The sequence below is a fragment of the Bhargavaea cecembensis genome (assembly GCF_000826125.2).
Classification (GTDB): Bacteria; Bacillota; Bacilli; order Bacillales_A; family Planococcaceae; genus Bhargavaea; species Bhargavaea cecembensis_B.
Window position 1 is genome coordinate 261,762 of the sequence record NZ_LN651371.1, and the last position, 53,443, is coordinate 315,204.

A 53,443-nucleotide genomic window follows, 5' to 3' on the forward strand; every position below is an offset into this window, starting at 1 on the left:
CCGCTGGGGCCTCGGCGGCGGGCTCCTTACCGGACTCATCCTCGGCGGGCTCCAGACATTTGCCGGCGCCTATATTATCCATCCGGTCCAGGGCTTCCTCGATTACTTCGGCGCTTACATGGTCGTCGGCTTCGCGGCGCTCTTCCGCCCGCTCGTCGTTTCGGCCGCGGAAAAGGGCCGGAAGACGACGATGATCTGGGCAATCGCCGGAGGCACGGTGCTCGGCGGCATCCTCCGCTACGCCGCCCATGTCCTGTCGGGCGTCGTCTTCTTCGGAGCGACGGCGCTCGACCTCGGCGAAAACGTCTGGTGGTACTCGATCGCCTACAACGCCGGCTATATGATCCCGTCAATCATTCTGACCGCCGCCGTCAACGGATTCCTGTTCTCGACCGCACCGCGACTGCTGAAGCGGGAGAACCTCAGACTCCAGTCTGCCCGCTGACCGGCCGGTCTAAACCCGCCACTCCATTCAGTTGGACACCCGCCCGCGTGGCGGGTTTTTTGATGTGGGATTGTCCTCGGATTTTCAAAGGCGCGTGAGGCGGTTTCGCGGTAGCGTTCTCGTCCGCAGGATTTTCAAAGGCGCGTTCGTGCGATTCGAAGGCACGCCCCCCGCCCGCTTATCAACATCAAGGCAAAGAAAAACCTCCGGGTCTCCGGAGGTTTCGGGCAGGATGGCGTGGACGCCGGCTGCCTTGCTGTATCGGGGGTCATCGGACGGGCGCTCCGCCGAGGCTTGGCGGCCCGTTCCGGCTGATCTGTCTTCCGTCTGCCTGGACAGTTCTTCAAAGGAAATCGGCGCCGGCTGCGGAACTTCCCACCCGAGGACGTTCATCCGGTACGGCGACGCATCGAAGAAGGCGTTGGCCATGCGGCGGTAGCCTTCCATCGACGGGTGGACATCCGCCGGGTTCGGGATGAGCTGTGCGGCCTGCCCTTCAAACCGGTCGGCGACGGGGACGAAGATGGCTCCCGCGGCTTCCGATTCCCGCTTCAGGATGGCGTTCAGCCGGTCGAGCTGCCTGCGGGTGCCCGCTTTCATTTCCTTCCGGACATGCGGGTACGGGAAGTAGTAGCCCATCACGTAAACATTGGCGCGAGGTGCCCTCATCTTCAGCTCGGCGAGGATGGAGGCCATGTTTTTCCGGACGCTGTTCAGTGCGTAATCCGCAGGGATCTGGTCAAATGCGAGCGTGCCGTTCGCCGCGTCATGCCGGATGAGGCCGAGCAGGTCGTTGGCGCCGGCCGAAATCGTGATCAGATTCGCCCGGCCGAGCAGGTCCTGCGCTTCCTCTGAACGGACGCGGTCGAGGACCTGAGTGGTCGTGAAGCCCGGGAAGCTCAAGTCTTTCGAATAAAAGGCGAGGCCCGCATACCGCTTCAGCTTCAGCGCAATGAGGTCTGCGTAGCCGGCGTCGATCGCCCGGTGCGGCGTCTGTCCGGCGGCGAGGGAATCCCCGAGCGCCACGTAGACGACGGGTCCCGCCGCCTGGGCATTCGTTGCAGGCGGAAGAAACAGGAACAGCGCCAGCATTGCCGCTGCCAACTTCTTCATCGGCGTCCGCTCCGTTTCCCTTTCGCGTTTCCGCCCGCGGGTTTGCGGCCGCCCGTAGACCCGGACGGACGGGTTTTCGGCTGTCCGGCCGAAACCGTCTTGGCTGAGCCTTCCACGAGCGATCCTTTATGCCAGGTCTTCTGCACCGGCTTGCCCGGCAGTTCCCGGGTCAGTTTCCGGTATGTCTTCTCATCGGGATAGGAGATGAACGCCAGCACTTCTCCGTCTGCACCCGCGCGGCCCGTCCGCCCGGAGCGGTGCGTATACTGCTCGGCCGTGCGCGGGACATCGATATGGATCACATGAGTCAGGCCGGTGATGTCCAGGCCCCGCGCCGCCACGTCCGTTGCAATGAGGATGCGGACCTTGCCGTTTCTGAAATCGTCGAGCGCCTGCTTCCGTTCCATTTTGTTCATTCCGGAGTGGAGGACGGCGACCGGTGCGTCGTCGAATTTCAGCTTGGACTCTTTCATGAGCAGCTGGTCGGTATTGTTGATGAAGGCGAGCGCATGGATATTCTCCTGATGGGACAGCCGGCGGATGAGATCGGTCTTGTCGCGTTCTTCCACTTTCACGAACGAATGGACCACATGCCCCTGGGCCGGCATTTCGTCCGCAGCCACCCGGATGTGGACAGGCTCGTCCATGAACCGCTCCGCAACGAGGCGGATCTCGTCCGTCACAGTGGCCGACACGACGGCCACCCGGCAATCCGGCGAAGCGGAACCGATGAGCGACTTGACGTCGGACCGGTGTTCCCGGCCGAGCAGCTGGTCTCCTTCATCGAGGATGATGTGCCGGATGTCGTGCATTTTCAGCTTCCGGTCATTTGCAAGTTCCCAGATGCGGCCGGGTGTCCCGACGACGATTGTCGGCTTCTTTTTCAGTTTTTCGATCTGGCGCTGTTTGTTGGCGCCGCCGATGAGCTGGGTCACCGTAATATCCATCCCGGCCGTCCATTCGCGGAAGACTTCGACGATCTGCATGCACAGCTCCTGGGAAGGCGCCATGATGAGTGCTTCCGTCTTGTTCGCACTGCCGTCCACGAGCATGAGAAGCGGAATCACGTAGGCCAGCGTCTTGCCGGACCCGGTCGGGGATTCCGCCACGACGTCCCGGCCGTCGAGCATCGCCGGGATCATCTGCGTCTGGATCGGCATCTCTTCTTCGAATGTCCATTTTTCCTTCAGTTCCGGCTCCAGTCGTTCCAGAAAGCTCATCTGTCATTCCCCGTTTCGATTGCTTGATGATTCCATTTTAGCACAGACGGGGCGTTCTTCTCACTGCGGGCCCGCAGTTGGCAATTGGTCCGTGAATTCTGATTCCTCCGGGCTCCATCGCTTCCCTTTCCGTCCGCTTGAATAAAGCCGATTTTGACTACATTCAATCCAAAACAACCTCGAAAAAAACGACCGGATTTTCAAAGTCCCGGTCGTTTCCGTCTGCGCTTATTCTTCTTTCAGCCGGTGGCCGCAGGCGGTGATGGCGGCTTCGGCAATGACCCTCAGCGAGTCCAGGTAGCGGGTGCCGAGCGAGAGTTCCCGCTTGACCACCGACAGCTCGGTGCAGCCGAGGACGATGCGGTCGCATCCCCTGCCGGCCATATGCCGGTCGATCCGTTCCCATGTCGCCGGGTCCGCCGGCCGGCCGGCCTTGATCTGATCATAGATGACCGTCATGACATCTTGCTGAATGGCGGATTCCGGGATCACGGGTTCCATGCCGGCCCTCCGGCATGCATCCTGATAGACGCCGGATGCAATCGTCCCGTCGGTCGCCAGGATTCCGAGAGTCCGGGCACCTTCCCTTTCCGCCTGCGTGACGGTCTCCTCGATCATGTTCAGCACGGGGACGGGAGAGGCGGCCGCGATCTCCCGGTAAAAGGTATGGGCCGTATTGCACGGGATGACGATCAGCTCCGCACCCGCCGTTGCCAGCCGCTTCGTGTCCGCGATGATGGGCGGCACCGGATCCGCTTTCGTCCGGTCGAGGATGAATTCGGTCCGGTCCGGGATATCCGTATTGTTCGTGATGACCATGTTCAGGTGATCCTGATCGCGGACGGCATCTGTCCGCCGGACGACCATCTCGCCGATATACATCGTGGCGAGCGGGCCGACGCCGCCGAGGATGCCCAATGTCTTTTTCTTCATGATGTCCAATCCTTTGATGTTCCGAATTCAAATTTCAATTCATCATTATAACACAATACTTCACAGCTCCGGAGGCACACGGCCGGAAACCTTCTGTTCGTAGGCATAAGCGTAGCCGATGAGCCGGGGCTCCGAAAATGCCCGGCCGTAAAACGTGATGCCGAACGGCTCCCCGCCTTCCTCTTGGCCGGACGGGACGGCCACGCCCGGATAGCCGGCGGCCGACCCGAAACTCGACCCGTGGCTTTTCGGGAAGACGAGTGCGCTGATGCGGTATTTGCGGAACGCGGATTCAAGCGCAATCTCCCCCGCCAGGTGGCGGTTCCGCTCGAGCGCCTCGAGATATGCGCGCTCCGTGAGCCCGCCGGACGTGCGTTCCGACTCTTCAAACAGGTTCTGTCCGAACCGGAGGGTCTCTTCCGGATGCTCCTCGTTGAAATCCATCACATCGGACAAGGTCCGGATCGGGTTATCCGGGGACGTCCGGCCGAGATAAGCGTTGAGGGCCGCCTTGAACTCGTGCAGGAGCACGTCGTAGCCAAGATCGTCCTCCATCACACCGAGGTCGATGTCATCCACGATCTCCGCTCCGCATTCGCGCAATTGATCGAGCGCCCGGTCGAACAGCCGGTTGCGCCCGGTGTCCGCCTCCCGTTCGAAGATATTCCGGGCGACGCCGAGGCGCACGCCGTTCAGCGCGTTCCGGTCGAGCACCGATTCCCAGTCCTGCTCTCCCCAGACGGCACTCAGCGCGGTCACGGGGTCTGCGGGATCCCGGCCGATCATCCCGAGGAAAACGGCCAGCGCATCTTCGACGGTCCGTGCGAGCGGACCGGGCGTGTCCTGCGTGACCGACAGCGGAATGACGCCTGTCCGGCTGATGGCGCCGACCGTCGGCTTGATGCCGACGAGGCTGTTCTGCGAAGCCGGCTCGATGATCGACCCGCTCGTTTCGGTCCCGATCGAAGCCGCTGCCAGGTTCGCCGAAACCGCGGCTGCGGCCCCCGAACTGGATCCGCCGACGTCAATCGGGCCGTACGGACTTTTCACCTGGCCGCCGCGCGAGCTCCAGCCGTTCGTCATCTTGTCCGACATGAAATTCGCCCACTCGGTCATGTTCGTCTTCCCGAGGATGGCGGCGCCCGCTCCCCTCAGCCGGCGGACAAGGAAGGCATCCTCCGCCGCATAATGATCCTTCAGTGCCAGCGACCCCGCGCTCGTATGCATCTTGTCGCCCGTATCCATATTGTCCTTCAGCAGGACCGGAATCCCGTGGAGCGGGGAGCGGATGCCGCTTGTGCGGCGCTCGAAATCCAGCATCCGGGCGATCTGCATCGCGTCTGGATTGATTTCCAGGACCGAGTTGATGTTGCGGTCCGTCTCCGAAATCTCCGCGAGGTACATCGAGACAATCTCCTCGGACGTCACTTCCCCCGCATCCATTTTCTCCTGCATCGCCCGGATGGTCGCTTCGGGCAGCCATTCTCTTCTGAGCTTGTCCAGTCTTCCGTTGTTCATTCTCGATCCCCGCCTCGCCGTTGGTTTGGATGCTCATTCATCTAAAAATGCCGGCCGGCAGGACTCGGGTCCCGCCAGGCGGCAATCGGTTACTGGGTGTTCCGTTCTGTATATTCCTTGATCAGTGCGTAAATGGGAAGTTCATATAGCTGCTTTCCCTCAATCTTGAATACCCCTTCGTCGACGAGCCGGTCGATGATGACCTGCTTTTTCTCATCCATCGGGCCTTCATGTATGTCTCTCATAGTTGATTGCTCCTTGTTGTCTAGTGATCCCGTTGTATTCATTCCCTCATTGGACGGAAATGAAACCGCGGAAGTTCCGGACCGGGGCGATCAGAGGAAATAAAAGCCGATGCCCATGATGAGATAGGCGGCGAGCAGGGTGAGCCCCTCGAACCAGTTGGACTCTCCGTCGATCGAGATCATGATCGTCAGAAGCGCCGCTGTGGCCATCGCGACAAGCTCCGGCACCGTGAAGACGAGCGGCATCTGCTCCGGCATGAGCAAAGAGACGAGGACGAGGGCAGGCGCGACGAACATGGCGACCTGCAGCGTCGATCCGACCGCGATCTCGACGGATACGTCCATCTTGTTCTTGAATGCCATCATCAGAGCGGATGCGTGCTCCGCCGCGTTCCCGACGATGGCGACGATGATCACCCCGATGAAGAGTTCGGACCAGCCGAAGCGGGCCCCGATGTCTTCGAACGTATGCACCAGGTTTTCGGAGACGAATGCCACGGCGAGCGTGGCCACGAGCAGGACGATGATCGACTTGCCCTTCGTCCATTCCGGCACTTCTTCTTCCGCGTCCGCCTTGTCCGAACCGGCGAAGAACCCCCGGTGCGTGACGAGCTTGAAGAACAGCCCGGCCAGATAGAGGGCGATCATGATGATGGAGATGCCGATGCTGAGCCGGATGGTTCCCCGTTCACCCATCCCCTGGGAGAAGATCTCCGGGATCATGAACGCGACGACGATGGCGAACACGAGCAGTCCGGCATTATAGCGTGCGTCGACCAGGCTGAAGTTCTGCCGCTTGTGCTTCAGGCCCCCGAGGAAAAAGGACAGCCCGAGGACAAGCAGCAAGTTCCCGATGACGGAACCGGTCAAAGACGCCAGAACGATCCCGACGAGCCCGGCCTTCAAAGAGAAAATGGAAATGATCAATTCGACCGCGTTCCCGAACGTCGCATTGAGGAGACCGCCGATCCGCGGTCCTGACACGATGGCGAGCGATTCCGTCGCCCGGCCCATGATCGCCGACAGCCCGATGATGCTCACGCAGCACAGCATGAACATGATCAGGCTCGACCAATGAAGAAATGATCCGGCGATGACGAGCGGAACGCCGATGAAGACGATGATTGTAAAGACTCTGTTCAAACCGCAACCCTCCGTTCGCTGACTTCCTGCTGTTAAGAAGATACCCTTCGGAGCGGCCGGCTTAACATGGAAATGAGGAGGAAGCGGTGCCCGGATCTTTTCTTCGGGATTTGATCCGTGCACGCCTGGTGGCAAACCGGCCGGCTGGTCTTGGACCGGGCGAGCTTTATCCCCCCCAGCCCGGGCACAAAAACGCCCCGGAAAGGAAATTTCAATTCCTTCCCGGGGCTCCGCCCGTTCATCTTCTCAGTTTTTTCTTCAGTTTCTGCAGTTTCGGGACGACGTTGACGAACAGGGAGTACAGGAACGGCTTGTAGACTTTGTCGATTTCGCCGATGTACTCGGTGTGGCCGTCTTTGTCGCAGAAGCTTTTCTTGAAGAGGTACAGGCCGTCTTTCGGGCTCAGTTCGAACACACCGCCGAAGTCGTACTGTTCGGCGCCTTCCGAGATGCCCCATTTGATCATCTCGTAGTTCATGAGGTGGTTCGGGTTCAGGTTGCGCTTTTCATTCGTGCTGCCGGCGTACAGATAGTACATCTTGCCGCCGTAGTTGATCGTGAGGCCCGCGGCGAGCTGGTCGCCTTCATGCTCGGCGATGTAGATCCGCAGATCCTTGCCGAACGCCTCGCGCATTTTTTTGAAGTAGCCGATTGAGCGGGTCGTGATCTCGTTGCGCTCGGCCATCGTCCGGTAGATCCGGTAGAAGTCCTCGAGGTACCGGTCATCGTCTCCCCAGCTCACCGTCACGCCTTTTTTCACGGCGCCGCGGATGATGTTCCGGCACTTCTTCGAGAACTTCATCATGATCGATTCCTCGTCGCAGTCGTCGAAGTAAAGGATCATGTTCATGCGCGGCTGGATGAGCGCTTCCTTCTCCTCATCCCGGTTGCGCACCTTGAAGCCCATCCCGGCGAGCTGTCGTTCGAGCTCTTCCGAATAGCGGACCTCCGGATCGAACTTCAGTGCGAACGCCTTGTGTTGCTTCGCCACCTTGTCCGCTTCCGCGATCAGTTCGGCGAGCAGCTGCTTGTCCGTTACGTCGCACACCGGTCCTCGCGGCGCGTAGAGGAGCGAGAAGCCGCCCGGCACTTTCTTGATGAGGAGCGACATCGCCGCCGCGATTTCACCGTCGCGCTCCACATATACCTGCGCATTGCCCCAGTCGTCCTTCACGTGCGACCACTGCATGTCCTGGGTGAGTGCACGGTGCGGCGAGCCGGATACGAACCGTTCGTACCGCTCCGTCATTTCCTTGTCTGTCTGATCTAAAATCGGCACCGCTTGAATACCTCCAGTTCCCATCCGCAAATGATCCCGCCGTCACGGGAGGGCGGGATCATGCTTCCGGTTTGAAGTACTGCGCAAACCGCTGATGGTAGGTCTTATAGTAAGAATATAGCTTGAACCTCCGGATGAGGCTCATGTCCTTGTCGTAGTAGAGCGTCGAGGCGGTCTTGCCTTCCTTGATGAGCCGTCGCACCTGGGCCTTCAGTTTAGGATCCGTCGTGTATTGAACGAGGATCTTCAGCGGGATCCCGTGCCAGAGGACTTCATTGTCCCCGTAGACGACGGGGTTGTCCCGGTGGTAGACCCGGTCTTCGACGAGATACTTGGCCATGTTGTAGCCGTTGGCCGTCACGAAAAAGCTGCTCCGGCCCTGGCGGATGTTGAGTTCGAATATCTTGAACTTGCCGTCCCGGCGGTCGTACTTCAGGTCGATGTTCGCAAAGCCCGTAAAGCCGATCGCTTCAAGGAACCGCTTGTACTGGTCATAGAGCTTCCGGTCGGAATCCCCGATGATGCCGACGTAGTTGCCGATCAAGATCGGCGTCGGGTCTTCGAGAACGACATGGCCGAGGCACATCATGCGGACCTTGCCGTTCCGGTCGCAGTAGGCGTTCAGCACGTACATCGTCTCGTCGCCGCCCGGTATGTAATCCTGGATGATGAGGGTTCCGTCATACTCGGAGCCGTAGATTTTCGTGACCGCGTCCACAAGCTCTTCGCGGCTGTCCACTATATATGCTTTCTTTTTCCCTTCGAACTGCGCGTTGAAATAGCGCATCGAATCCGACGGCTTGACGACGGCCGGGAAGCCGAACGGCAGCTCCATGTGCGGGTCCATGCCCTTTTTGAAGATGACCGTGCCCGGGTAGTCGAGTCCGTACTCCTCGCACATCGAGTAGAACTTTTCCTTGAAGATGATGTCGTCCATCATCTGTTCCGAAACGAACGGCAGGATATAATGGGGCTCGAGGACCGGACGTGCACGCACCGCAAGCTCCACATAGTTTTCGTTGCTCGCGATCAGAAGCAGCTTGTCCGCCCGTCCGAGCAGCTCGTCCTTCAGCGAAAGAAGGCTTTCGGCGAAGGCATCGGGCTCATCGAACCGCTCGAAGATCCGCTTTTCGACGATCTTGCTGTGCATCGTCGAAAGAAGATGGCCTTTCGTCGCCACGATGCTCCTGATTCCGTACTCCTCATGGAAGGCGCGCGCCATTCCGTATGCGTTGTCGTCCGATCCGAGGATGACCGGCAGAAAGTCCATTTTCGGCATGTTTTAACCCCTTCGCTCATCGCACGAAACCGGGTCATCCGGCCGCGCAAAATCACCCTCCAGTCTATCCCAGCAAGGCTTTCAAGTCAAGGAGGCGCCGGGCGGGAACCGGGTCTGTGGCGGAGATTCACCGGCCGTTTTCCCGGAGGGTGGAATTTGTTCTGATGGCGTCCGGCCGAACTCGGTTGAAACGGGTCCTGCCCGAAAGGCGGGTGCCGGTAATCCCGGTAGTTTGAAAACATACTGAGCGGGGATTGATAGACTTGAGGTCTGTCTGCCGGGCCGTAAGACCGGTCTTTTCCCCGGTCTTTTTGATTTTAGCCGGGAGAAGTTTCGGAATACACTTTTCAAACATAAAAGTCTGATTATTATTGTTTTTAAAATATAGTATAATTCGTCTTAATTTATCGGTAATTCTTAATTTATCAATTGGTAAAAGTTATTTTTGACAATTGAAAACGTTAAGGGGTATCATAAATAAATCTAAAAGGAGGTTACATGAATGTCACGCCTGACCAAACAGGAAGTTGCGGCAAGTGTCCCGCAAAGAGGATTCTTCGGTCACCCGAAGGGCCTGTTTACACTGTTCTTCACTGAGTTTTGGGAGCGCTTTTCTTACTATGGGATGAGGGCCATCCTCGTTTTCTATATGTATTACGAAGTGAAAAACGGCGGCCTCGGCCTCAGCGAACCGCTTGCCCTTTCGATCATGTCCATCTACGGTTCTCTCGTATATATGTCCGGGATCATCGGCGGCTGGCTCGCCGACCGGGTATTCGGCACTTCGCGCGCCGTGTTCTTCGGCGGAGTGTTCATCATGCTCGGTCACATTGCGCTCGCCATGCCGGGACGCCTCACGATGTTTTTCGTCTCGATGGTGCTCATCGTCATCGGTACCGGCCTTCTGAAGCCGAACGTCTCGACTATTGTCGGTGACATCTATCCGGAAGGCGATAACCGTCTTGACGCTGGGTTCAGCATCTTCTACATGGGGATCAACCTCGGTGCTTTCATCTCCCCGCTCATCGTCGGCGAACTGATGAAGAAAAGTTTCCACCTGGGATTTGGCGTGGCGGCTGTTGGTATGTTCGTCGGCCTTGTCATCTTCCTCATCACGAAGAAAAAGAACCTCGGCCTGGCCGGGACGCAAGTTCCAAACCCGCTTACTGCCGCCGAGAAGAAAAAATGGGGCCTTTACACGATTGCTGCGGCCGTCATCATCGGCATCGCGCTCGCCATCATGGTTCCGAACGGCTGGGTCACAATCGAAGGTGTCGTCGCACTGGTCGGCGTGCTTGGGATTGTCATTCCGACCATCTACTTTGTCGTCATGTACCGCAGTCCGAAAACAACTTCCGTGGAACAATCACGGCTTCTCGCCTACATTCCGCTGTTCATCGCATCGGTCATGTTCTGGGCGATCCAAGAACAGGGGTCCACGATCCTCGCCCGCTTTGCGGACAAGCGGACCGACCTGGATGCATTCGGCTTCCATATTTCTCCGGCTTGGTTCCAGTCGCTGAACCCGCTCTTCATCATCACGCTCGCGCCTGTGTTCGCATGGCTCTGGGTGAAGCTCGGTGACCGCCAGCCGTCGATTCCAAGGAAGTTCTCGTTCGGCCTGCTGTTTGCCGGTTTGTCGTTCCTCGTCATCCTGCTGCCGGGCCAGCTCGGCGGCGCGGATGCGCTCGTCAACCCGCTCTGGCTCGTCTTGAGCTACTTCCTCGTCGTCATCGGGGAGCTTTGCCTGTCGCCGGTCGGCCTCGCCGCCACGACACGCCTGGCACCTGCCGCCTTCTCCGCGCAGACGATGAGCCTCTGGTTCCTGTCGAACGCGGCTGCCCAGGCGATCAACGCACAGATCGTCAAGCTGAACACGCCGGAAACCGAAACCCTCTACTTCGGTACGATCGGCGGCATGTCGATCGTGCTCGGGATCCTGCTGTTCCTCGTCGCACCGAAACTTGTCCGTTTCATGCAGGACAAAAATTGATCAAACCAAACAGAAACCCGCTGCCGGTCTTTCCGGTCAGCGGGTTTTTTCGTTCAGAGGCCGAGTTCGGTGAACGTATCGCCGTGGTCCAGGTCCCCGTACTGATAGCCGCGTTTGAACCAGTACATCCGCTGCTCCGACGTCCCGTGGGTGAAGCTGTCCGGAACGACATATCCGCGGGCACGGCGCTGGATCGTATCGTCCCCGACCGCGCTCGCCGCACGGATCGCTTCTTCAAAGTCGCCCGATTCGAGATAGCCTTTTTCCTGCTCGTGCTTCGCCCATACTCCCGCCAGGTAATCGGCCTGGAGTTCCATCGCGACCGAATACTTGTTGTACGCTTCCCCGCTCACCCGCTGGCGCACTTTTGCCATTTCGTCGCTGATGCCGAGAAGCGTCTGGACGTGGTGGCCGACTTCATGGGCGACGACATAGGCCATCGCGAAATCACCCGGTGCCTCGAACTGGTTCTGCAGTTCATTATAGAAACTGAGATCGATGTAAAGCTTCTGGTCGCCCGGACAATAGAACGGGCCGACCGCCGCGCTGCTGAGCCCGCAGGCCGACTGGACGCTTCCCGTGTACAGGACGAGCGTCGGGTCTTCATATGTCATGCCCTGCTGTTCGAAGATCTCGCCCCATACTTCTTCCGTGTCGGCCAGGACGACCGAGACGAAGTCGGCAAGTTCCTCTTCCTGCGCCGTTCCGGCGTAGCCGCTGCTCCCGCCCTGCTGGACGCCGGACGATGTCCCGCCATCCCCGAGCAGGCTGCCCGGGTCTCCGCCGAGCAGCAAGAACAAGATGATCCCGATGATTCCGAGCCCGCCGCCGCCGAGTGCGATCGGACCGCCGACGCGCGGTCCTTGTCCGCGCCGGTCCTCGATATTTGAACTGCCTCTTCTTCCGCCTGTTTTCATGGATAACGTTCCTCCCTGCCCTGTCACTTCACGCTTCTGGTTTACCTATACCCAAATTCTTGGCGGAATAAGACGCAGCGGGTCCGGGAGTGTTATCTTTATCTCGCAGAACGTGATCTTTATCGGGAGGATCGTTATTTTTTCCGTCCGGCCATCTCGCCGCATGAAAAAAAGCCGCACACGGCGGCTTTTTTGATCAGGCCCATGGGACCGGGCTGCTGTGGAGGGCTTGCTGCAGCGAATTGTAGGTATCCAGTCCCGAAAAGTTCAGACCCAAATGAATTGAGGTCTGGGCGATTTCCGGGCGGATGCCGGTGACGGTCGCCTTGATGCCGAGCAGGCTGAGGATCTGGGTCAGTTCATACAGCTGGTGGGCAACCATCGTGTCGATGATCGAGACCCCCGACAAATCGATGAACAGTTCGACGATCCCTTCCTCGGAGCATCGTTGAGGAACCGATTGCTTGATCACTTGCGCCCGGCTTGTGTCGATGTCGCCGACGAGCGGCAGGATGCCCCGCTCGCAGTCGATCTTGATGACCGGACTGCCGAGTTCATCGATTAGGCTCTGCTGGGCCAGCAGCCGGGATTGCATCAGTTCATTATATTCTTTGGAGAATGCGTACACGATATCATCATGCGACCGATTGACATCCTCGCTCCATCGCAGGAGATCGGACCGCTTTACCTCATCGTCGTGCTCTCTCACGAAACGTTCGACGTACGTCCAGAAAACGAGACGTGCGGAACCGACCGCCTCCAGCACTTCGTGGATCGGAGTTCCGGTGCGGACCCGACTTCCGGCGACCAGCTCGGCCCATTCGTTCTTCAGAGATTCGAATGCTTCCTTGTCGCCGATCAGGCTGGTGGCGAGCGTCCGGTTTGTCATCCGGTTCTGTTCACGGAGTGTGTTTTCCGCATGGATTCCCGCATCGGCGGAATAGATGGAGCCGAATTTCTTTTCCCGGAGGGCAAGCCAATCGTCCGTTATCTGGTCGGAATGCCCCTTCAGGAAATCGAACAATGCCTGATTGATCTGTTCCATTGCGCCAACCGCATCCTTTCAAGGCCGGTCTGCATGTCCTTCCGGCACATTTAACATCTTCTTTTCCATTAGTCTACCACCAGAACGGCCGCTTGGAAAGCCGCGCTCCCGTTTAACTGTGTCCGCCGGGGGAAGAAGTCCAGAAACAGCGGAAAGGAGGAGCAGTGATGGAAATATTAAAAGTTAACGGAAAGATGGATGCAAAACGGCTGGCCCTGAGGATTGCGCTGCCCGTGATCGGCGGATCCATCGTCGACATGCTGACAAGCGGCAGTACGAAGGAAGATTTCAAGCGGTTGAAAAAACCGGACTTTGCCCCTCCGCAGGCCGCTTTCCCGATTGCGTGGACCACGCTTTACGCCATGATGGGAACGGCGCGCTACCGGGCAGGGGAGGTCCGCCGGCAGGAAGGCCGATCCGACCGCTTTCCGGCCTACGATCTTCAGCTCGGGCTGAACTTCCTCTGGATGTTCCTGTTTTTCAAATGGAGGCTGAGAGGCCCCGCGCTTGCCGAGATGACGGTCATGCTCGGCGCGATCATCCTGACCGCGGCCGAGTTCCATGAGGAAGACCGGACTGCGGGCCGTCTCATGGTCCCGTATATCGTATGGGTCGCGTACGCCCTCGTCCTCACCGGCTCGATCTGGGAAAAGAACAAGTGAACCGAAAGAAGCCCCTTGCCGGCGATCCGGACAGGGGCTTCTGTTCATCTTCTCCGGCCGGTGTCTTTGATGAGCACACGCAGGAGATGGCGGTTCATCCAGAGGAAGAACACGATCCAGACCGCCAGGCTGACGGGGAAGAAGACATCCGGGATGATGCGGAGGGCGGGTATGCCGAATGCGCCGGCGAGCTGGTGGGTGGCGGCGGTGTACATGGCAAGCGGGAACGCCGTGCCCCAAAATTGAGGATCATAAGTGAGCGGATCTTTCCTGACGGCGTACCGCCAGATCGTCAGGAGAACGAGGATCGGGATCCACCACGTCGCCGTGACCCAGGACAGGAGCGTGAGTCCCTTCAGGAACGGCAGCACGCCGACGATGAGGTCATCATGCTCCCCGTCCGTGATGAGGAGCGAGCCGGCAAGTGTCGTGATGGCGACCGCGCCCATGTTGATCCAGTAGGTCGGCGCAAAATCCCGGGGGCCGAATTCCATAAATACGAGCCGGCGGAAAATCGGGATAATCACAAGCACATACAGGCCAAAACCGAGAAGGAACAGGCAAAGGGACGCGAACATCAGCAGGCGGGCACCGGCCCCCTCCCCGGCCAGCAGGACGCCGAGCACGGACAGCGACTGGGTCGCCACGGCCGCAATCAGCCAGGAGCCGTTGATCCCGTCGGCAAGTCCGGGCTTATCCTCCCGGATGATGACCGCCGTGAAAAAGGCATACATGATGAGCACCCACAGAACGGATGCCAGCCCGTACAGCCAAGCGGAAACGGCCGTGCCGCCCGTAATGATGATCAATTCGCTTCCAAAAACCCCCGTACCGGCAACGAGCGTGAAAAATCCGGCGCCCGCCGCGTGGTTCCCGAGGTCTTTGAAAAACCGGCCCGGGTGGAAGACCAACCGGAATCCGGTCAGGATCCAGAGCAGCGTGTAAGTGATGATATTGATGCCGAGCAGGAAAAGCGCGGTCTTCCGGAAACCGAGCAGATGAGCTGAAATCGACAGCGCCCCGGTTGCCATGACGACTGCAAAGTACCCGGAAAACAAAAATTCGGTTTGCCGCTTGAAAAAATCGAGCATATCCATGGCTCCCAGTCTCAAGAAATCGGTTCCTCTGCCGGCCTTCCGCCGGGGGGAACCCGTCTCCATTGTACAACTCCCGCCTGCAAAATCATTGGCATATGCACAGGTGCCGCACGCCAAAAGATGGAAGCGACACACAAAGAAAAGCCCCGCGGCGAAATGCCCGGGGCTTTGTCTGATCGGACTCAGCTGTTCAGTCTGCCTCTCAGCTTCTCGAAGTCTTCTTTCATTTTTTCCTTGTATTCGCTCACTTTTTTATCCCGGTGGGCAGTCCGGTCTTCGGCCATCTTGTCACGCGCCTGCTTTTCGAGTCCGTCCTGCACGTCCCGCGCGTGGTCGATTTCTTCCTGGATTTCGGCTGCCGGGTAGCGCTCCACGACGGTTTCGAACTTGCCGAAAATCCGGTTCAGCGGTTCCTCGGACTTTTCCTGGACGACCGCCACGATGGCCACATCCCCGTCTTTCATCCGGAGAGTCATCGACCAGAACAGCCCCGCCTCTTTCTTCACGTCCTGTGTGTCCACGAGGAGGCCGACCGATCCGCCGATTCCGACGCCGAGGAGCACGCCGAGCGGTCCCGCGATGATTCCGGCCAAGCCGCCGACGATGCTGCCGATCAGCGTATCATTCGACGAAACCTTCCCTGTGTCAAACGAGTCTTTCAGAAGGATGTTTCCGTGCTCTTTTTTCAAGATGCCGACCTGGGAGAGGATGGCCTCGTCCTCGAATGTCGACAGTTTCTTCAATTCCGAGAGCGCCTGGAACGCCTCGCTTTCCACCTTGAAATAACTGATGACGACATTTTCCATCTTTCATCTTCCCCTTTCCGCCTTCCGGACAGTAATCCTTCTAGCTATTCCCGTTTTGCTGCCCGGTCAAGCAACAAATCCGGTCGGACAGACCGAAAGCATTGATGCTGCTGGATGCGGCCATAAGAAAAGCCCGCCCGCAAACATGCGGACGGGCCGGACCATCAACCGAGCAGGAGCCCGGAGATGAAGAGGAAGCCGAACACCCAGTGCTGTTTCGCAGCAGCAGGCATAGCGGCGAGCTCATCATGCCGGGGTGCGCCTTCCCGGAGGAGACGGAGAAGCCGCAGTGACCACGGAATCGCCAGGAACGTGAACAGGGCGGCAGATGGAAAGACTCCCATCACGGTGAAGACCAAAACCGTCACATAAGCACCCGCGACCAGGACGGCCAGCAGCAGGCGGGCCCGCCTCCGGCCGATGATGAGCGGCACCGTGCACCGGAACGGCCGGTCCTTCTCCAGATCGCGGATATTGTTTGTCAGGATCATCCCGGTGATGAGAAACGCGAACGGCAGAGCCACGGCAAAGATGCTTGGACTGAACGGGACATCCTGGATGCCGTAGGCGAGCAGGGCCACGGTGAATCCGAGGAAGACCGCGGCCACCGTCTCGCCGAGCCCGACAGACGAAAGCGGACGGCGGCCCGCCGAATAAAACAACGCTGCCAGAATCGAGAACGCGCCCGCCCAGAGCACCCAGCCTCCGGACTTGATGGCAATCAGGATCCCGAGTGCCATCGCTGCGGCGATCATGCCGCCGGCCAATAAAGGCAGCTGGTTGAAAGCGGCATGGCCGGGTGTTGCAGGTCCGGCCGTCCACTTCTCTTCGTCCTGCCCTTTCTTGAAATCGAAGTAATCGTTCAGCACGTTGGCCGACATCTGGACGAGCAAAGCCGCCGTGATGAACAGCAGGAACAGGCCGGGACGCACGGTCCCCCTCCCGCCCGCCCAGATTGTGCCGGCGATGGCCGGCGTGATCGTTCCGCTCAAAGTCATCGGGCGGACGAGCTGAAGCCATGTCCCCCGGTATGTGTATCGGAAGGCATCTGTTCGCATTCCGCATCCCTCCTTCCAAGGTCGGTTGCTCAGAACGACAGCATGACGGCGAGGAGTGCGATAAACCCGAGAACCTCCACTCCCGAAACAGCCGTCACCCGGCGGAGCGCACGGTTCAGGAACATCGGGTATCCCTGCCCCGCCAACCCCCACAGCGTGCCGTCCCGGATCACTTTCATCGAATAGCGGTAGCTGACGAGCGCCCCCCACCCGAGCGTTGCGAGTCCGAGCCCGAATGCCAGGATGAAATGCTGTCCGTATGACGTATTCCAAAGCGTGCTCCACTCACGGACCGGTCCGAATGCAGTGCCGAGTGCCACGCCGGTGACGATGACCGCCGCCCCGATCAGCGACAGCAGCCTGTGGGTCCAGCCCATGAGCGCCTGCAGGAACTGTTGCTGACTGGCAAAGTCCAGCCGCTTCATCGCCGGGAACACGCCCCAGCCGACGAACAGGATGCCGCCGACCCACATGATTCCGAACAATATATGAACGCCGAGAACCAGCTGATGGATGTTCCAGCCCATTCCCACCACGACCTTTCCCTGGTTTTGTCTTTATTGTACCTCCCGGGGGCCGGCCGCCGCCTTGACGGGCGTCAATGATCGGGACCGAAGGGCGGGTGCTTTGACGAAATGGGGATTGACTTCTTTGCGGGTCGTGTTATGATTATTCGAAACTTAATCATTCGTTGAACAATTTAGAAGGAGACATGCATGCGGATGCGGGATTTCTAGAGAGCCGGTGGCAGGTGCGAACCGGCAGTCCCGGCCGTGTGTTCCGCTCCGGATATTGGCGGGCTGAACATCCGAGTAGGCCCGTCCGGACATGCCCGTTATGCATGTGAATGAAGGCTGCCGGCCGGAGAACCGGCAGCGAATGAGGGTGGCACCGCGAGGCTTTCAAGCCATTCGCCCCTTGCAGGAATGCAGGGAGACGAATGGCTTTTTATATTTCCCAATAAAAAGGAGGACTTTGACATGCTGCAAGACCAACAGTATTTGAGGATTCCGGGACCGACGCCGATCCCCCCGAGCGTGGAGCGGGCGATGGCGAAGCCGATGGTGGGACACCGGGCGAGCGTGACGGATGATCTGCTGAAAAAAATCCAGCCGGGGCTCCGGAAGGTGTTCGGGACGGATCAGGACGTGCTGATCGTCGCGGGGAGCGGGACGGCCGGGCTGGAAGCGGCCGCCGTCAACACGGTCCGGCGGGGCGAAGAAGCCATCGTCATCGTGTCCGGTTCCTTCGGCGCCCGGTTCGAGAAGATCTGTCTTGCGCACGGCATCATCGTCCACCGGTATGAAACGGAGTGGGGCGAGGCGTTTGAACCGGAAGTGGTGCGCGGAATGCTGGAGGAGCACCCCGGCGTCAAGGCGGTATTTTCCACTTATTGCGAAACGTCCACCGGTGTCGTGAACCCGGTCGCCGAACTCGCCCGTGTCGTGCGCGAAGTGTCCGATGCCCTCATCATCGCGGACGGCGTGTCGATCATCGGCGGCGTCGAGGCGAAAATGGACGAATGGGGCCTGGACGTGCTCGTCACCGGTTCCCAGAAAGCGATGATGCTGCCGCCGGGCCTCATGTTCGCTGCCGTGAGCGACCGGGCCTGGAACGTGATCGAGGCGAATCCGGACCGGGGATTCTACCTCGACCTTGTCCAATACCGGGACAGCATCCGGGAAAACACAACCCCTTTTACGCCGGCCGTCTCCCTCCTTTACGGACTCGACCAGGCACTCACCCTCCTCGAAGAAGAAGGGATCGCGGAAGTCGCCGCCCGGCATGAACTGATGCGGGACATGATCCGGGCCGCATTCCGGGCACACGGCATCCCGCTCCTCACTTCAGATGAGGCCGGATCGCCGACCGTTACCGCCGTCCGGCCCGACGACTTCGACGCCGAAGGGTTCCGCAGCCTCATTCACCGGGAATTCGGCCTGGCGGTTGCAAGCGGCCAAGGCAAGCTCGAAGGCAAGATCTTCCGGGTCGGCCATATGGGCTACTGTTCCCCGGGCGACGTTCTCCAGATGATCGCCCTGTTTGAACTGGGGATCGCCCGGGCCGGGAAGCAGATCGAAACCGGCAAGGGAGTCGCCGCCGCACAGCGCGTTTATTTGCAGAAGGGGGAACAGACGAAGTGATTGCCATCGCCCAAAAGAAACCCGATATGAAGCAGGCCATCCTCCTCATCACCGATCCGCTCAGCGAAGAAGGCATGCGGCCGCTCCGGGAAGCATCCGGTGTCGAGCTGGACGTACGGACCGGACTCACGACGGCTGAACTTCTTGATGCCGTCAAAACGGCGGATGCGCTGCTCGTCAGAAGCGGCACCCGGGTGACCCGCCAAGTGATCGAAGCGGCGGAAAACCTGAAAATCATCGGCCGCGCCGGCGTCGGCGTCGACAATATCGACCTGGAGGCGGCGACGGAACGCGGGATCATCGTCGTGAACGCGCCGGACGGGAACACGAACTCTGCCGCCGAGCACACGGTCGCGATGATGGCGGCGCTCGCCCGCAACATCCCGCAGGCCCGCCAGTCTCTCCTGGAAGGCCGGTGGGACCGGAAAGCGTTCATCGGCATTGAACTGAAAAACAAGACGCTCGGCGTCGTCGGCCTCGGCAGGATCGGTGCCGAAGTCGCCCGGCGCGCAAAAGGCCAGCGCATGAACGTCATCGCCTGCGATCCGTTCCTCACCGAAGAGCGGGCGAAGGAAATGGGCATCACGGCCGGGACATTCGACGAAGTCATCCGGGCCGCTGATTTCATCACCGTCCATACGCCGCTCATGGACGAGACCCGCCATCTGATCAACGCGGAGGCGTTCGCCAAGATGAAGAACGGCGTCCGCATCGTCAACTGCGCGCGCGGCGGCATCATCAATGAAGATGCACTTTTTAATGCCATCGAGTCCGGAAAAGTCGCCGGAGCGGCGCTTGATGTATTCGAGGAAGAACCGTTCACCGGCCACCGGCTGCTCACGCTGCCGCAAGTGATCGCCACTCCGCATCTCGGCGCGAGCACGATCGAGGCACAGGAGAGCGTGGCGATCGATGTCGGCCGGGATGTCCTCCGCTTCCTGAACGGCGAACCGGTGAAAAACCCGGTGAACCTTCCTTCTGTTTCAAAAGAAGCACTTGCAAAAATCGAACCGTTCTTCGACCTGGCCGAAAAGCTCGGCGCGTTCCTGTCCAGGCTTTCCGATCAGCCGCTGACCGACGTAAATATCCGGTATTCAGGGGACCTCGCCGACTGCGATGTACGTCCCCTCACCCGGAACGCGATGAAGGGACTGCTGAAGCGCAACCTCGGCACCCACGTGAATGATGTCAATGCGAAATTCCTCGCCGATTCATTCAACATCAGAGTCAGCGAGCACAAGACGACCGAAAGCAAAGGCTTCCAGCAGCTCATCACGGTGGAGGCGAAAATGGGCAGTGACACCCACCGCGTCGCCGGCACTCTCCTGAGCGGGTTCGGAGCGCGCATCGTGAAAGTCGATGACTATGCCGTCGACGTCACGCCTTCCGGCCATCTCCTGATCATCCGGCACAAAGACCAGCCGGGCGCCATCGGACGCGTCGGCATGCTGCTCGCCGAAGAAAACATCAATATCGCGACGATGCAGGTCGGCCGCTCCACCGCGGGCGGGGACGCCATCATGATGATCACCGTCGACCATGAAGTGAAGCCGGACGAGATCCGCCGCCTGAAGGGAATCGCGGATATTTACGAAGTCCGTGCGATTGATTTATAAAGACGAAATGGCAAAACCGGGCCGCGGCCCGGTTTTTTCGTTTGGGTTGTAAACTTGTATCATTCGAAAGTGGACTCGCGTTACTCGATCCGGCTCTGCTCACTCAGGTCCAAACTCTCCTCACTCGGGTCCGAACTCTCCTCACTCAGGTCCAAACTCTCCTCACTCGGACCCGAACTCTCCTCACTCGTCCGAAAACCGTCCTCTTCGGGCTTTCGGCACTCCCTCTCTTATCGTAGTTGCTCCAGGACTTCATCCAGTTCTCCGAGATGGCTGATTTCAAACGCCGGCACCACTTCCGGATCCGGGTCCTTTCCTTCCCGGTTGATCCAGACCGAATGGATGCCTGTCCGGTTCGCCCCGAGTATGTCGGTCATGAGGTTGTCGCCGACCATGAGTGCCTCCTCCCCTTGAGTTCCCGTCTGTTCGAGCACATGCCGGAAAATCGATGCGTCCGGCTTGCCGCGTCCGAATGCGCCGGAGATGACGATCAAGTCGAAGTACGGGCTCAGTTCGGGCGTGATGGACAGCTTGAGCTGCTGGAGCGACGGGGCCCCGTTCGTCAGCAGGACGAGGCGGTGATGTTCCTTGAGCTTCTCAAGGACATCGAACGTCTCCTCGTACACGAATGGTGCCTGCCGGCGCTCCTCGATGAAGCGGCCGGCCAGTTCCCCGCCGAACGCCGGATCGTCGATGCCGAGCGTACGGAGTCCGCCCGTCCACGCGTCACGCTGGTAGACAGGAACCAGTTCACGCATCCGCCCAAAGTCCTCACCGGGATCATCAAACGTCCCCCACAACCCCTCGAACGGGCTGATGCCGATCATCCGGGTGAATTCGTATGTATCGTAGGATTCATACAAACTCCTCGCCGTTTCCCGGACGGCGAGCTCCAGTGCAGAGGCATCGGCGCCTGTCCGGTCGGCCGCATACATGCACGTCCGGTCAAATGCGGTCTGGACGCTCTTTTTGTCCCAGATCACTGTATCGTCAAGATCGAAAATAATCGTGCGGATCATGACCATCCCCCCTTTTGTCCGATTGTACCGCATTTCACCTGAAATAAAAGAGGCGGGCGGGCCTTGCCCCTCCAAGTATGTTAAGATGGGGGAAAATCAGACAGAAAAAACAAGGGGTGGCCAGCATCAAAAAAATGGATGACTCGACACAAATCAGCCTTCTTAAAGCCATGCTCGACGGCAGCAGGGTGGCCGCGCTCGTCACGGACCCGTCGCAGGAAGACAATCCGATTGTCTTCGTCAATCATACATTCGAATCGCTCACCGGCTATCCGCCGGAAGAGGTGATTGGCCGGAATTGCCGTTTCCTCCAGGGGGAGAAGACGAACCGGGAGGATGTCGCCAAAGTCCGCTCTGCGATCGAAAATGAAGAATCCATCACGATTACGATCAAAAATTACCGCAAAGACGGCAGCCCGTTCTGGAACCGGCTGCACATCGATCCGATTTACGTGGACGGGCAACTGTATTTCATCGGGACCCAGACCGACGTCTCGGTGGAGCGGAGACAGCGGATCGAGATTTCCCAAAAAGAAAAAATCATTGAACAGCTCGCCCTTCCCATCCTGGCCATCGAGGAAGACGTTGCCGCTGTCGCCCTCACCGGCGTGATGACCGAGGAACGGTTCAGTATGCTGAATATCAAACTGAGCGAGTACGTCCAGGAGCGTCATACGACACACATCATCCTCGATGTGACGGGTCTTTATTGGGAAGATGACACACCGGCCATCAACTTCCTGCACATCCAGGAGGTGCTCAAGCTGATGGGCACCACCCTGTATGTTACCGGCATTTCCCCGGTCATTGCCCGGAAGCTCTCCGATGCACTCGGAAGCAGCGTGACTTTGCATACATTCTCTTCCATCAGACAGGCGATGCAGCTCGTCCGCTGAATGCATCTGCACCGGCAATAAAAACCCCGCATGACCGAAGAAAATCGGCGATGCGGGGTTTCTGCGTTCACGGGAAGCTTACGTGAAATCTCGCGGGATTTCCGCGTTCCACGTCCGGTCAAACACTTCTTCGTCGCCTTCATAGGCGGTGACCCGGTTCATCAGGTAGTACTTGTCGCGGTCCGCAGTCATCGTGCTTTTCGTCACGAGGCTCGTCTGCCAGCTTCCCCGGCCGACATCAAGCGTCCATTCACATTCGACCCGGGCGCTCAGCGGATCGCCCTCCCGGATCGTCCAGACGTTCCGGTTCGTGCTGCCGTATTCCAGCCCGTTTGAAGGCAGCCGGCGCTTTCCTTCATCGGAAAAGTCGTCGAGCGTCCACATGCCGGTGACAACATCTTTCTTGATCTCTCGTGTGCGGACGGCTTCCCGGAGCGTCTCCTGCTCAAGCACCGGCGCTGTTTCCGCCGGCTTGAGTGGACGGAGCTCTCGGTCGATCTCCTTCGGCTCCCTCACCGGCAGCGACAGGCAGGTCTTTTCCGACGGGTAAAGGGTGAGCGTCGCTTCTTCCGGGCTCGGCCACGCATGCGGCCAGTAGTTCGGGGAGACGGCGAGCTCCAGGCGGTGGCCTTCGGATACATTGTAGCCGATCACATCAAGCTCGACGGAAACGGTGACCCGCTCACCCGGCGTGAGGAGTTCCGGAAACTCATGGCTGTTCCGGTGGGTCAGGTTCAGCATTCCCCAAGTGATGCGCGTCGAGGAACCGTCAGGCGCCACGTCATCCAGACGGACCGCCAGCAGGGCCTGCGGCTTGTCTGAAGACAGTTCAGCCGTGAACACCGGCCGGCCGAAGATGGCGAGCTGCCCATCAAGCGGTTCGGAGCGGAACACAGTGGCAAAGCCGTTTTCATTGCGCTGGTCGCCCGCCAGATCCCCGGCCTGGCCGAACGGGCAATAAACGCCGGCATGATGCCCGTGCTGCTGGGCGCTCGTGACCCGGATCGAGTCCGTCTTTTCCGGATTTTCACTGAGCTGAGTCCCATTGAGATAAAGCCGGCGCTGCGGCTGTCTTTCCGGCGGCCACTCATTCTCCGCAACCCACCGGCCCGGCCGGTAGTCGTACTCGGTCTGCGGCGGCACGCTGTCCTGGAGCCAGGCGCGAAGCATCGGCTCGTCCATGATGCCCGTATCTTCCCCTTTCAGCCACTGATCCCACCAGCGGATGCATTCCTGGAGGAAACCGACCTGGGGACCCGGCACCGCCATTTCCGGATATTCGTGTGCCCACGGGCCGATCAGGCCTTTTTTCGGCACGTCGAGATGTTCCAGCATGCGGGGGATCGCGTTCGGATAGCCGTCCGCCCATCCGCCGACCGCGAACACCGGCACTTGGATATCGCTGTAGTCCTCACAGACGGACCCATGTTTCCAGTATTCGTCCCGTCGCTGGTGGCGCACCCATTCTTCGACATGAGGCGGCGTTTTCTCCAGCCGCTCCAGCCAGTTTTCGCGCCATGCATCGCCGACGACTTCAGGGTCCGCCGGCCGGGCATTGTAGGCGAGCATCGTCGAAGCCCACCAGAGCATGTCCGATGCCAGCATCGCACCGCCCTTGTAGTGGACATCATCCGCATAACGGTCGTCGGTCGAGCAGATCGTGATGATCGCCCCGAGTTCTTCCGGGCGGCGGGCCGCCACCTGCAGGCCGTTGAAGCCGCCCCACGACTTGCCGATCATCCCGACTTTGCCGGTGAACCAAGGCTGCCGGGCGATCCACTCCAGGACCTCGAGTGCATCGTCCTGCTCCTGCTTCAGGTATTCATCATAGAGGATGCCGCCGGAGTTGCCCGAACCCCGGATGTCCACCCGGATGCTCGCATACCCGTGCCCCGCAAAGTATGGATGGCGGAGCGAATCGCGCAGAGCGGTAAAATCATCTTTCCGGTAAGGGATATATTCAAGGATCGCCGGGACCGGATGCTCTTCTGCGTCTTCCGGAAGCCAGATCTTTGCGGAAAGACTCGTGCCGTCCGACATCGGGATCGATATATTGTTCAGCTCTTTTACTTTTCTCGGAAAGTCGGTGCGAATCGACCGTCCGGTTTCCTTTACGTTAAATACCATGTTCAATCTCCTCCTTTGATTTTCGGTTCTTTCATGAATCTCTTCGGTTCCCTCAAGGGAGGCGCAGGGAAGTCCTGCTTGAGCCAGCGGAACAGAGAAACGGCCAGCAGCAGATAAAACAGGAAAATCGGGATCGATACGACAACAGCGGAAGTCTGCACGACCCGGAGCCCGCCGACGAACAGGAGCCCGAGCGTGAGGACGGCCAGCATCCCGCCCCAGATCATCCGGTGCCACCGGGCCGGATCCTGCCCCGCCTTCAGTTCGCGGGTTGCAATCGCGGCGAGAACATAAGTCGCCGAGTCCATCGAGGTCGACAGGAAAATGACCGCAAGAACGATGAAGAACGGCAGGACGATCACGCTGAGCGGCAAGGATTTCAAAATTGCGACGACCGCCGCCGGCCCTCCGTCATCGGCGAGGATGTCCGTGAGCGTCAGGACCCCGCCGAGCTCCAGACTCATCGAATAGCCGCCGAACACCATGAAGTACAGCCACCCGCCGACCGATCCCCAAAGAAGCATGTGCATAATGAGCTGACGGAGCGTGCGGCCCTTGGAGATCCGGGCGACGAACAGGCCCATGAACGGCGCTGTTGCAGCGAACCAGGCCCAGTAGAACACCGTCCAGTCCTGAGGAAAGCCGCTCTCTGCGATTGGATCCGTGTAAAAGCTCATCATGAGGAAGTTCTGGAGCATCATGCCGAAGCTGTTCGAGAAATACGTCAGGATGAACAGGGTCGGTCCGGCAAGCAAAACAAAGACCGCCAGTGCAAGCGCCAGGTAAATGTTCAGATCGCTCAGCTTCCGGATGCCCTTATGCAGTCCGAGATAAGCGCTCGCCGAGTAGATGACCGTGATCAGGATGACGATGATCGCATCGAGCATGAGAGACGGCTGGATGCCGATCACGTCCGCCACGACAGCGGACACCATCGGAACCCCGAGGCCGAGCGATGTGCCGAGACCGCCGACCAGGCTCCAGATCACGAGGATGTCGATCACTTTTCCGATCCATCCTTCGGAATACTTCCCGAGCGCCCCGCTCAAAGCGGCGCTCAGCTTCAGTGTCGGACGCTTGCGGATAAAGTACATATACGCGATGACGACCGTCGGGAACGCATACAGCGACCATGCGGAAATTCCCCAGTGGAACAAACCGTAGGTCACCGCCCACTCGGCGGCTTCCTGGCTTCCCGGCTCAATGCCGAACGGCGGCCCTGTGAAATAAAAGAGCGGTTCGGCCATCGACCAGTACATGATGCTCGTCCCCATGCCCGCCGTGAACAGCATCGTTCCCCAGCTGAACGTCGAGAACTCCGGCTTCCCTTCACCGAGTTTGATATTGCCGTACCGGCTGAACGCCAGCCAGAGCAGCACGATGAAAAGTCCGATCGTCAGGAACTGGAACGCCCAGTCCATATTATGTGTAATGCCTGTCATGACCCTGTCCAGGTACGGCTCCGCCGATTTTTGGAAGATGACAAGCAGTGCAGTCGCAGCCAAAATGACGATGATTGCAGCCCAGAAGATGAATCGATCTACATTTGCCTTTTTCATTTGGTCCCTCCATGTTGGTCTATGATTTCGGCAGTTCCCGCCTGATAGCGCTTACAACGCACATTCTAGATTCGAACGTTTCGGCAGGACATGCATCGCGCCTCCTTCCTCTTGCAATTTACCGATTTATGAATCATGATTAGTTGGTAATCATGATTATCTTTTAGACATTGGTTAGTCTAACATAACTTTTCTGGCGAAACAAATCTAATTGACGGATAATTTAGCGAAAGTCATGATTCAGGCAGGATGTGGTGGAGGTGTCAGAAATGAAAAATAAGCAATTGCAAATGAGCCGGATGTGGAAGTATTTCGTGGAAGCGACCGTGGAGATCATCGAAGAAGAGGGCATCAGCAAAGTGACGATCCGGAAAGTCGCCGACCGGGCCGGCTACAACAGCGCCACCATCTACAATTATTTCTCCGAACTCTCGCATCTCGTTTTCTTCGCATCGATGCGACTGCTCCGGGATTACGTGGAAGACGTTTCACAGTACGTAAAGAAGGCGGATACGCCGCTCGAACAGTATGTCCTCGCTTGGGAATGCTTTTGCAGGCATTCATTCAAATCGCCCGAACTGTTCCACGCCGTCTTCATGATGGACCTCGGCGACCAGCCCGAACGCCTCATGGAACGCTACTATGAGACCTATCCGGCGGACCTGCTCGATGTCCCCGAAGCCATCCAGCCCTCCCTCTTTGAACGGAACGTCATGAAACGCGGACGATCGCTGCTCGTGCACGCCGTGGAAGCCGGGCAGGTGCCGGAGGAGAAACTGACCGGCATCAATGAAATGACCAACCTCATCTGGCAGGGCATGATGAGCGCCGTTCTGAACAATCGGCTCGAGTATGACATTGAAACCGCAGAGGAGCGGACGATCGGTTATATCAAGGAAGTGATCCGGGAAAGCACCAAAGGTTGATGGGACCCCGATCTGATATGTGAGGAAACGTCCGCGGGCGGCCGAGTGCCGTTGCGGGCGTTTTTTCAGGCGGGCTTGGGGAGGGCGAGTGTGATCGTGCGGGCTGCAAGTGTCATCGGACGGCGGACGAGTGTCATCGGACGGCGGACGAGTGTCATCGCATAGGCTGCGAGTGTCAGCGGAGGGCGCCTGAGTGTCATCGCATAGAGCGTGAGTGTGATCGCGCAGGTCACGTATACGGCCGGCTCACCCGGCTGGCATGCCGGACGGATGATAGATGCCGGTCGTGCATGCTGATTCATGCCCATCCCCTTTCGCCTCTTCCTTCATATGATGCATCCAAGCGGGGAGGCGGGCGAGTTGCAATGGTTGACCATCTTGTTCCTGGGTGTGGCGGCGAATTTGGACAATCTCGGAATCGGCCTGGCTTACGGTATCCGGAAAACGGCGATCCCGTTTCGGTCGAATGCCGCCATCGCGATCGTTTCGATGGCGGTCGCGGTCGTGGCGATGCTGGCGGCGGAGTATGTGACGCTTTTCATTCCGGAAGAGATGGCGAACCGGCTCGGCGGATTCTTGCTGATTGCGATCGGCCTCTGGATGCTTATCCAGCCCCAGTCGTCCGGACCGAAGATCCTGGAAGACCCGGATGTGGCGGACACGGACGGAGACCGGATCCTGTCCGTCCGTGAAGCCTTTCCGCTCGGATTCCTGCTATCTGCAAACTCCCTTGCCGGCGGATTCGGCATGGGGGTAAGCGGCGGGCCGATGCTCGGGACGGTTTTATCAATCGGCTTCTTTTCCCTTGTGACGGTCGGCGGCGGGCAGCGGTTCGGCCAGCTCCTCACCCGTACCTGGATCGGACGCTACCCTTCCGAAGTTGCGGGCGGCCTGCTCATGCTGATCGGCATGGTGGAAATGGTGATTTGATTGGCGGGGGTTGAGGAGCGAGAGATTGTGGCCGGAGGATTTTCGCGGATGCGTCTGGCGGTTTCGCGGAAGCAAATTTCGGCCGGAGGAGTTTCGCGGATGCATCGAGCGGTTTCGCGGATGCTAATTTCGGCCAGGGGATTTTCGCGGATGCTTCTGGCGGTTTCGCGGATGCATCGCAATTTTCCGTATCAAAAAAGCCCGACCCGGCTTCATCGGCCGGATCGGGCTTTGCTGGTTGATCAGGTGCGGTCCCAGAACCGCTTCATTGCGAGTGCGTCGATATATTGCTCTGTGAATTCAGGGTTGTCGGCGGCGAGGACGACGCCGTCCATGTTGTTGTCTTCTGTTTTCATCATATACTTTTCACCGCCGGAGGAGATGGCGATGGGCTTCATATGCATGTACTGCATCTTGAAGAAGTCCATGATGCCCTGATCGAACTTCATCTGGTTTTTCGCCTTGCCGCCGACGATGAAGATCGAGTCGTACAGCGTCGGGTGGACGGTCAGGAACGTCTGGGTCGGCGTGAGCTCTGTACCGTCTTTGCCCTTGACCGGAGAAAGCGTCTCGGAGACGATGTCGACTTTCGCTTTTACATCCATCAATGCATTGAGGACTTTCTGAACCTCTTCTCCGTCGAAACCGTCGCCGATCAGGACGGCGACACGCGATGTCATGGCGGAGTGCGGTGTGTTCATCATGCTCAGCGCAGGAGAACTCTTGTCGTAATCAACGTGGCCCTCTTTCGGCGGCTCGACGCCGACATTCTCCGCCAGCATCGTCGCGAAGTCCGTATCCACATTGCCGAACATCTCGACCGTCTTCTGGCGGATCGACATGTTTTTCACACTGCCGACGTGGAAGCTGAACGACTCGATGAGATCCTGCTTTTCCGGCATGGACAAGCTGTTCCAGAACAAGCGGGCCTGCGAATAGTAATCCTGGAACGAGTCGCTCGGATGCTCGCGGGTCACATGGCCTTCGACTTTGCCCGGATAGTTTTCATATCCGCCCTCTTCCGGCGGCACCTCATGCGGAGTGTTTTCGGCCTGCATATTGTTGTGGAAGTGGACATTGTCCTGTTCAATCGGATACTTCAGATAGCTGTCCCGCAGATTATGATTCACATCCGAAATCGGACGGTTGATCGGCAGTTCCTCATAGTTGGCGGAATGTTGACGATAAAGCTCCGTGTCCCGGTAGGCGAACGAACGGCCCTGCAGCACCGGATCGTTCGTGAACTCAATGCCCGGCACGAGATTCGACGGGTTGAACGCCGATTGTTCCTCTTCCGCGAAGAAGTTGTCCATGAGCCGGTTCAGCGTCATCTTGCCGACGACTTTCGGCGGCACTTCTTCTTCCGGCCACAGTTTCGTATCATCCAGGATATCGAAATCGAATTTGAATTCATCTTCTTCGGCGATCAGCTGGACACACAGATCATATTCCGCAAACGCCCCGCTCTCGATCGCTTCGACGATATCACGGCGGTGGAAGTCCGGATCCACCCCGCCGATCACATTCGCCTCATCGAGCATCAGCGAGTGGACACCGAGCTTCGGCTTCCAGATGAACCGCACGAACGTCGACTTGCCTTCTTTGTTGATGAATCGGAACGTGTTGATCGGATAGCCTTCCATCATGCGCCAGCTCCGCGGACGGCCGCGCATCGACATCACCCACATGACCATATGAGCGGATTCCGGATTGCTCACGACGTAGTCCCAGAAATTATCGTGCGCTACGGTCGCCTGCGGCATGTGCTGACGCGGCTCCGGCTTGGCTGCATGCGTGACATCCATGAACTTCATGGCATCAGCCAGGATGAACACCGGAAACTGGAGTGCCAGCATGTCGTAGTTGCCTTCTTCGGTATAGAACTTCGTTGCGAACCCGCGGATATCGACCGCCGTGTCCTTGGAACCCCGGTTACCGATGAAGTTGGAGAAACGGACGAACACCGGCGTCTGTTTGCCCGGCTCAAGGAACTTCGCCATTGTATACTCTTCGAGAGACTCCGTCGCTTCAAATACACCATGCACGCCAAACCCACGGGCGTGGACGACTTTCTCAGGAATGCGTTCCCGGTTGAAGTGCGACTGCTTTTTGTAAAAGTGGAAGTCCTGCATAAGCAACGGCCCACGCTTGCCGGCGCGGAGCGTTTTCTGGTCGTTTGCCACCTTTTGGCCGTTAATGTCCGTCATCGGCTTGCCCGTGTTCTGCCTGCGGAACTGCTCGAGTTGCTCATCCTTCTTATCCTGATGCATCGGGTTCTTGTTGTCCTGGTCCATCTCGTCACGCATCTCCTCTCATTGGTCTGTTCATGTGCCTCTTTCAAAAAGCAGGAAATACCGGGAACGGCACGCTGCAGCCGCCTTCGCACCTGTGCGAAAACAGCCGGCGAAATCCGTCCCGGCCCCTGCACAATCGTCAATCTTGTTCCCCGTAAATCCATTAATCAAACCCACCGGCGGACCTGCTTTGACTTTCCGGAAACAAAAACGCCGCTCCTCCCTTCCAGGAAAGCGGCTTGTCCCATTTAAAGATATTGATAAAATAATCCGTGTTGCGTACAGTACCACAAAAGCATCCCATGCCTCCGCTTGGGCAGCCGGGCCTGCATCTCCCATTCCGGATACTGTTTGAGAATCCTCACCTGACCCCCTTCGGCAAAAGCAACAAAGGAAATATAGTGTTCTTTCTCCATCGGATGATCACTCGAAATGAACCACTCACCATCCACTTCGCTGACAATGAGTTTTTCTTCGTCCGTTGCTTTTTTTGGCTCGAGTGCCTCGAGCTTTCGCCCGCAACAAGAAACGGTCGCACTCCCTGTGGACATGACGATGTTATTGCATGATGGACAAACGAAATAACTTGACTTTTTCATATTTCCCCCCACGAATTCATTGACCGCCAGTTCGCCTCCAAGAAGTTCCTCTATGTTAACACCGAGAAGAGCAGAGAGCTCCGGCAACAGCGAAACGTCCGGCATGCCTTGTCCCCGCTCCCATTTGGAGATGGTCCGGTCCGACAGGTTCATCCGGTCCGCCAATTCTTTTTGGGTGAAGCCTTTTTCCTTGCGCAAATCTGCAATCAGACGACCGACTTTGTCGCTTTCCATGCTGGCACCTCCTGCGCTTCCAATCTTATGACGTTCGAGGGAACGCGGCAACAAACGCTTCGTGGAGTGTTGGACAAATAGATTATCCCAGATCGTGCTCGATCATAAAGGAGACACCCCGATCCGCAAAAGTCCACGCCCGCTCCGCGAAAGTTGATATTCACTCTATCGAAGCTGACACTCGCAACCCTGAAGTTGGTACTCGCCCCGCCCCCTCCTCACATGACCCGAAAAAGCCCGACCGGCATGCTTCCGGTCGGGCTCTCAGCAGTTCTTTTATCCGATTTTCGTCAGCGTGCCGAACATCGTCGTCCTTCCTTTGTCTCCGTTGACGAAGCCGATCATTTCTTTCTCATTGCAAAAGAGCACATCGCCCTCGGATGCCGGGATCTCTTCTCCGTCGACGGAGAATGTCCCGCCGCCTTCCTGGACAAACAGATACAGTTCCTTGCCCGGATGGCTGTGCGCCTTCATCGTCTGGCCCGGCTCGAAGTTGAGCGCGAACGCCGTGCTCCGTTCATTTTTCATGAAGTCGACTTTCGTGAAACGGTCGTCCTTGAATTGCCGGGATGCTTTGATGGACTGGTGATTCACAGAAATCTCCCCTTCCTCCGTTCATTCCTCTTCTGCTTTTCCCTTAGGGAAACCGGGCGAAACAACAGGACGCCTTCAATCAGAAGATCGTCTCATACAGCAGGAACAGGTTCAGGCAGATGATCAGGACGGCGATCAGCCAGGCTGTCACGGTCGTGATTTTCCGGTTGACGAGTGTGCCCATGAGTTTTTTGTCGCTCGTGAAGACGATCAGCGGGATGAGCGCGAACGCGATGCCGAACGACAGGATCACCTGGCTCATGACGAGCGCCTTCGACGGATTGATGCCGAGCATGATAATGATGATCGGCGGCAGCATCGTGATGACGCGCCGCAGGTAGATGGGGATCCGCTTGCGGATATATCCCTGCATGACGATGTCGCCGGTGAGCGTGCCGACCGATGAACTGGACAGGCCGGCCGCCAGAAGCCCGACCCCGAACAGGATGGCCACATGCGTTCCGAGCATCGAGCCGAACTGGTCGTACGCGACCTCAAGATCATCGACCTGTACGCCTGCCTTGTAAAACAGTGCTGCCGCGACGATCAGCATGCTCGCGTTGATCGCTCCGGCGATGATCATGGCGATAATGACATCGATTGATTCAAACTTGAAGATCTTCTTCCGTTCGGCTTCGTTCCGCCCGACGATCCGCTTGTTCGTCAGGCCGGAATGCAGATAGATCGCGTGCGGCATGACCGTCGCCCCAAGCATCCCGGCGGACAGCAGGATGCTGTCCACGCCTTCGAATCTCGGCGTGAACAGACCGGCGAGCAACGGGCCTGCTTCAGGTTTTGCAACGAACACCTGGACGCCGAATGCGATGACCACGACGAAAATCATGCCGGCGATGATCGCTTCAAGCGACCGGATGCCCCGCCGCTGCATCTCCAGGATGGCGAACGATCCGATGGCGGCGATGACGGCGGCCGCGCCCATCGGGATATTGAACACGAGATACAGCCCGAGCGCCGCCCCGATGAACTCTGCCAGGTCGGTCGCCATGATGACGAGCTCCGCCTGGATCCAAAGGAAGATCGACGTCTTCTTCGAAAACCGCTCGCGGCTCACTTCCGGCAGATTCCGGCCGGTCGCAATTCCGAGCTTCGCCGACATCATCTGGATAAGCACCGCCATCAGGTTCGATGCCAGGATCACCCAGAGCAGCTTGTAGCCGTATGCCGATCCCGCCGAGATGTTCGTTGCGTAGTTGCCGGGATCGATATAGGCGACCGCCGCGATAAAAGCAGGTCCGAGGAACGGCAGGAGCTGACGGATCCCTTTCGTTTCTCCGCTCAGGGAAGTGCTGGCATGCTTCTGCAGGGCTTCGTCTTTTATATTCGTTTCTTCCCGACTTTTAGGCTTCATGTAAAATCCCTCAATCCTGAACTGGAACGTTCAAAAAGTTGCCTTAAGGAAACTCTTTGATGGAATTAATTATAATTAACTTCCAGTTCGCAAGTCAAACCGTCCGCTTGAAGCGACCGTCCGCTCTCCTTAACCTCTATTACCCGCCTGCCGTGGGAACATGCAAAGAATATCCGTTTGGGCTGGCCGGGATATGCAGTGCCTGAAAGGTTTTAGGCAAAACAAAAAGGACAGCACAGAGCCGTCCTTTTTAATGAGTTTTATTTATTCGCGTTTTGAGCTGCCTGAAGGTCCCGCACTAATTTAAACGCCTGATTGGTTAAGCTGTTCCAAGCGGCATCCGCCATTACTTCTCTTCTACTGCTTTTTAAAATATCCACGGCTCTTTCCTGAACGGGACGAGCTCCTTGGCCGCCCGGGCCACCCCTTCCGCTCCCGGCGGCGGATCAACCGAGCCCCGGACGCCCTGGATCCGGCCGTCCGCATACCGGATCGTCACTTCATAGCTCCAGCCGTCGAGCACGGGAGAGCCGTAGTCTTTGATCCAGCCGTCAACGTGGAATTGGGTGATGAGTGAATCCAGGAAATCTGCAGCCGCGGCCGGGGCGATCCGGTATTCGTCCCTTCGGAAATCCATCTTACCGGGTTGTCCGCCTGCCGTCAGGATTTCATGGGTGACCGCTCCGCTCCGGCTGATCTCCACTTCATGGACCCGCTCCTCTCCCGGGGAGATCGGGCCGCTTGCATACATTTCAAAGCGGATGGACCGGATCTGATTCATGGGCAGCTCACTTCGCTTTCCATTCGATTTGTCTCACTTCCGGACTTCGTCTTTCATTCATCCAGCTGTTCGAGCCTTTTCAGCCACTCTGTGATCTTCCCCGACTTCAGGAAATGAAGAAGGGTTCCTTCGCTGAAACGGTCCGCCCGGATTACACCCATGATGAGCGCAAGCACCGCCTGCCCGTCTAAAGCCGATGCGTCCGCCTTTTCCATGGGCCTGCCCGCCCAGTCGATGCCGTTCTGTTCAAGAATGTCTTTGTATCTGTTCAGTTCATACTCCGGATGGCAATCGGCAAACCTGTGGAAATCAGCCAGGAACAACCAAGTCTCCTCGCTCGGATCAACATATGCCAATTGAATGGTTCCGCCATCATTTCGGCTGCCTCCGGACCATTCGCCATGCTGGCTTTCTTCCAGTTTGACGATATGGTCCGTCAGAAGCGCATACTTGCCATGTCCGTCATCGCCGGTCCAAGCCTGCCACTCCCGGTAGATTCCAAGCAGTTCTTCATTCAGGTAACCGAGCGCCTGTTCTTCAAGTTCTGCCGGCACGCCGTAAAACGCCTCCGCGATGGCACCGGTGATGGCAGCGAGCGTATCGCTGTCGCCGCCGACTGAAATGGCGGTCCGGATGGCGTCTTCAAACGACACAGATTCCAAGAACGCCTGGATGGCCTGAGGCACCGTGTCCTGGCACGTTTCATTGAACTCATACGTATCCCGGATGCCGTCGATGGTGAAGTCGAGCGGATAATACTCCGACTTGATGAAACTCTGGATTTTTTCTCGATCCGATCCATTCCTCGCCATCCAGATCGCTGCGGCAACGGCTTCTGCCCCCTTCAGCCCTTCCGGATGGTTATGTGTCACGCAGGTCACGGCGTCGGATCACCCGCATGGCCGCCCCGTTGCCGAAGCTGCAGTACGGCTCGGGGTGAGGATTGAACACCCAATTACCGAACATGCCGCCGTATCCGCAGTCCGGATACTTGCGACCGATCTCCTGCATAAACCGGACGGCTTGTTCACTGAGACGCTTCATTCCGAGGTCTTCTATTTTGAACAAAGAGCCCAGTTCCTTTTTGGTTTCCATAATGGCTTTCGCCACTGCAAGCGTCATGATCGTATCGTCCGTCACTTTGCACTTCTCATGGAACATCACGAAATCTTTGCTGCGGTGATTGTCAAATTCAAAACGCGAACCCGCTATATCCCCAATGATGGCACCAATCATTGAATTCCCCCCGGTTTTTGATCCTTGGTTCTCATCCAGTTCGCCTATGCTTAGATGGTCAGTTTGAGAGAGTGCAACCACTTGTCCCCCGCTCAAGCCGGCGTCTCGTCAATCCAGCGCACTTGAAGAAACAAATCCGCAAGATACGTTGCCTTTATCAGCCGGAACGTTATCTTTATCGGACAAAGCGTTATTTTTATCCGAAGAAACGTTATCTTTATCCGTTCCCCCTCTACCAAAAAACGAATCCCGCACTCGGGATCGTTATGGTTCACCTGTGAAAAGTCAATTCGTGTTTTGTTGAAATTCATCCAGCAAACCGCGTGCTTCATCCGTCGACTTCGTGCTCATCAACTTATTCCGCAATTCGCCGGCACCATGGAAGCCTTTGACATAAATCTTAAAGAAGCGATGCAGCCCGGTGATCGGCCGGCGGATGTCTTCGATATACTGATCGTGCAGATCGAGGTGCAGCCGAAGAAGATCAAGAAGTTCATTGCTGCTGTGCTCCTTCGGCTCCGTTTCAAAAGCGAACGGGTTTTTGAAAATCCCGCGGCCGATCATGACCCCGTCCACGCCGTATTTCTCCACGAGCTCCAGGCCGGTCTTGCGGTCCGGGATGTCCCCGTTGATTGTGAGCAGCGTATCCGGCGCCACGCAGTCACGCAATTTCTTGATCTCCGGGATGAGGTCCCAGTGGGCATCGACCTGGCTCATTTCCTTCCGCGTCCTTAAATGAATCGACAAATTCGCGATGTTTTGTTTCAGCACGTGCGTCAGCCATTCTTCCCATTCGCTGATCTCTTCGAAGCCGAGACGTGTCTTCACGCTGACCGGCAGGCCGCCTGCTTTCGCTGCCTCGATCAGTTCAGCGGCGGCGTCCGGGCGCAGGATCAGACCGCTCCCCTTGCCGCGCTCGGCCACATTCGGAACCGGGCAGCCCATGTTGATGTCGACGCCCTTGAATCCGAGCTCCGCCATGCCGATGCTCATTTGGCGGAAGAATTCAGGCTTGTCCCCCCAGATGTGCGCAACCATCGGCTGTTCATCTTCCGTGAACAGCAGCCGGCCGTGCACACTTTTAATTCCTTCCGGATGGCAGTAGCTGTCCGAATTCGTAAACTCCGTGAAAAACACATCCGGACGGCCGGCTTCGGCCACGACATGGCGGAACACCACGTCCGTCACATCTTCCATCGGCGCCAGCACAAAAAATGGGCGCGGCAGATCGCGCCAGAAATTATTGTTCATTTCAAGTTCAGATCCTCTCGTTCACAGATGCAATTATTTATGAATCGTACCAATTAATCAGTTGAATTTCCAGCCATGAGACTGCCGGAAAACGGCCCGTCCGCTTGCAGGCACCGAGTTTGCCTAGACTTCATTAGTGGAAGAACTAACAGAAGCGGAATTACATCAGGCCGACATCACGGAGGAGGTTAAAGTTTGTGACGAGTGAAGAGAAAAATGTTGCGGAGTTGATGCTTGATCAATTGTCCCTGTACGGGGTGAAACGGATTTACGGAGTCGTGGGCGATGCCAGCTTCGGGCTCATCGACGCGCTGGCAAGACAGGATCAGATCCAATTCATCGCATGCAAACATGAGTCAACGGCTGCGTTCATGGCGTCCGCGGAAGCGAAGTTGACCGGCGGGCTCGGCGTTTGTACGGCGACGATGGGACCGGGTGCGACGAACTTGCTGAACGGACTCGGAGATGCACACGCGGATCGTGCGCCCGTCCTTGCGCTCACCGGACAGGCACCGACTGATAAAATCGGCAAGACCGTCCCGCAGTTCGTCAACCAGCAAGATCTCATGAAGCCGTTCGCTGCCTATTCGGCCAATGTGGCGAGTCCCGACGCTGCGCTCGATCTTCTGGAAAAAGCGGCGGGCACTGCACTCAACCAGCGGGCCGTCACTCATCTGTCCGTGCCAAAGGATCTGTTCATGGCGCAATCGGAAGCCAAACCGCGGCCGTTGCCGGAAGTGATTGAAGGAGCCTCCGTCTTTACGAAGGAAAGCCTGCAAAAGGCGGCGGATATCATGAAATCAGCGAAGCGCCCGATGATTCTGGCAGGGTCCGGGGCGGCAGGAACTGCCGAAGATCTCAAGAAACTGGCGGAACATTGGGGCGCCGGCATCCTGGCCAGCCTCGGCGGAAAAGGGCTGGTGGAAGAATCCTTCCCGCACATGCTGCAAGGGATCGGCGAAGGCGGCAACCCGCATGCCGCCGGCTTATTCAAAGAAGCGGACGTGGTCTTGCTTGCGGGCACGACCTGGTGGCCTGAAGGCTATGTCCCGGAAGATGCCCGGGTGATCCAGATTGACCGCCATTTCGATCAAGTCGAGAAGAACATTCCCGTGAAAATCGGAATCACCGGCAAAACGGAGGAAGTGCTGCCCATCTTAGTGGAAAGTCTCTCGGGGTTCTCCCGCGCGGAAGATTGGATGAACCGGTGCCAAGAAGTCAAGGAGAAATGGGATCGTCAAAACGAAGAGGAAGGCAACACCGAAGGTTATCCGGTTCACCCTTCCCGGATCATCCGGGCCCTTGACCGCACTGTGGAGCGGGACGCCGTCCTGGCGCTGGACACGGGAGACAACACCGTGTGGACGAACCGCAACTTCAGGCAAACAGACCAGACCACCTTGTTCTCCGGCTACTGGCGGACGATGGGCTTCGGCCTCCCGGCTGCCATGGCGGCCAAACTGGTGAACCCCGAAAAACAGGTTGTGGCGATTGTCGGAGACGGCGGCCTGCAGATGGTCCTCGCAGATCTGCTGACCGCCACCCGCTACGGTCTCGACATCACCGTCGTCGTCCTGAACAACGAATCACTTCAGATGGAAGTCGACAAGCTGAAAGTCCTCGGGGCAAAAGGCGTCGGGACCGATCTGACCAATCCGGACTTTGTGAAGTTGGCCGAAGCTTGCGGATGGACAGGATTCCGGCCGGAGTCGGAAGAGGAACTCGAGTCGGTGATGGAGAAAGCGCTGAACACCGGCGGACCGGCGCTTGTGGACATTCCGACGGCGCAGGCGTTTTTCCCGGAGACGGAATAAAAAAGTTGAAGGGGGCTAAATGCCCCTTCAACTTTTTTGCTTTCCAGCTACTTTCTGCCCTCACTTAAGGAATGACTACGACATTATCCTGGGTAATGGTTTTCGTGAAGGTTTCAGCGAGGGGGTTTTTTCCGAGAGAATCGTCAGTGAGAACCGGTTCCTCGTTATGTTTTACTTCTTCCGGGACGATGGTGAGGGTGGACGTTTGGTCAATGTTGGTTTCTGGGATACTCACGTAGACTTTGTTGCCGTTAATCACATTGCTCCAGCTACCCCAAATATAAACAGAGGCTTCCGTTTCGCCAATTTTAAGGCTCATCATATCTGTAAGCCGTTCAGCAAGATTAGTATTGAACTCTTCCCACCAATCCCGCTGTCCATCATCTTCATAGAACGTATCGTTAAATATAGTAGAGATGTCTTCGGAAAACGTAAGTTGGATCTCATGGCTTGTGTTTTCGCCAGGCGCTTTGATCACATAATCGGCGGAAACAAGGGCCGGCCCTACATTATCATGAAACACACCGGTCACCATGACATTCTTAGGCGCTTCTGTGCCGTTGTTCGCTGCAAATGAGTTGCCGACAATAATATCGCTGTTTATGGTTTTGACATTTTGCGTGATTTCGAACGTATACTCCATATCCGCAGAAATCGGCCCTTCCGGCGATGGAAGCGTAATAGTCACGTAATTCTCTTCGCCATAAATACTTGTCCCTTCAGGCATCGGACCGCCGTTGAACCTGTAATTCGAAAGATCGAGGGTCGTTTTGCTCATGTTCTGAGGATAGATGATCTTAATTACGTTGTTATCAATGCTGATATTCTTGATTCTCTTGTACTGCGGCTCCCTGACGTTCACCTTGATCGAGGCGGTCAGATCGGTACCGGGGAAATTCCCGGTGAGTATATATGATCCCACTTCGTCTTTGTTGAGATCCTCTGTGTTCCACACGACGGCAGCAGTGGACTTGAGTCCGCTCTTCAAAGTCACTTCGACTGTTTCCGGCAGCTTCGGCATTTCCCCTAAATTAACGGTAATATCCGCCAATCCACTGACGGACTTAATCGGGAATGGGTAAGGCTCTTCCGTATCCAATCCTTCGGAAACTTTGACGGCGCGAACCATGAATGAAGCAAACTGCGAGCGGCTCGTGGTTTCAAACGGACGGTAATGATTGGCATTGGAAATCCCGTTCTCAATAATGATTTCAATGGACTTGGCATAAGCAGTTTCTCCATCATAATAAATATTTGGAGTGCCTCCCTTGTCTTCAAAACCAAAAGCCCTCACCAAGACTTCTGCAATCTGGTCACGCGGCATTAATTTTGAAGCGTTCAGCCTGTTATTGGAACCCTCAAAGATTCCTGCGTCTTTGACAATTTTCGAATAAACCACGAGTTCTGCATCAGCCCAGTCATCGGGCACATCATCGAAATTCTCCACACCGTTGATGTTGTGCTCACGCACATACTCTTCAAGCGTCATGCCGCTCTTTGAGACGACATACTTGCCGAGCACCTTTGCCACGTTGCCGCGGTTCAACTTTTGATTCGGCTTAAATGTTCCGTCGTTATAGCCGGTCATTACACCTAATTCATTGGCTTCCAAAACGTTTATGTAATGTGTGCTCCAGTTAGGGACGTCCGTAAATGGATAATCCGATATCCACCCGTAGTACGGAGCAGCCGAGGCAACCGGAACAATCGCTGAACCGACAAGGGCAACGCTGGCCGTTGCCATGGCAAATCTTTTGTAGGTCTTTGTTTTCACCCAAACCCTCTCCTTTTCTATGTTTAAATGCATACGAATCCATATACAGAAAATTATACCATATTTTCCGTACTCCTTTCTCTGAAGTTTAATAAACAAAAAATCCAGTGTGGGAAAATTCTATTTTCTTCCCCTGACTCATCAAGGCTACATCTTTTCCGGGACGTCTGACTGTTGGACTTCATCATAAAAGTGACACTATTGTTTCCAAAAAACATCATTGAAGCACATGCGAAAGTGGAGATTAGGCTGGCTGGAAGACACATCCCACCGGGAGCAATGGCCGATCCCTCACTCTGTGGCCGTCTGGCTTTTTTCGCATATGTATAGGGAGACCAAACGAATAAAGGAAGTGAACTGCATGCCGAGCCAGTCGGTGCATTCGCTGATCACCCAGACGCCCGAGGAAGGATTTGCGTTAGCGGTGAAGCTTGCACAAAAAGGCATCACGGTCACACAGCCATCCGAAGAAGTCCGGGAAGTGCTGCGGCCCGCCTATTCCACAAACCCGGACAGTCTGATCGCCTCCTCCCAAGTCATCGCCGTCCACTTCCAAACAGTTGCCGCCGCCAATAATTATTGGCGGCAGTGGATGCCTTATTATCAGTAAGATTGTTCGGGTTAAAAAATCACTTTGCACAAATTCACAAAGACCCCCGAGCTGTTCGTCCGGGGGCATAGAATTCATTTCACTATTCACTTCAATTCTACCAACGCAACGGCTTCTACATGACTCGACTGCGGGAACATATCCACCGGCTGAACTTCTTTCGTCTTATATCCTCCGTCTTCCAGAATCCTCAGGTCGCGTGCCAAGGTCGCCGGGTTGCAGCTGACGTAGACGATGCGTTTCGGGCGGTGTTCGAGGATGGTACGGAGCAAGTGCTCGTCGCAGCCTTTTCTCGGCGGGTCGACGACGAGGACGTCGAATCGCTTGCCGTCTTTGTACCAGCGCGGGATGACGTCTTCGGCGGCACCGGCTTCAAAGTGGGTGTTCGTGAAGCCGTTAAGTTCGGCGTTGCGTTTCGCGTCCTCGATCGCCTGCGGGACGATTTCGACCCCGTACACTTCCTTCGCTTTTTTCGCGAGGAAGAGGGAGATCGTACCGATGCCGCAGTAGGCGTCGATGACGGACTCGTCGCCGGTGAGGCCGGCGTACTCGAGCGCCTGGGAATACAGCACTTCCGTCTGGTCCGGGTTGATCTGGTAAAACGAACGGGCGGAGATTTCGAACCGGACGCCGCCGATTTCGTCGGTGATCACTTCCGGGCCGAAAAGCGGAATTGTTTCGTCTCCCATGATGACGTTCGTTTTCCGGTCGTTGACATTCTGGATGATCGACGTGACGTCCGGGAGTACGCCCCGGATGAGTTCGACGGCGGCGTCTTTCTGCGGGAACTTGCGCTTACGCGTGACGAGGACGACCATCGTCTCGCCGGTCGCCTTCCCTTTGCGGATGACGACGTGTCGCAGGAAGCCTTTATCTTTATGTTCGTCATACGCCTTGAGGCCGAGCTTATGGAGGCCGTGCTTGATCGCGCGCATGACGACGTCGGCCTCGGTCGACTGGATGAGGCACGTCTCGGTGTCCATGATCGAGTGCGTCCTGCTCCGGAAGAATCCGGCGACGACTTGGCCGTCACGCTCGGCGAACGGGATTTGTGATTTATTGCGGTAGCGCCACGGGTGTTCCATCCCTTTCACCGGGTGGACCGGTACGTCCGGAAGTTTGGCGATCCGGTCCATCACCTCGCGGACCATCTTGCGCTTGCGCTCGAGCTGACCTTCATACGACAAGTGCTGGATCTGGCAGCCGCCGCATTCCGGGAATACGGGACACGGCGGCTCGACGCGGTCTTCGGATGCTTCGATGATGTTCAGGAGCATGCCGAATCCGTATTTCTTGAGTGTTTTCGTCACTTTGAATTCGACGGTCTCCCCCGGCAGGGCGCCGGGAATGAAGAGCGGGTAGCCGCCGACTTTCGCGACGCCCGCCCCGTCGTGCGTGAGGTCGGTGATTTCGGCGGTGAGCCGGTCGTTCTGCTGGACTGCGTAGGACATGGATGAGTTCCTCCGATACATGGCTGTTGGCTTCATTTTACCAGAAATGACGCGGAATGAAGAGCGGGGGGACGATATGAATCGTCTCGCCGGGCATGACCCGTTCTCCGAGTAGATAGAATCGTCCCTTGAATAGATAGAATCCGGGTCCGAATAGATAGAATCGCCCCTTGAATAGATAGAATCCCGGTCTGAGTAGATAGAACCCTCCCCCAACCAGATAGAACCCTCCCCAAATAGATCGGATCCGATGCAAATAGATAGAATCCGGGTCCGAATAGATAGAATCGCCCCCTGAATAGATAGAATCCGGGTCCGAATAGATAGAACCCTCCCCCAACCAGATAGAACCCTCCCCAAATAGACCGGATCCGATGCAAATAGATAGAATCCGGGTCCGAATAGATAGAATCGCCCCTTGAATAGATAGAATCCCGGTCTGAGTAGATAGAACCCTCCCCCAACCAGATAGAACCCTCCCCAAATAGACCGGATCCGATGCAATCGGCACAGAACCGCCCCGATGCATGTCGCACCGGGGCGGTTCTCTTTGCTTTTATTTTTTCTTCCGTTCCTTCGGTCCTTTTGTCACCGCGCCGTCGAATGGGGCCACGGCGAAGGCGGCGATGATGGCTCCGATGAGGACGATGAACGGGGCGTAGAAGATGAGAAAGTCGTTCATGGCGGTTCCTCCTTTTCGCCGGTCAGGCGTGTTCGTCTTATTTCCGGCCTTTTACGTAGTCCTTGTCGAACAGGAACATGCGGAGCAGCAGGTAGAGCGACGGGACGAGCAAGAGCAGCCCGAGGATGAAGGCGACGACGAGCGCGGTCGCCATGGCTTGGTTCGTGAATCCGTCGTAGAGCGTGAGATGCGGGTACAGCAGGTACGGATAGTGCGAGATGCCGTAGCCGTAGAAGGCGAGCGCGAATTGGCCGAACAGGAGCCAGAAGGCGAGTCCGTAGTTGCGCCGCTTCCAGAGAAGCCACACCGTTCCGAGGAACAGGAGGCCCGACAAGGCGAACATCCACCAGAAGTCGAGCAGGCGGTCATAGTGTTCCGGGTTGTGCGCCCGGAGCTCCCAGATGATGCCGCCTGCCGTGATGATCGTCGGCAGCGACCAGATGAGCGCATACTTGCGCAGCAGCTCGGTCGCATCGGGATCCTTCGCCTTGTTGGCATACCAGGTGAGGAATACGGCCGAGATGTAGAGCAGCGCTGCGACGCTCAGAACGACGATCGACCACGTGAGCGGGCTCAGGAACAGTGCCTTGTAATCGAGCACCGGGTTGCCGTCGATCATGTCGATGAAGCCGCCTTCTGAAATCGTGAGCACGATCGAGAGCGAAGCGGGCAGGATCAGGCCGGCTGCGCCGTAGACGAATGAATAGCCTTTGTGTCCACGGGCACCATAAGTCTCAAATGCATAGTACGACCCGCGGATCGCGAGCAGGATGATCGCAAAGCTGACCGGGACGAGCAGCGTCGTTCCATAGTAGAACGCCGTCGACGGGAAAAAGCCGATCATGCCGACGAAGAAGAACACGAGGAACACGTTCGTCACTTCCCAGACCGGGGACAAGTAGCGCTGGATGACGTTCGTCAGGATGCGTTCTTTCCCCGTGAGCAGGCTGTACGCGTTGAAGAATCCGGCTCCGAAGTCGATCGAAGCGATGATCAGATAGCCGAACAGGAAAGTCCACAGCACGGATATACCGAGAATTTCAAGGGTCATGACGTTTCTCCCCCTTTCGCTTTCTCCTCCGCGATGCGCTCGGCCTCACGGTCCGCAATTTCCTGTTCCACCGGATTCCTGCGGAACATGCGCCGGAGAACGACGACGCTGCCGACCCCGAGCACGAGATACAACAGGGCGAACAGGTAAAGCATCAGATCGACGTGCGCGCTTGAGGTCGCGGCGTCCGGTGTTTTCATGATGCCCCGGAGAACCCAAGGCTGTCGGCCGACTTCCGCATACCACCAGCCGGCCTCCATGGCGATGACCGAGAGCGGTCCACCCGCCACGACGACCCAGCGGAACCAGCGGGAGCGGATGAACGCCCAGCCGAGCCGGCTGCCGAGCCAGTACAGGCCCGAAACGGCGATCATGAGCATCCCGATCGAGACCATCGTATCAAACAGATAGTGGATATAAAGCGGCGGAATTTCATCTTCCGGGAACTCATTCAGGCCCGTCACTTCCGCCATCGGATTGGAGTGCGCCAGGATGCTGAGGGCGAACGGGATCTTGATGGCGTATTTCACTTCTTCGCCGTCGAGCACGCCGTACAGCATGAGCGGCGCCTCGCCCTCCGTTTCAAAATGCCATTCGGCGGCAGCAAGTTTCTCCGGCTGGTATTCGGCAAGGTATTTCCCCGAAAGGTCGCCGATGAGCAGCGCGCCGAGCGAGAAGACGAGGCCGAGTTTCACGGTCAGATGGAGCGCCTTCTTGTGATAAATATGGTCGGATCCTTTCAGCAGCCGGAATGCGGCGATCGCGGCAAGGATGAAAGCCGAAGTCATGTATGCCGTCACGACGACATGCGCCACTTTCGTCGGCATGGCCGGGTTGAACATCGCGAGGATCGGCTGGATATTGACGAGTTTCCCGTCCACGATGTCAAAGCCCTGCGGCGCGTTCATGAAGGCGTTCACGATTGTGATGAATACGGCCGAAAACGAGGCGCCGAGTGCAACCGGAACGAGCAGCAGCAGGTGTTTTTTCTGGTTGTCGAAACGATCCCACGTGTAAAGGTAGATCCCGAGGAAGATCGCTTCAAAGAAGAAGGCGAATGTTTCCATGAAGAGCGGCAGGGCGATCACCTGTCCGGCAAGCTCCATGAAGTTCGGCCAGAGGAGCGAAAGCTGCAGACCGATGGCGGTCCCGGTTACGACCCCGACCGCCACGGTAATGACAAACCCTCGCGCCCAACGCCGCGCGAGAAGGATGTAATGTTCATCATTCTTTTTGATGCCCACCCACTGGGCGATCATGATCATAAGCGGGACGCCGACGCCGATTGTGGCATAGATGATATGGAAGCTCAGCGTCAGTTCGGTGAGTGCCCGCGAGAAAAACACGGCTTCTTCATTTCCCATGCAGTTTTCCCTCCTTGGTGGAACGCATGTGAGATCAAATAGTTTTCCCACATGCTAAAACGGGTATATATCTTGGCAGTCCGGATCATCGACGTTTGATGATTCGCGGGAATTTGGCTCAGCCGCCGAAAATCCTGCCCGCAATCGCAATCAGCATAATCGCCGCGACGATGAAGGCGAGCCACATGAGCCATCGTTCCTGTTTTTTATACATCGGCGCTCCCCCTTGTCTCTTTATATCATACCCCCTGAACGGCATCTGTAACGCCGGAATCATGACGGATCCGTGGAGAGGGAATGACAAATCGGTGGATGTCCAGTGACGAAATGATGACAATGGCATTGCGAATGTTCCGAGCATTTGGTATAATGAAGGAATCAACTTAACAGGAGGTGCCGGCCATGGAACTAAGAAGAAGAGTACTGGCATATGTCACACGCGGAGAAGGGCCGGACCAGCAGCTGCTCGTCTATACCGAGCGAGACCATCCCGAAGCTGGAGCACAGGTGCCCGGCGGGACGATCGACCGAGGGGAACTGCTGATGGACGCCCTTTACCGGGAAATCGAAGAGGAAACTGGCATTTCTAAAAATGACCTGGTCCTCGTCGGCAAACTTGCAAAGAATACATTTTTCCCCCGACACCGGGACCGTAAATACGAGCGCAATATATTCCAGCTGGAATACACCGGACAAGGACCGGAAGAGTGGGAGCATACCGTGACCGGAAACGGCAAAGACCGCGGCAATGTGCTCCGGCTTCACTGGGTACCGGTCGACCATGTTCCCGAACTTGCCGGGAAACAAGACATGGCGCTCGATGCGCTTTGATCGGAAACGGGCCGCGATCTGAGATCGCGGCCCGTTTTCTTGTTTCATTTGTCTTTTGTGACGATTTCTTCCCATGTAATGTCGCCATTCTTTAGCTGTTCCCGCTTCTCCTTATCGATGAGATCGTTCGGCCGGCCGCCTTTTGGCCAGTCATCACGGTGCCCGTCGAACTCCGGACGTTCCTGCATGAGGAGAAATGCGGCGAGGTCGCTGGCATCCTGCTCCGTCAGGGAACCGGGGTCCGTCTTCGGCATGAAATCGTGTATGAATCCCGCCATTTTGTCGTGGCGCGACAATCCCGCACCATCGTTGAATGATTCATCCCCCCACAGGGCCGGCCCTGAAATTTCCCCTGTGCCGCTTCCGTCTACTGCATGACAGGCGATGCAGGCTTGCTGGAACAGTTGCTCACCGGCATCGGCATCCGGGACCGGTACATCCTCCATGGCAACAGGATCCTTCCAATCGAGCTCCGAGCGCTCGGGAATCCCTTCCGAGATGTAAGACATATAGGCCACGATCGCTTCGAGATCCGCGTCTCCGGCTTCGAACTCCTCGCCGTCCATGCTACGGACCATGCAGCCGTTGATGCGGTCCTCGATCGTCATGACCGCATCGGCCCGCTCATTGTACTGCGGATAGGAGATCGTTGATCCGACAAGCGACATCGAACTTTCTTCTAGGCCTGCGCCGGCATGGCAGCTGGCGCAGCTGAGGCCGTTCACTTTTTGCTCACCTTCTTCGGCAGAAGAGGCTTCTTTCCGCAATTCCGACGAAGTCATGTTGATGAGATCGTGGCCGCGCTGGATCGCATTGCCCATCGGCCCGTCCGGGAGCTCATCCATCGACGGCGGATTGAACGATGAGCCTTTCACACCGGATTCTCCGGCTGTTTCTTCAAGATTGCCGGCAGTCCCCGTCTCTTCCGCCTGCTCGGCCTCCTGCTTGTCCTGCCCGAGACGGATTCCCAGAAAACCGATGGTCGCCAGCGACACGACGATCAGGAAGACAAGTGTGATCCCTGTACTTCTCTGCATCACTATCTTCCCCTTTCACTAGATCAGTCCATCCCACTTCTACCCTACTTGAAAAATTGCAAAACAAAAGGCAGACCGCGTTCAGCCGCAGCCTGCCTCTTGGTTATTTCTCAACCGGCTTCAATACTTCCTCCCAGTCGATCGTGCCATTTTGGATCTGTTCTCGGCGCTCTTTTGTGATGATGTCATTCGGCCGCCCGCCGTTCGGCCAGTCTTTGTCATGGCCTTTCCACTCCGGACGATCATGCATGAGCACATAGGCAGCCAGGTCCGCGGCCTCCTGATCGGACAACGTGCCTTCCCCGCCCTTTGGCATATTGTTCTGGAGGTATCCGGCCATTTTCGTGATCCGGCCCATGCCCGCTCCGTCGTTGAACGAGTCTTCTCCCCAGAGCGCCGGCCCCGAATTCGAACCAATTCCAGACCCGTCCTCTGCATGGCAGGCAATGCAGGACTGTTTATAAAGCGATTCGCCGTCCTCCACGTTCGGCACCGGCATATCATCCATGCTGTTCGTATGGCGCCACGGCATTTCGGCCCCGACCGGCACTCCTTCGGAAATATACTTGAAGTAAGCGACCATCGCATCAAGATCCTCGTCATCATCGGCGAACTTTTCACCGTCCATGCTGCGGACCATGCAGCCGTTGATGCGCTCTTCTATCGTGACGATCTGCCCCGACCGGCCGATGTACATCGGATAGGCGGCCGTCATCCCGACGAGCGACGATGAATCTTTTTCAAGTCCTGCTCCGGCGTGGCAGCTTGTACAGCTTAGCCCGTTCACCCGCTCACGGCCGTCTTCGGCAGTCGCGGCTTCGCTCCAGAGCACCTCGGACGTGTTATTCACCAGATCAAACCCCCGTTTGATCGCTTCACCTTCAGGACCCTCCGGCACATCGTCCATCGAAGGCGGGTTATAGGCGAGCTCGCCGTCAATCCCCGGATCTTCCGACGTTTCGGTTTCCAGAGCGGAGTCCTTGCCGGCAGCCGACATCTCTGCAGACAGCCGGAATCCGAGAAAGCCGATGACGAGCAACGCCCCCAGGAACAGGGCCCCCAGTGTCAATCCCGTCGATCTCTTCATCACGTTCCTCTCCTCTCAATCTTTGTCTGTCTTTAACCTACAGGAAATCCGCTCCTCGTGCGTTGACAATCCGGTGAGCATTCTGGCGAAAAAACGAAAATGGGATAAACAGACAAACCGCATGGGGCCGGCTTTCTCCGACGACCGGCCGTCCGGATCGCCATAACGGCTGAGGCGTTGCAGTGAGTTTTATCACACTCCTGTTTCTTTCATTGCCAAGAGACTCAATTCGACACAATCGTACGATCCGCTTCCCGCTCTTCCACCCAACAAAAAACGCCCCCAATCGGGAGCGTATCCAGCCTTTATTCTGTTTCCATCAACAGATCCGCAGCCTGTGTCCTGTCTTTCTCCGGAATCCGTTCGAGCGGAACGAACATGCGGATATGGCGCGGCAGATTCTTGAACTCCGCCGGCAGCAGGCCGCCGAATTCCCCGTCCAGATTGAGCTGGACTTTTTCGTCGGAAGTGACGGTGATCCGGGACGGCTTCGCATGGATGACGAGCGGGTCATTCAGATGCTCGCCGCGGAGCGCGAGCGAGACGACCCGGATGAATTCGGCGATGTTGCACTTTTTCAGGATAAACATGCTGAATTTGCCGTCGTTGATGCTGGCGTCGGGTGCCAGCTTCTCAAAGCCGCCGACGGAATTGGTGAGCCCGACGAGGAACATCATCGCTTCGTCATCAAACACTTCCCCGTCGTACTCGACCCGGAGCTGGGAAGCGCGGATGGACGGCAGCATCTCGATCCCCTTCAGATAATAGGCGAGTTGTCCGAGCACTGTCTTCAGCTTGCTCGGGACTTCGTATGTCAGCTCGGTGATCTTGCCCCCGCCCGCGATGTTGATGAAGTGGCGGTCATTGACAATGCCGACATCGACCGGGATCGTCTCGCCGGCGATGATGATGTCGAGCGCCTCGTCGATGTCCCGGGGAATATGGACCGCACGCGCAAAGTCGTTCGTCGTCCCGGTCGGGATCAGGCCGATGACCGGGCGTTCTTCAAAACCGCTGATCCCGGCGACGACTTCATTGAGCGTCCCGTCTCCGCCGACCGCGATGATCGTATCGAATCCCCGCTCGACGGCCAGCTTCGCCGCCTCGGTCGCATCGCCTTCGCAAGTCGTCGCATGGCAGGACGTCTCATATCCCGCCTCTTCCAGGCGGACAAGCACTTCGGGGAGATGCTTCCGGAAAATCTCCCGTCCGGATGTCGGGTTATAAATAATCCGTGCACGTTTCATCTTGACTGTCCTCTCGCTTTTAAATGTTCTGTTTGAGCCCTGTTGATAGGACGCAGTGACGGGGCCGATGATCCCGCCGGCCTCACGAAAAGGAGCCGACATGCGGCCGGCTCCCCTTTTACTCCATCATATTCTTGCCAGGCCGTTTGCGCAACCCGGAGCATTATTCCGAGTTTTCAGCACCGGCGGAGCTCATGACTGCTTTTGCAGAGCCGACATGAACGTCTTGCGGATGTCCTCGTAGACCCAGAGCCAGTAGTCCGGGTTCGTCGTGTTCTGCTCCATCATGGAAGCGTACATCTCTTTCTGTTTCTCTTCAAATGCCGGGTCGTCTTTGGACGGCAGGGAGTTCTTTTGCTCCATTACGAGTTCTTGGAGCTGCGGTGCCCGCGGTCCCCACTTCGCCAGGACCTCCCCTTCGTCGTTCATGAGAAGGTACACGGGAATCGAGCGTCCGCCGTTCGTCAGCCACCGGTCGATCAGCTCGGTGTCTGCATCCCGGTAGGCAATCCTGGCATCCAGACCGGCCGCTTCCGTGATATGGCGAAGAATCGGATTGTTCATCATCGCATCCCCGCACCAGTCTTCCGTGATCACGAGAATATGCGGCTTGTTCTCCTGAAGGAGTGCAATGAATTCATCCCCCTGCGGCATTTTGAATCCTTCATATACCTTTTGGCTGTTCTCCTTGTGGGTCGTCATGCCTTCCATGTACTCCCCGAGCGGAATCCCTTCTTCAAAATACTGTTGTTCCGTCTTCATGCAAATCCCCTCCTGCCTAAATTGTACGGATTGCAAAACCTTTAATCAAATGGAAGGCGGGCAGAGGTGCCGGGGATAATAGAACAGGCTGCAGAAAAGCGGAGTCGCTTAGTCTGCAGCCTGTGTCCATTCTTCACTTTTCGATGACGCCGCAGGCGATCCGGTCGCCGGCGTCCCCTGATGGCTGGGATACATAGTCGTCTTCATCGGCGTGGATCACGAGGGCCGTGCCGGCTTCGGTGAACACCGTATTGTCTTCGCCCTCCTGAAGCGACACCTGGTCCGTATCAAACTGGACGCTCGCCTTGCCGTCCTCGTCGACTTCAATATTGTCGAAGTCTCCGGCATGGCTGCCTTCCGGACTGTCTTTGCCGTGCTCCTTGTCTTCCGGGTTGTAATGGCCTCCAGCCGACTCAAAGTCCGGCGCTTCGCACATTCCGGATTCATGGATATGGAATGCATGCGTGCCCGGCGGCAGATCTGTGGCGGTCAGGTCGACATGGACCGTGCCGTCGGCGTTCTCGCTCAGGACGGCAGTCGCCACTTCCTTCCCGTCCGCGTTCTTCAGCGGTATATTCACTTCCTCGGCGCCTTCCAAGGCGTCATCCGTTCCGGTCTCTTCTTCGTTTGCATCTGTGTCTGTATCGCCGGTTTCCTCTTCAGTTGCCTGATCTTGCGTCACGGCCGGATTGTCGCTCCCCGCCTCATCCGCCGTTCCGGCATCTTGGTCTCCGCATCCGGCCAGCAAAGCCATCATGAAGCCGCTGGCCATCAACAATTTCCACTTGTTCATTTCTCACTTCTCCCTTCTTTATAACTCCTTTCTATATTCACTCCGGCCGGACTTTTAAAACTGGGCAGGATGGGCTGTTCTCCGTGCGGTTCAAGCCGGAGAGAGGGTGATGCCTTTGGATCGTTCGTTGGAGGCTTCATCCAATTTCATCCGCCTAAAAACCAAAAAGGCCGCCCGGGGGCGGCCTTCCAAATCAGCGTTTCCTGATTTCCTGGTTGATGAGCTTGTTGACGAGCGGCGGGTTCGCCTGGCCTTTCGTCGCCTTCATGACCTGGCCGACGAGGAAGCCGATGGCGCGGTCTTTGCCGGCCTTGAAGTCTTCGATCGACTGCTCGTTTTTGTCGAGGATGTCAGTGACGATCTTGAGGAGTTCGCCTTCGTCGGAAATCTGGACGAGGCCCTTTTCCTTCACGATCTTCTCCGCATCTCCGCCATTGTCGGCAAGTTCCTTGAATACTTTCTTCGCGATCTTCGAGGAAATCGTGCCGGCTTCGATCAGCTTGATCATACCGGCCAGGTTCTCAGGCGTGAGGCCCGTCTCGGCAAGTTCCTTCTGGTTCGTGTTCAGGTAGGCGGACACTTCGCCCATGAGCCAGTTGGAGGCAAGCTTTGCATCCGCCCCCGCCCGCACGGTCTCATCGAAGAAGTCGGACATGTCTTTTGTGAGCGTCAAGACCATCGCATCATATGCCGGGAGTCCCATATCGTTCACATAGCGCTCTTTCCGGGCATCCGGAAGTTCTGGGATTTCGGCGCGGATGCGCTCCATCCATTCGTCGTCGATGGAGAGATCGGTCAGGTCCGGTTCCGGGAAGTAGCGGTAATCATCGGAGCCTTCCTTGATCCGCATGAGGATCGTCTTGCCGGTCGACTCGTCGAAGCGGCGGGTCTCCTGCTCGATGATGCCGCCGGAGAGAAGGACTTCCGCCTGGCGCTTCTGCTCATGCTCCAGCCCTCTGCGGACGAAGTTGAACGAGTTCAGGTTCTTCAGCTCGGCTTTCGTGCCGAATTCTTCCTGGCCGTACGGGCGGAGCGAGATGTTCGCATCGCAGCGGAGCGATCCTTCTTCCATCTTCACGTCGGAAACGCCCGTGTACTGGATGATCGACTTCAGCTTTTCGAGATACGCGTACGCCTCTTCCGGCGTGCGGATGTCCGGCTCGGAGACGATTTCGATGAGCGGTGTCCCTTGGCGGTTGTAGTCGACGAGGGAGTAGCCCTTATCGGTATGGTTCAGCTTTCCGGCGTCTTCTTCAAGGTGAAGGCGCGTGATGCCGATGCGCTTTTTCTTGCCTTCCACTTCGATCTCAATCCAGCCGTGTTCGCCGATCGGCTTGTCGAACTGGGAGATCTGGTAGGCTTTCGGGTTGTCCGGATAGAAGTAGTTCTTCCGGTCGAACTTCGTTTCACGTGTGATTTCACAGTTGAGTGCCATGGCGGCTTTCATGCCGAATTCAACGGCGCGCTTGTTCAGCACCGGCAGGACACCCGGGTAGCCGAGGTCGATCACGTGGGTGTTCGTGTTCGGTCCCGCGCCGAAGTGGGCGGGCGCCGGGGAGAAGATTTTCGAATCGGTCTTCAGTTCAACGTGGACTTCAAGTCCGATGACGGTTTCAAAGTTCATTACGCTTGCACCTCCCGGATTTCCGGCATCCGCTTGTGGTAATCGGTCGCCTGCTCGAAGGCATGGGCCACGCGGTACACCGTCGATTCGTCAAAGTGGCGGCCGATGATCTGGAGTCCGAGCGGCAGCCCTTCCGTGAAGCCGCACGGCACGGAGATCGCCGGGACGCCCGCAAGGTTGACGGGAATCGTCAGGATGTCGTTGGCATACATCGTGAGCGGGTCGTCGATCTGGGTGCCGAGCTTGAATGCCGGGGTCGGCGCGGTCGGCCCGATGACGACGTCATAGTTTTCGAACGCGTCCATGAAGTCGCCCTGCACGAGCGTGCGGACTTTCTGCGCCTTTTTATAGTAGGCGTCGTAGAAGCCGGAGCTGAGCGCGAATGTGCCGAGCATGATCCGGGTTTTCACTTCGTCGCCGAAGCCTTCCGAACGGGTTTTCTTGTACAGGTCCTCGAGGTCTTCCACGCCCTCCGCCCGGAAACCGTAGCGGATGCCGTCAAAGCGGGCCAGGTTGGAAGATGCCTCGGACGAGCTGAGCAGATAGTAGGCCGGAAGCGCATATTTCGTATTCGGAAGCGAGACTTCGGACACTTCCGCGCCGAGGGACTCCAGCACGCGTGCCGCTTCGCGGACGGCGTTCTTCGATGCTTCCCCGACCCCTTCGCCGAGGTACTCGGACGCGATGCCGATCTTGAGTCCTTTGATGTCGCCGGTGAGCGCGGAGGCGAAATCCGGTACGTCCACGTCAAACGACGTCGAATCGTACGGGTCATGGCCCGAGATGGCCGACAGCAGGAATGCGTTGTCTTCGACCGTGCGCGTGACCGGACCGATCTGGTCGAGCGACGACGCAAACGCCACGAGGCCGTAACGGGACACGCGGCCGTAGGTCGGCTTCATGCCGACGACGCCGCAATATGCCGCCGGCTGGCGGATCGAGCCGCCGGTGTCCGAGCCGAGCGTGAACGGCACTTCGCCTGCGGCGA

Annotated in this window: 49 protein-coding genes and 1 other annotated feature; of the genes, 11 read left to right on the plus strand and 38 right to left on the minus strand. The window is 57.4% G+C overall.

The features are described from left to right. On the plus strand, positions 1-445 hold a 445-nt coding region (locus BN1189_RS01880; protein ID WP_040224960.1), incomplete at its 5' end, for an energy-coupled thiamine transporter ThiT. An 84-nt stretch (positions 446-529) separates the two neighbouring features. On the opposite strand, the gene BN1189_RS01885 is transcribed toward BN1189_RS01880, so the two are convergent. The 8 genes from BN1189_RS01885 to BN1189_RS01920 all read right to left on the minus strand — a co-directional run bounded on the left by BN1189_RS01885 (position 530) and on the right by BN1189_RS01920 (position 9,175). Next, on the minus strand, positions 530-1,558 hold the full coding sequence (locus BN1189_RS01885) for an SGNH/GDSL hydrolase family protein (protein ID WP_069201934.1): 1,029 nt from the start codon (positions 1,556-1,558) through the stop codon (positions 530-532). Further along, positions 1,555-2,778: a DEAD/DEAH box helicase gene (locus tag BN1189_RS01890; RefSeq protein WP_052455572.1), complete on the minus strand. Its 1,224-nt coding sequence runs from the start codon at positions 2,776-2,778 to the stop codon at positions 1,555-1,557. Before BN1189_RS01890 ends, BN1189_RS01885 begins: the two co-directional genes overlap by 4 nt. A gap of 228 nt (positions 2,779-3,006) precedes the next feature. Next, positions 3,007-3,711: an aspartate/glutamate racemase family protein gene (locus BN1189_RS01895; protein WP_040224961.1), complete on the minus strand. Its 705-nt coding sequence runs from the start codon at positions 3,709-3,711 to the stop codon at positions 3,007-3,009. A gap of 60 nt (positions 3,712-3,771) precedes the next feature. Beyond that, positions 3,772-5,229, minus strand: a complete 1,458-nt coding sequence (locus tag BN1189_RS01900) for an amidase family protein (protein WP_040224962.1) — start codon at positions 5,227-5,229, stop codon at positions 3,772-3,774. 89 nt (positions 5,230-5,318) lie between these two features. Next, positions 5,319-5,474 carry a Fur-regulated basic protein FbpA gene (locus tag BN1189_RS01905; RefSeq protein WP_082194098.1) on the minus strand — a complete coding sequence of 52 codons (156 nt, stop codon included), beginning with the start codon at positions 5,472-5,474 and terminating at the stop codon, positions 5,319-5,321. Positions 5,475-5,564: 90 nt separating this feature from the next. Next, entirely contained in the window at positions 5,565-6,617 is a 1,053-nt protein-coding gene (gene cax, locus BN1189_RS01910; protein WP_040224963.1) for a calcium/proton exchanger, read from the minus strand. Positions 6,618-6,855: 238 nt separating this feature from the next. After that, entirely contained in the window at positions 6,856-7,896 is a 1,041-nt protein-coding gene (locus BN1189_RS01915) for a lipid II:glycine glycyltransferase FemX (protein WP_052455573.1), read from the minus strand. Between the two features lie 58 nt (positions 7,897-7,954). Continuing rightward, positions 7,955-9,175, minus strand: coding sequence for a carboxylate--amine ligase (locus BN1189_RS01920; RefSeq protein WP_040224964.1), 1,221 nt, complete (start codon positions 9,173-9,175; stop codon positions 7,955-7,957). A gap of 502 nt (positions 9,176-9,677) precedes the next feature. Between BN1189_RS01920 and BN1189_RS01925 the strand changes: the two genes are divergently transcribed. Further along, positions 9,678-11,168 carry a peptide MFS transporter gene (locus tag BN1189_RS01925; RefSeq protein ID WP_040224965.1) on the plus strand — a complete coding sequence of 497 codons (1,491 nt, stop codon included), beginning with the start codon at positions 9,678-9,680 and terminating at the stop codon, positions 11,166-11,168. Between the two features lie 53 nt (positions 11,169-11,221). On the opposite strand, the gene ypfJ is transcribed toward BN1189_RS01925, so the two are convergent. Both ypfJ and BN1189_RS01935 read right to left on the minus strand, forming a co-directional pair. Then, a complete protein-coding gene (ypfJ, locus tag BN1189_RS01930; RefSeq protein ID WP_040224966.1) occupies positions 11,222-12,085 on the minus strand; it encodes a KPN_02809 family neutral zinc metallopeptidase in 864 nt (287 codons plus the stop codon). Positions 12,086-12,281: 196 nt separating this feature from the next. Then, a complete protein-coding gene (locus tag BN1189_RS01935) occupies positions 12,282-13,130 on the minus strand; it encodes an STAS domain-containing protein (RefSeq protein ID WP_040224967.1) in 849 nt (282 codons plus the stop codon). 167 nt (positions 13,131-13,297) lie between these two features. Between BN1189_RS01935 and BN1189_RS01940 the strand changes: the two genes are divergently transcribed. Then, positions 13,298-13,792 carry a TspO/MBR family protein gene (locus BN1189_RS01940; RefSeq protein ID WP_040224969.1) on the plus strand — a complete coding sequence of 165 codons (495 nt, stop codon included), beginning with the start codon at positions 13,298-13,300 and terminating at the stop codon, positions 13,790-13,792. A gap of 44 nt (positions 13,793-13,836) precedes the next feature. On the opposite strand, the gene BN1189_RS01945 is transcribed toward BN1189_RS01940, so the two are convergent. The 4 genes from BN1189_RS01945 to BN1189_RS01960 form a co-directional block, all read right to left on the minus strand. Next, complete coding sequence (locus BN1189_RS01945; protein ID WP_257125354.1) at positions 13,837-14,883, minus strand: tellurite resistance/C4-dicarboxylate transporter family protein; 1,047 nt, start codon at positions 14,881-14,883, stop codon at positions 13,837-13,839. A gap of 188 nt (positions 14,884-15,071) precedes the next feature. After that, positions 15,072-15,695, minus strand: coding sequence for a hypothetical protein (locus BN1189_RS01950; RefSeq protein WP_040224970.1), 624 nt, complete (start codon positions 15,693-15,695; stop codon positions 15,072-15,074). A gap of 164 nt (positions 15,696-15,859) precedes the next feature. Further along, positions 15,860-16,753 carry a prenyltransferase gene (locus BN1189_RS01955; protein WP_040224971.1) on the minus strand — a complete coding sequence of 298 codons (894 nt, stop codon included), beginning with the start codon at positions 16,751-16,753 and terminating at the stop codon, positions 15,860-15,862. 29 nt (positions 16,754-16,782) lie between these two features. Next, complete coding sequence (locus BN1189_RS01960; RefSeq protein WP_040224973.1) at positions 16,783-17,280, minus strand: hypothetical protein; 498 nt, start codon at positions 17,278-17,280, stop codon at positions 16,783-16,785. A 165-nt stretch (positions 17,281-17,445) separates the two neighbouring features. Beyond that, positions 17,446-17,675: a binding site (T-box leader), on the plus strand. Positions 17,676-17,733: 58 nt separating this feature from the next. Here BN1189_RS01960 and BN1189_RS01965 point away from each other — a divergent pair. Both BN1189_RS01965 and serA read left to right on the plus strand, forming a co-directional pair. Then, entirely contained in the window at positions 17,734-18,897 is a 1,164-nt protein-coding gene (locus BN1189_RS01965) for a pyridoxal-phosphate-dependent aminotransferase family protein (protein WP_040224974.1), read from the plus strand. A 26-nt stretch (positions 18,898-18,923) separates the two neighbouring features. Then, complete coding sequence (gene serA / locus BN1189_RS01970; protein WP_040225010.1) at positions 18,924-20,513, plus strand: phosphoglycerate dehydrogenase; 1,590 nt, start codon at positions 18,924-18,926, stop codon at positions 20,511-20,513. A gap of 230 nt (positions 20,514-20,743) precedes the next feature. Here serA and BN1189_RS01975 read toward each other — a convergent pair whose 3' ends face one another. After that, complete coding sequence (locus BN1189_RS01975) at positions 20,744-21,532, minus strand: HAD family hydrolase (RefSeq protein WP_040224978.1); 789 nt, start codon at positions 21,530-21,532, stop codon at positions 20,744-20,746. 116 nt (positions 21,533-21,648) lie between these two features. Here BN1189_RS01975 and BN1189_RS01980 point away from each other — a divergent pair, with 116 nt between their 5' ends. Then, on the plus strand, positions 21,649-22,428 hold the full coding sequence (locus tag BN1189_RS01980; protein WP_257125355.1) for a PAS domain-containing protein: 780 nt from the start codon (positions 21,649-21,651) through the stop codon (positions 22,426-22,428). A 78-nt stretch (positions 22,429-22,506) separates the two neighbouring features. On the opposite strand, the gene BN1189_RS01985 is transcribed toward BN1189_RS01980, so the two are convergent. Together BN1189_RS01985 and BN1189_RS01990 are read right to left on the minus strand one after the other, a co-directional pair. Next, positions 22,507-24,555, minus strand: coding sequence for a CocE/NonD family hydrolase (locus tag BN1189_RS01985; protein ID WP_040224979.1), 2,049 nt, complete (start codon positions 24,553-24,555; stop codon positions 22,507-22,509). A 2-nt stretch (positions 24,556-24,557) separates the two neighbouring features. Next, on the minus strand, positions 24,558-26,114 hold the full coding sequence (locus BN1189_RS01990) for a BCCT family transporter (protein ID WP_069201935.1): 1,557 nt from the start codon (positions 26,112-26,114) through the stop codon (positions 24,558-24,560). A 269-nt stretch (positions 26,115-26,383) separates the two neighbouring features. Here BN1189_RS01990 and BN1189_RS01995 point away from each other — a divergent pair, with 269 nt between their 5' ends. Then, a complete protein-coding gene (locus BN1189_RS01995; protein WP_040224980.1) occupies positions 26,384-27,040 on the plus strand; it encodes a TetR/AcrR family transcriptional regulator in 657 nt (218 codons plus the stop codon). A 65-nt stretch (positions 27,041-27,105) separates the two neighbouring features. On the opposite strand, the gene BN1189_RS02000 is transcribed toward BN1189_RS01995, so the two are convergent. Continuing rightward, a complete protein-coding gene (locus BN1189_RS02000) occupies positions 27,106-27,348 on the minus strand; it encodes a hypothetical protein (RefSeq protein WP_040224982.1) in 243 nt (80 codons plus the stop codon). 52 nt (positions 27,349-27,400) lie between these two features. Between BN1189_RS02000 and BN1189_RS02005 the strand changes: the two genes are divergently transcribed. Next, positions 27,401-27,970: a manganese efflux pump gene (locus BN1189_RS02005; RefSeq protein ID WP_040224983.1), complete on the plus strand. Its 570-nt coding sequence runs from the start codon at positions 27,401-27,403 to the stop codon at positions 27,968-27,970. A 242-nt stretch (positions 27,971-28,212) separates the two neighbouring features. On the opposite strand, the gene BN1189_RS02010 is transcribed toward BN1189_RS02005, so the two are convergent. The 8 genes from BN1189_RS02010 to BN1189_RS02040 form a co-directional block, all read right to left on the minus strand. After that, positions 28,213-30,264: a catalase gene (locus tag BN1189_RS02010; RefSeq protein WP_040225014.1), complete on the minus strand. Its 2,052-nt coding sequence runs from the start codon at positions 30,262-30,264 to the stop codon at positions 28,213-28,215. 248 nt (positions 30,265-30,512) lie between these two features. Further along, positions 30,513-31,097 carry a helix-turn-helix domain-containing protein gene (locus BN1189_RS02015; protein ID WP_040224985.1) on the minus strand — a complete coding sequence of 195 codons (585 nt, stop codon included), beginning with the start codon at positions 31,095-31,097 and terminating at the stop codon, positions 30,513-30,515. A 276-nt stretch (positions 31,098-31,373) separates the two neighbouring features. Next, positions 31,374-31,691: a cupin domain-containing protein gene (locus BN1189_RS02020; RefSeq protein WP_040224986.1), complete on the minus strand. Its 318-nt coding sequence runs from the start codon at positions 31,689-31,691 to the stop codon at positions 31,374-31,376. 79 nt (positions 31,692-31,770) lie between these two features. Then, positions 31,771-33,060 (minus strand): Nramp family divalent metal transporter, encoded by a 1,290-nt coding sequence (locus BN1189_RS02025; protein ID WP_052455577.1) that lies wholly within the window; start codon positions 33,058-33,060, stop codon positions 31,771-31,773. A 367-nt stretch (positions 33,061-33,427) separates the two neighbouring features. After that, complete coding sequence (locus tag BN1189_RS02030; protein WP_040224987.1) at positions 33,428-33,841, minus strand: hypothetical protein; 414 nt, start codon at positions 33,839-33,841, stop codon at positions 33,428-33,430. A gap of 53 nt (positions 33,842-33,894) precedes the next feature. Further along, entirely contained in the window at positions 33,895-34,722 is an 828-nt protein-coding gene (locus BN1189_RS02035; protein ID WP_257125356.1) for an ADP-ribosylglycohydrolase family protein, read from the minus strand. Further along, on the minus strand, positions 34,703-35,077 hold the full coding sequence (locus tag BN1189_RS16315; protein WP_069201937.1) for an ADP-ribosylglycohydrolase family protein: 375 nt from the start codon (positions 35,075-35,077) through the stop codon (positions 34,703-34,705). Before BN1189_RS16315 ends, BN1189_RS02035 begins: the two co-directional genes overlap by 20 nt. Positions 35,078-35,362: 285 nt before the next feature. Further along, entirely contained in the window at positions 35,363-36,328 is a 966-nt protein-coding gene (locus BN1189_RS02040; protein ID WP_040224988.1) for a tRNA dihydrouridine synthase, read from the minus strand. A 197-nt stretch (positions 36,329-36,525) separates the two neighbouring features. Between BN1189_RS02040 and BN1189_RS02045 the strand changes: the two genes are divergently transcribed. Continuing rightward, positions 36,526-38,142 carry a thiamine pyrophosphate-binding protein gene (locus tag BN1189_RS02045; RefSeq protein WP_098049669.1) on the plus strand — a complete coding sequence of 539 codons (1,617 nt, stop codon included), beginning with the start codon at positions 36,526-36,528 and terminating at the stop codon, positions 38,140-38,142. Between the two features lie 64 nt (positions 38,143-38,206). Here BN1189_RS02045 and BN1189_RS02050 read toward each other — a convergent pair whose 3' ends face one another. Next, complete coding sequence (locus BN1189_RS02050; protein ID WP_082194100.1) at positions 38,207-39,916, minus strand: S-layer homology domain-containing protein; 1,710 nt, start codon at positions 39,914-39,916, stop codon at positions 38,207-38,209. Between the two features lie 361 nt (positions 39,917-40,277). Between BN1189_RS02050 and BN1189_RS02055 the strand changes: the two genes are divergently transcribed. Then, entirely contained in the window at positions 40,278-40,526 is a 249-nt protein-coding gene (locus BN1189_RS02055) for a hexameric tyrosine-coordinated heme protein (protein WP_040224990.1), read from the plus strand. An 86-nt stretch (positions 40,527-40,612) separates the two neighbouring features. Here BN1189_RS02055 and rlmD read toward each other — a convergent pair whose 3' ends face one another. The 4 genes from rlmD to BN1189_RS02075 all read right to left on the minus strand — a co-directional run bounded on the left by rlmD (position 40,613) and on the right by BN1189_RS02075 (position 45,074). Next, positions 40,613-41,977, minus strand: coding sequence for a 23S rRNA (uracil(1939)-C(5))-methyltransferase RlmD (gene rlmD, locus BN1189_RS02060; RefSeq protein WP_040224991.1), 1,365 nt, complete (start codon positions 41,975-41,977; stop codon positions 40,613-40,615). Positions 41,978-42,533: 556 nt separating this feature from the next. Beyond that, positions 42,534-42,659 carry a cytochrome bd oxidase small subunit CydS gene (gene cydS / locus BN1189_RS16320; RefSeq protein WP_257125357.1) on the minus strand — a complete coding sequence of 42 codons (126 nt, stop codon included), beginning with the start codon at positions 42,657-42,659 and terminating at the stop codon, positions 42,534-42,536. 37 nt (positions 42,660-42,696) lie between these two features. Further along, complete coding sequence (locus BN1189_RS02070) at positions 42,697-43,710, minus strand: cytochrome d ubiquinol oxidase subunit II (RefSeq protein ID WP_040224993.1); 1,014 nt, start codon at positions 43,708-43,710, stop codon at positions 42,697-42,699. After that, a complete protein-coding gene (locus BN1189_RS02075; protein WP_040224994.1) occupies positions 43,707-45,074 on the minus strand; it encodes a cytochrome ubiquinol oxidase subunit I in 1,368 nt (455 codons plus the stop codon). Before BN1189_RS02075 ends, BN1189_RS02070 begins: the two co-directional genes overlap by 4 nt. Positions 45,075-45,476: 402 nt before the next feature. Between BN1189_RS02075 and BN1189_RS02080 the strand changes: the two genes are divergently transcribed. After that, positions 45,477-45,905 carry an NUDIX hydrolase gene (locus BN1189_RS02080; protein ID WP_040224995.1) on the plus strand — a complete coding sequence of 143 codons (429 nt, stop codon included), beginning with the start codon at positions 45,477-45,479 and terminating at the stop codon, positions 45,903-45,905. A 44-nt stretch (positions 45,906-45,949) separates the two neighbouring features. Here the strand turns inward: BN1189_RS02080 and BN1189_RS02085 are convergent, their stop codons facing one another. The 7 genes from BN1189_RS02085 to BN1189_RS02115 all read right to left on the minus strand — a co-directional run. After that, positions 45,950-46,942, minus strand: coding sequence for a c-type cytochrome (locus BN1189_RS02085; protein WP_040224996.1), 993 nt, complete (start codon positions 46,940-46,942; stop codon positions 45,950-45,952). Positions 46,943-47,045: 103 nt separating this feature from the next. After that, the gene (locus BN1189_RS02090; RefSeq protein ID WP_040224997.1) at positions 47,046-48,029 is read right to left on the minus strand and encodes a c-type cytochrome; all 984 of its coding nucleotides are present in this window, start codon (positions 48,027-48,029) and stop codon (positions 47,046-47,048) included. 305 nt (positions 48,030-48,334) lie between these two features. Then, complete coding sequence (locus tag BN1189_RS02095) at positions 48,335-49,276, minus strand: diacylglycerol kinase (protein ID WP_040224998.1); 942 nt, start codon at positions 49,274-49,276, stop codon at positions 48,335-48,337. A gap of 192 nt (positions 49,277-49,468) precedes the next feature. Further along, on the minus strand, positions 49,469-50,038 hold the full coding sequence (locus BN1189_RS02100) for a thioredoxin family protein (protein ID WP_040225000.1): 570 nt from the start codon (positions 50,036-50,038) through the stop codon (positions 49,469-49,471). A 133-nt stretch (positions 50,039-50,171) separates the two neighbouring features. Further along, positions 50,172-50,831, minus strand: coding sequence for a superoxide dismutase family protein (locus BN1189_RS02105; RefSeq protein ID WP_040225001.1), 660 nt, complete (start codon positions 50,829-50,831; stop codon positions 50,172-50,174). 193 nt (positions 50,832-51,024) lie between these two features. Then, complete coding sequence (gatB, locus tag BN1189_RS02110; protein WP_040225002.1) at positions 51,025-52,455, minus strand: Asp-tRNA(Asn)/Glu-tRNA(Gln) amidotransferase subunit GatB; 1,431 nt, start codon at positions 52,453-52,455, stop codon at positions 51,025-51,027. Next, the coding region (locus tag BN1189_RS02115; protein ID WP_040225003.1) for an amidase family protein at positions 52,455-53,443 on the minus strand (989 nt) is incomplete at its 5' end. The genes gatB and BN1189_RS02115, both read right to left, overlap by 1 nt.

Coding starts and splice junctions, on each gene's coding strand:
- BN1189_RS01885 (WP_069201934.1), bottom strand. CDS start 1,558: ATGAAGAAGTTGGCAGCGGCAATGCTGGCGCTGTTCCTGTTTCTTCCG.
- BN1189_RS01890 (WP_052455572.1), bottom strand. CDS start 2,778: ATGAGCTTTCTGGAACGACTGGAGCCGGAACTGAAGGAAAAATGGACA.
- BN1189_RS01895 (WP_040224961.1), bottom strand. CDS start 3,711: ATGAAGAAAAAGACATTGGGCATCCTCGGCGGCGTCGGCCCGCTCGCC.
- BN1189_RS01900 (WP_040224962.1), bottom strand. CDS start 5,229: ATGAACAACGGAAGACTGGACAAGCTCAGAAGAGAATGGCTGCCCGAA.
- BN1189_RS01905 (WP_082194098.1), bottom strand. CDS start 5,474: ATGAGAGACATACATGAAGGCCCGATGGATGAGAAAAAGCAGGTCATC.
- BN1189_RS01920 (WP_040224964.1), bottom strand. CDS start 9,175: ATGCCGAAAATGGACTTTCTGCCGGTCATCCTCGGATCGGACGACAAC.
- BN1189_RS01925 (WP_040224965.1), top strand. CDS start 9,678: ATGTCACGCCTGACCAAACAGGAAGTTGCGGCAAGTGTCCCGCAAAGA.
- ypfJ (WP_040224966.1), bottom strand. CDS start 12,085: ATGAAAACAGGCGGAAGAAGAGGCAGTTCAAATATCGAGGACCGGCGC.
- BN1189_RS01935 (WP_040224967.1), bottom strand. CDS start 13,130: ATGGAACAGATCAATCAGGCATTGTTCGATTTCCTGAAGGGGCATTCC.
- BN1189_RS01940 (WP_040224969.1), top strand. CDS start 13,298: ATGGAAATATTAAAAGTTAACGGAAAGATGGATGCAAAACGGCTGGCC.
- BN1189_RS01945 (WP_257125354.1), bottom strand. CDS start 14,883: ATGCTCGATTTTTTCAAGCGGCAAACCGAATTTTTGTTTTCCGGGTAC.
- BN1189_RS01950 (WP_040224970.1), bottom strand. CDS start 15,695: ATGGAAAATGTCGTCATCAGTTATTTCAAGGTGGAAAGCGAGGCGTTC.
- BN1189_RS01955 (WP_040224971.1), bottom strand. CDS start 16,753: ATGCGAACAGATGCCTTCCGATACACATACCGGGGGACATGGCTTCAG.
- BN1189_RS01960 (WP_040224973.1), bottom strand. CDS start 17,280: ATGGGCTGGAACATCCATCAGCTGGTTCTCGGCGTTCATATATTGTTC.
- BN1189_RS01965 (WP_040224974.1), top strand. CDS start 17,734: ATGCTGCAAGACCAACAGTATTTGAGGATTCCGGGACCGACGCCGATC.
- serA (WP_040225010.1), top strand. CDS start 18,924: ATGAAGCAGGCCATCCTCCTCATCACCGATCCGCTCAGCGAAGAAGGC.
- BN1189_RS01975 (WP_040224978.1), bottom strand. CDS start 21,532: ATGATCCGCACGATTATTTTCGATCTTGACGATACAGTGATCTGGGAC.
- BN1189_RS01985 (WP_040224979.1), bottom strand. CDS start 24,555: ATGGTATTTAACGTAAAGGAAACCGGACGGTCGATTCGCACCGACTTT.
- BN1189_RS01990 (WP_069201935.1), bottom strand. CDS start 26,114: ATGAAAAAGGCAAATGTAGATCGATTCATCTTCTGGGCTGCAATCATC.
- BN1189_RS01995 (WP_040224980.1), top strand. CDS start 26,384: ATGAAAAATAAGCAATTGCAAATGAGCCGGATGTGGAAGTATTTCGTG.
- BN1189_RS02000 (WP_040224982.1), bottom strand. CDS start 27,348: ATGGGCATGAATCAGCATGCACGACCGGCATCTATCATCCGTCCGGCA.
- BN1189_RS02010 (WP_040225014.1), bottom strand. CDS start 30,264: ATGGACCAGGACAACAAGAACCCGATGCATCAGGATAAGAAGGATGAG.
- BN1189_RS02015 (WP_040224985.1), bottom strand. CDS start 31,097: ATGGAAAGCGACAAAGTCGGTCGTCTGATTGCAGATTTGCGCAAGGAA.
- BN1189_RS02025 (WP_052455577.1), bottom strand. CDS start 33,060: ATGAAGCCTAAAAGTCGGGAAGAAACGAATATAAAAGACGAAGCCCTG.
- BN1189_RS02030 (WP_040224987.1), bottom strand. CDS start 33,841: ATGAATCAGATCCGGTCCATCCGCTTTGAAATGTATGCAAGCGGCCCG.
- BN1189_RS16315 (WP_069201937.1), bottom strand. CDS start 35,077: ATGATTGGTGCCATCATTGGGGATATAGCGGGTTCGCGTTTTGAATTT.
- BN1189_RS02040 (WP_040224988.1), bottom strand. CDS start 36,328: ATGAACAATAATTTCTGGCGCGATCTGCCGCGCCCATTTTTTGTGCTG.
- BN1189_RS02055 (WP_040224990.1), top strand. CDS start 40,278: ATGCCGAGCCAGTCGGTGCATTCGCTGATCACCCAGACGCCCGAGGAA.
- rlmD (WP_040224991.1), bottom strand. CDS start 41,977: ATGTCCTACGCAGTCCAGCAGAACGACCGGCTCACCGCCGAAATCACC.
- cydS (WP_257125357.1), bottom strand. CDS start 42,659: ATGAACGACTTTCTCATCTTCTACGCCCCGTTCATCGTCCTCATCGGA.
- BN1189_RS02070 (WP_040224993.1), bottom strand. CDS start 43,710: ATGACCCTTGAAATTCTCGGTATATCCGTGCTGTGGACTTTCCTGTTC.
- BN1189_RS02075 (WP_040224994.1), bottom strand. CDS start 45,074: ATGGGAAATGAAGAAGCCGTGTTTTTCTCGCGGGCACTCACCGAACTG.
- BN1189_RS02080 (WP_040224995.1), top strand. CDS start 45,477: ATGGAACTAAGAAGAAGAGTACTGGCATATGTCACACGCGGAGAAGGG.
- BN1189_RS02085 (WP_040224996.1), bottom strand. CDS start 46,942: ATGCAGAGAAGTACAGGGATCACACTTGTCTTCCTGATCGTCGTGTCG.
- BN1189_RS02090 (WP_040224997.1), bottom strand. CDS start 48,029: ATGAAGAGATCGACGGGATTGACACTGGGGGCCCTGTTCCTGGGGGCG.
- BN1189_RS02095 (WP_040224998.1), bottom strand. CDS start 49,276: ATGAAACGTGCACGGATTATTTATAACCCGACATCCGGACGGGAGATT.
- BN1189_RS02100 (WP_040225000.1), bottom strand. CDS start 50,038: ATGAAGACGGAACAACAGTATTTTGAAGAAGGGATTCCGCTCGGGGAG.
- BN1189_RS02105 (WP_040225001.1), bottom strand. CDS start 50,831: ATGAACAAGTGGAAATTGTTGATGGCCAGCGGCTTCATGATGGCTTTG.
- gatB (WP_040225002.1), bottom strand. CDS start 52,455: ATGAACTTTGAAACCGTCATCGGACTTGAAGTCCACGTTGAACTGAAG.